The sequence below is a fragment of the Streptomyces sp. NPDC028298 genome (assembly GCF_055565895.1).
In genome coordinates, this window is sequence record NZ_JBVHTL010000002.1 from 313,785 (window position 1) to 370,596 (window position 56,812).

Genomic DNA, 56,812 nt, shown 5'->3' on the forward strand with positions numbered 1-56,812 from the left:
CCTCCTTCGTTTTCTTTGCGTTCTCCCTCCCCCCCCCCCCCCCCTCCCTCCCCCCCCCCCCCCCCCCCCCCCCCCCCCCCCCCCCCCCCCCCCCCGGACCGGGGTGACTCAGAGGCGTTCGATGATCGTCACGTTGGCCTGGCCGCCACCCTCGCACATCGTCTGGAGGCCATAGCGGCCGCCGGTGCGTTCCAGTTCGTGGAGCAGGGTGGTCATGAGCCGGACGCCCGTGGCGCCGAGCGGGTGGCCCAGGGCGATGGCGCCGCCGTTGACGTTGACCTTGCCGGGGTCGGCGCCGGTCTCCTTGAGCCAGGCGAGGACGACGGGGGCGAACGCCTCGTTGATCTCGACGAGGTCGATGTCGGCGAGGGACATGCCGGTCTTCTTCAGGGCGTGGGCGGTGGCCGGGATGGGGGCGGAGAGCATGCGGATGGGGTCCTCGCCGCGTACGGAGAGGTGGTGGACGCGGGCGCGGGGGGTCAGGCCGTGTTCGCGGACGGCCCGTTCGGAGGCGAGCAGCATGGCGGCGGCGCCGTCGGATACCTGGGAGGAGCAGGCGGCGGTGATGGTGCCGCCCTCGACGACCGGCTTGAGAGCGGCCATCTTCTCCAGGGTGGTGTCGCGCCGCGGGCCCTCGTCGGCGGTGACGTCGCCGAGGGCGACGGTCTCGCGGGCGAAGCGGCCCTCGTCGGCGGCGCGGATCGCCCGCTGGTGGGAGCGCAGGGCGAACTCCTCCTGGTCGCGGCGGCTGATGCCCCATTTGGCGGCGATGAGTTCGGCGCCGTGGAACTGGTTGACGGGCTGGTCGCCGTAGCGTGCGCGCCAGCCCTCGCTGCCGGCGAAGGGGCCTTCGGTGAGGCCGAGGGGTTCGGCGGCCTGGCGGGAGGCGAAGGCGATGGGTATCCGGCTCATGTTCTGGACGCCGCCGGCGACGACGAGGTCCTGGGTGCCGGACAGCACGCCCTGGGCGGCGAAGTGCACGGCCTGCTGGGAGGAGCCGCACTGGCGGTCGACGGTGACTCCGGGGACCTCTTCGGGCAGTCCGGCGGCCAGCCAGCTCGTGCGGGCGATGTCGCCGGCCTGCGGTCCGACGGTGTCCAGGCAGCCGAGGACGACGTCGTCGACGGCGGCCGGGTCCACGCCGGAGCGTTCGACGAGGGCCTTGAGCACGTGCGCGGCGAGGTCGGCGGGGTGGACCCCGGAGAGTCCTCCGCCGCGTCGCCCGACGGGGGTGCGGACCGCTTCGACGATGTAGGCCTCGGCCATGACGACTCCCTTGGGGGTGTGGGTGGTTCGCTTACGTCTCCTCGCGGACGGAGATGCCGTCGAGCACCATCGACAGGTACTGGCGGGCGATCTCCTCGGGGCTGTGCTGACCGCCGGGCCGGTACCAGGAGGCGGCGACCCACACGGTGTCGCGCACGAAGCGGTAGGTGAGGCGGATGTCGAGGTCGGCGCGGAAGACCTCGGCGCCGACGCCGCGTTCCAGGGTGCTCAGCCAGGCCTTCTCGAAGTTGCGCTGGGACTCGGCGAGGAAGGCGAAGCGTTCCTGGGCGGCGAGGTGGCGGGCTTCCTTCTGGTAGATCGCGACGGCCGCGCGGTGCCGGTCGATCTCGCGGAAGGATTCGGTGACCAGGGCTTCCAGGGTTTCGCGGGGGCCGAGTCCGGCGTCGAGGACGGTGTCGTAGCCGTCCCAGAGTTCGTCGAGGAAGGTCCGCAGGATCTCCTCCAGCATCGATTCCTTGGAGTCGAAGTGGTAGTAGAGGCTGCCGGCGAGCATCCCGGCCTCGTCCGCGATCTTGCGGACGGTGGTGGCGTTGTAGCCCTGTTCGGCGAACACCTCGGCGGCGGTGCCGAGCAGTTCGCGGCGTCGCTCGGGGGTGGCGGTCACCTGGGGCTTCTTCTTCGTAGGCACCGGGTCATTGTCGTCCTAGGCGTGCTGGCTGCTCACGGACACGACCTCGCCGGTGAGGTACGAGGAGTAGCCGGAGGCGAGGAACACGATCACGTTGGCCACCTCCCAGGGTTCGGCGTGGCGGCCGAATGCCTCGCGGGCGGTGAGTTCTTCGAGCAGTTCGGGGGTGGTGACCTTCACCAGGTGGGGGTGCAGGGCGAGGCTGGGCGAGACGGCGTTGACGCGGACGCCGTAGGCGGCGGCCTCGACGGCGGCGCAGCGGGTGAGGGCCATGACGCCGGCCTTCGCCGCGGCGTAGTGGGCCTGTCCGCTCTGGGCGCGCCAGCCGACGACGGAGGCGTTGTTGACGACGACTCCTCCGCCGCCGTGTTCCCTGAGCCGTACGAGGGCGGCCCGGGTGCAGCGGAAGGTGCCGTTCAAGGTGACGTCGAGGACCCTGGACCACTGTTCGTCGGTCATGTCGACGAGGGACGAGGTGCCGCCGAGGCCGGCGTTGTTGACGACGATGTCCAGTCGGCCGTGGAGGTTCTCGGCGGTGTCGAAGAGGGCCTGGACCTGGTCCTCGGCGGTGACGTCGCAGGGCAGTGCGGCGACCTGGCCGGGTCCGAACTCCGCGGCCAGGGTCTCGGCGGACTCCTTGAGCCGGCGGGTGTGGGCGTCGCTGATCAGGACGCGGGCGCCCTCCTCCAGGAACCGGCGCGCGGTGGCTCCGCCGATGCCCGCGCCCGCGGCGGCGGTGATGACGGCGGTGCGGCCCCTCAGCAGTCCGTGGCCGGGTACGTACGCCGGGCTCTCGACGTCGCTCATGACTCCAAGCTAACCTACCAAACACTTGTTAGGGAAGCTCCGCCGGAAGGTGCCCCCGATGGATCTCACCCGCTCCCCCGCCGACGAGGCGTTCCGCGCCGAGGCCCGCGCCTGGCTTGACGACCATGTCCCGGCGGTCCCGCTGCCCTCGCTGGAGACCGAGGAGGGCTTCGCGGCGCATCGCGTGTGGGAGGCCGAACTGGCCGCGGACCGCTGGTCGGTGGTGTCGTGGCCGGCCCGGTACGGCGGGCGGGACGCGGACCTCGTGCGCTGGCTGGCGTTCGAGGAGGAGTATCACGCGGCGGGCGCGCCGGGCCGGGTCGGGCAGAACGGCATCAGTCTGCTGGCGCCGACCCTGTTCGAGCACGGCACCGCCGAGCAGCGGGCGCGTGTGCTGCCGTCGATGGCCACGGGCGAGGTGGTCTGGGCCCAGGCCTGGTCCGAGCCCGAGGCGGGCTCCGACCTGGCCTCGCTGAGGTCGCGCGCGGTGCGCGTGGACGGCGGCTGGCTGCTGCGGGGGCACAAGACGTGGTCGTCGCGGGCCGCGTTCGCCGACCGGGCCTTCGGCCTGTTCCGCAGTGAGCCGGGCCTGGAGAAACGCCACCAGGGCCTGACGTATCTGATGTTCGACCTGCGCGCGCCGGGTGTGACGGTCCGCCCGATCGGGCGTCTGGACGGCCGGCCGGCCTTCGCGGAGCTGTTCCTGGACGACGTGTTCGTGCCCGACGCGGACGTGATCGGCGAACCGGGGCAGGGCTGGCGGGTGGCGATGTCGACGGCGGGCAACGAACGGGGTCTGACGCTGCGTTCGCCGGGCCGTTTCCTCGCGGCCGCGGACCGGCTGGCCGCGTTGTGGCACACGCACGGCGACCCGTCCGACTCGGCGCTGCGCGACCGGGTGGCCGACGCGGTGATCGGTGCGCGCGCCTACCAGCTCTTCACGTACGCCCACGCCTCCCGGCTGCTCGAAGGGGAGCACCTCGGGCCGGAGTCCAGCCTGAACAAGGTGTTCTGGTCGGAGCTCGACATCGCGCTGCACGAGACGGCGCTGGATCTGCTGGGCGCCGAGGGCGAGGCGGCGGACACCGAGTGGTGCGAGGGGTACGTCTTCGCGCTCGCGGGTCCGATCTACGCGGGCACGAACGAGATCCAGCGCGACATCATCGCCGAGCGGCTGCTCGGCCTTCCGAAGGGCCGCCGCTGATGCGTTTCCTCCTGGACGCCGAACAGCGCGCGTTCGCCGCCTCGCTGGACGCGATGCTGGCGGCGGCGGACACGCCGTCGGTGGTGCGCGCGTGGGCGGGCGGCGACCACGTGCCGGGGCGGGCCCTGTGGTCGCGGCTGGCCGAGGCGGGCGTGTTCGCGCTGGCGGTCCCGGAGGCGTACGACGGGGTGGGGCCGCTCCCGATGGAACTGGCGGTGGCTTTCGTCGAGTTGGGGCGGCACGCGGTGCCGGGTCCGGTGGTGGAGACGGTCGCCGCCGCCGTGCTGCTGGGGGAGCTGAGCGCGCTGGGCGAGCCGGGTCCGGCCGAGCGGCTGCTGCCGGGGCTCGCCTCGGGCAAGAGCCCGGCCACCCTGGTCCTGCCCGACAGCCCCGGGCCCGCGGCAGGCACCTCGCCAGCTTCCGCCGGGCCCACGCCCGACGCGAAGGCGACCCCGTCCGGCGGCCACGCGCCCGACCCCAACCCCGCGACTCCGTCCGGCGGCCACGCGCCCGACCCCAACCCGACCGCCCTGTCCGGCGGTTACGCGCTCGACGCGGACGCGGCGGTGTCGCTCGTGGTGGACCGTGACGGGCTGCGGCTCGTGTCCGGGCACGGGCCGGTGCGGGTGTCCGTGGACCGGGCGCGCCGGCTCGCCCGGCCGCAGGGCGGCGGCGAGCTCCTGGCCGCCGGACCGCAGGTCGCGCGCGCCGTGCCGCGGGCGCTGCTCTGGGCCCGGCTCGCCACGGCCGCGCAGGCCCTGGGGGTGGGACTCGCGCTCCTGGGCCGGACCGTCGAGTACGTGGGCCGGCGGACCCAGTTCGGGGTGCCCGTCGGTTCGTTCCAGGCGGTCAAGCACCGGCTCGCGGACGCGCTGATCGCCCTGGAGTTCGCCCGCCCGCTGCTGTTCGGGGCCGCGCTGTCGATGGCACCGGCGGAGGTCGCCGCCGCGAAGGTCAGTGCCTGCGAGGCGGCGTACTCGGCGGCGCGGGCCGCGCTGCAGTTGCACGGCGCGATCGGTTACACGGCCGAGTACGACCTGTCGCTGTGGTTCACCAAGGCCCGTGCCCTGCGGACGGCCTGGGGCACCCCGGCCGAGTGCAGGGCCGAGGCGCTGGCCGGACTCAGTGGTGGCCGTCCTCCCCGCTCGTGAGCTCCCGGTACTCCTCGGCCGTCGGCTTCGCGATCCTGGTGCCGGGCCCGTACAGGGCGCGGGCCAGCCGGGCGCGCAGCCGTGGGGCCGGGCCGACCCGGCGGGTCACGCCGTTGGCGTCGACGAGCGGGCCGATCTCGTAGGGCGGCGCCTGTTCGTGCTGGGTGAGGGTGAACCTCCGGGCCGGGGTGAGGGGTTCGTGGACCTCGATGTACTCGCCGTGCGGCAGCATCTTGATCGTGCCGGTCTCGCGTCCGTGCAGCACCTCGTCGCGGTCGGCGCGTTGCAGCCCCAGGCAGATCCGTTTCGTGACGACGTAGGCGAGCGCGGGCCCGGCGAAGACGGCGACGCGCACGAACCAGGTGATCGCGTTGATCGACAGGTGGAAGTGGGTGGCCCACAGGTCGTTGCCGCCGCCGACGAGCAGGACGGCGTACAGCGTCAGCCAGGCGACGCCGAGCGCGGTGCGGGTGGGCACGTTGCGCGGCCGGTCCAGGATGTGGTGCTCGCGCCGGTCGCCGGTGACCCAGGCCTCGATGAAGGGGTAGGCGGCGATGGCGGCCATGATGAGCGGGAACAGCGCGAAGGGGATGAAGACGCCGAGCTGGAGGGTGTGGCCGAAGGCGTTGATCTCCCATCCCGGCATCACGCGGATGAGTCCTTCGGAGAAGCCGAGGTACCAGTCGGGCTGGGCGCCGGTGGTCACCAGGTCGGGGCGGTAGGGCCCGAACGCCCACACGGGGTTGATGGTGGCGATCGCGCCCATCATCGCCAGGACGCCGAAGACCAGGAAGAAGAACCCGCCGGCCTTGGCCATGTAGACGGGCATGAAGGGCATGCCGACGACCGACTTCTGGTCCTTTCCGGGCCCCGGGTACTGCGTGTGCTTGTGGTAGAAGACCAGGATCAGGTGGGCGACGACCAGTCCCAGCATGATGCCCGGCAGCAGCAGGACGTGGATGGGGAAGAACCTCGGGATGATGTCGTGCCCGGGGAACTCCCCGCCGAAGAGGAAGAAGGAGAGGTACGTCCCGACGACGGGGATCGACAGGATGGCGCCGTCGGCGAAGCGGACGCCGGTGCCGGAGAGCAGGTCGTCGGGGAGCGAGTAGCCGGTCAGTCCGGTGATGAGGCCGAGCATCAGCAGGGTCCAGCCGAACAGCCAGTTGACCTCGCGCGGCTTGCGGAACGCTCCGGTGAAGAAGACCCGCATCATGTGCACGAGCATCCCGGCGAGGAAGACGAGCGCGGCCCAGTGGTGGATCTGGCGGATCAGCAGTCCGCCGCGCACGTCGAAGCTGATGTCGAGCGTGGACTCGTACGCCCGTGTCATGACGATGCCGTTCAGCGGCCCGTAGGAGCCGTGGTAAACAACCTCGACGCCGCTCGGTTCGAAGAACAGGGTGAGATAGACGCCGGTGAGGATCAGGACGAGGAAGCTGTAGAGGCAGACCTCGCCCAGCATGAACGACCAGTGGTCCGGGAAGACCTTGCGCATGTTGGCCTTGGCCAGGGAGTAGACGCCTAGGCGTCCGTCGGCCCAGTCGGCGAGCCGCTCCCCCTTGCCGGTCTGCGGCGCGCGCCGGGCCCGTACGGCCGTGTCGCCCGCGTCGGGCGGAGTGCCGCTCCCGGGTGCCGCGTTCGCCGACGTCCCCGCGGTCCGTCCGGAGTCGATCTCTCGTGCGCCCATTCGCCGCTCCCCTCGGCCCACCAGGGTGGCACGTCGGCCGTTCGAAGCCAACGGGGCGTCATGGGCGGGGTGTTGGGGCGGACCGGGCCGGGGCGGGCGGTGTCCGCACCCCGGCCGTGGTGGGCGGAAGGACGCGTCAGGCCAGGATTCCGCGGGCGCGTGCCGCCACCAGCCACCGCGGGAACTCCGCCACCAGCCGGTCGTACAGTTCCCCGTCGCTCACCCGGCTCGGATCCGAACCGGCGTGGAAGAAGCCCGCGTTGTCGACGGCCCGCTTGTGCGGCACGGCCAGTTCGTCGAGTCTGCGCAGGAAGTCGAACTGTCTGCTGCCCCGGTCGCCGAACCCGACGAACTGCCAGAACATCGGCAGCCTGGCGGCCTTGCACACATACCGTTCGGCGGCGAGCTTGTTGATCGGTCCCCCGTCGGTCTGGAAGACGACGAGGGCCGGGGCGTCCGCACCGCTGTCGAGATAGTGGTCGATGACGGCGTCCATGGCGAGGTGGTAGCTGGTCCGGCCCATGTGTCCGAGCCCGGCGACGATCCGTTCGATCCGCCCCCGGTGGTTGTCGAGCGCGATGTCGGTGACCGCGTCGACGTCCGTGGAGAAGAAGACGACCGGGACGGTGCCGTCGTCGTCGAGGTGGGCGGACAGGCCGAGCACCCGGTCGGCGAGTGCCTGCACACTGCCGTCGTCGTAGTACGGCTTCATCGACCCCGAATAGTCCACCACCAGGTACACCGCGGCCCGTTGGCCGCTCAGTCCGTGCTTGGTGAGACTGACTCCGGCGCTCTTGTAGGGACCCACCAGCGCCGGCGCGGTCTCCTCGATCTTGGTGAGGCTGATTCCGGCCATGCGGGCTCCCGTCGTACGAGGACTGCGGAACGCCGAGATTACGTGACCGTCCCGGCACCGTTGCGGCCGCTCCGGACCACGGGGACCTGGTCCCTCCGCGGCGGGTCCGGATCGTGGCCCTGCCGTTCCCCGCGGGCCGGGGGGTTGGATAGTTTGATCACCGCCGTCCCCACCGGCTCACCTTCCCCCCTGTACCCGCGCGTTCCAAGGAGCCGGCCGTGGAGTCCGAGTCCGCCGTCACCACCTGCTACCGCCACCCCAAGGTGGAGTCGCATGTGCGCTGCACCCGTTGCGACCGCTACATTTGTCCGAGCTGCATGCGTGAGGCGGCCGTCGGCCATCAGTGCGTGGAGTGCGTGAAGGAGGGCGCGAAGTCCGTCCGGCAGGCCCGCACCGCCTTCGGCGGCCGGATATCGACGGTGCCGGCGGTGACGTACGCCCTCATCGGTCTGAACGTGCTGGCCTACGTGGCCGAACTGCTGCGCTCCTCGGTCGTGGACCGGTTCGCGATGCTCGGCGCGGGGCTCGCGGACTCAGAGGGGGGCCACTACCTCTGGGTCTTCCCCCACCCCTCGTCCTTCCACGCGGAGGGCCTCGTCGACGGGGAGTGGTACCGGCTGCTGACCGGCGCGTTCCTGCATCTGCCGCCCACCGAGGGCACGTTCGGGATCGCCCACATCGTGATGAACATGTTCGCGCTGTGGAACATCGGCCGGATCGTCGAGGCCCAGCTCGGCCGGGTCCGCTACCTCGCGCTGTATCTGCTGTCGGCGCTCGGCGGCTCGGTCCTCGTACTGCTGATCGCTCCGCAGGAGCAGACGATCGGCGCGTCCGGCGCGATCTTCGGCATCGGTGCCGCCTACTACGTGATGGCCCGCCGCGTCGGCGCGGACATGAGCGGCGTCAACCGGTTCATGGCGGGCCTGCTGATCTGGCTCCTGATCTCGGCGGGGCTCACGTCCTGGCAGGGGCACCTGGGCGGGCTGCTGGCGGGCGGGCTCGTGACCGCGGCCTACGCGTACGCTCCCCGCGACCGCCGCCGGACCCTGGTCCAGGCGTCCGTCTGCGTGGGACTGCTCGCCGTGCTGGTGGTCCTGACGGTACTGAAGGTGTCGGCGCTGCGGACGGGAGCGGTGTGACGGGACCGGACACCGGGCCCGCCCACGGAGGCGGGCCCGCTCCGGACCCCGGCGGTGCACCGACACGGCCCCGCGCACCCAGGTCCGCGGGGCACACCGATGCGGCCTCACACGCCCCGGTCCCCGCGGCCACCAGGGCTTCGCCGGCACACCACGCCCCCTGCACACCGGCCCCCGTGACACACCGGCGCCACCCCGACACCCCGGTCCGCGGGGCACACCTGCGCGGTCCTCGTACGTCCGTCCGGTGGCACATCTGTGCATCGCCCGTGCGGCCGCCCGAACCCCCTCGGCCGCGCGGCCGCCCTGCGTAGCCTGTGCGGCATGAAACGAGCGGGTTGTCTGTTCTTCGTTCTGGCCGCCGTTCTGATCACGGCGCTCGTCCGTCTCGCCACGCCCGAGCACGCCACGGCCGACGCCAAGGGCGGCGCGTCACCCGCGGCGAGGTCCCGCGTGCAGGCCAAGCCGGAGCCGGCGGGCGGCGACAAGACCACCGCCGTGCCGGCGACAAGCCCCGCCACCCCGGCGCGGTCCACCGCCCCGGCACGCCCCGCCGCCCCGGCGAGGTCCGCCGGCCTGGCCGCCCCGGACAAGAAGGAACTCGCCCAGGAGATCGTGGCGAGTGCCGAGAACTCCACGCTGAAATGGCGGGAGGCGTACGGCTACATCGAGGACATCGGCGACGGCCAGGGCTACACGGCGGGCCTCATCGGCTTCTGCACCGGCACCCACGACCTGCTCACCCTCGTCGAGCGCTACACGAAGGCGCACCCGGACAACGGGCTCGCCCGGTATCTCCCGGCCCTGCGCGAGGTCGACGGCAGCGACTCCCACGAGGGCCTGGACCCGGGCTTCCCGGCGGCCTGGCGCCACGAGGCCGGCCTCACCGCGTTCCGCGAGGCCCAGGACTCCGAGCGCGACCGGATCTACTTCGACCCCGCGGTCCGGGCCGCCCGACGCGACGGTCTCGGCACGCTCGGCCAGTTCATCTACTACGACGCCATGGTGCTGCACGGTCCCGGCACGAGCGACCACGGCTTCTACGGGCTGCGCGAGCGGGCCCTGCGCGAGGCGGCTCCGCCGTCCCGGGGCGGCGACGAGAGGACGTACCTCGGCATCTTCCTGGACATCCGCCGCGCGGCCATGAAGTCCGAGAACCCCGACCGTGACACCACCCGCATCGACACGGCCCAGCGCCGGTTCCTCGACGAGGGGAACCTCGCCCTGCGCACACCGCTGGAGTGGAAGGTGTACGGCGAGACCTACCGCGTGCCGTAGCCGCGTCGCGGCGGGATCCACCCCGTGGCGCGGCCGCCCGGCGGGCGCGGACATGCGGCGGCGCCTGCCCGGTCGTCCGGTCGGGGACAGGGGGGCAGGCGCCGTCTCGTGTTCCGCACGCCTTTGTGCGGGACGTTCTCGAGTGACCGTGTCAGGTCACGCATCCATGGGTCAGACCGTCAGCGACCGGTCCGTCGGGCGGATCGGGGCAGGCAGGTCGCTCGCTCCGGTGAGGAAGCGGTCGACACCGCGGGCGGCCGAGCGGCCCTCCGCGATGGCCCAGACGATGAGGGACTGGCCGCGGCCCGCGTCACCGGCGACGAACACGCCCGGGACGTTGGTCGCGAAGTCGGCGTCGCGGGCGATGTTGCCGCGCTCGTCGAGCTCCAGGCCGAACTGGGAGACCACGCCGTTCTCGACGTCCGTGCCGGTGAACCCCATCGCCAGCGTCACGAGCTGGGCGGGGATCTTGCGCTCCGTGCCCGGCTTCTGGTTCAGCTTGCCGCCGGTGAACTCTACCTCGACCAGGTGGAGCCACTGGACGTTGCCGTCCTCGTCGCCCTCGAAGTGGGTGGTGGAGACCGCGTAGACGCGCTCGCCGCCCTCCTCGTGCGCGGAGGTGACCTTGTAGAGCATCGGGAACGTCGGCCAGGGCTGGCCCGGGTTCCGCTCCTCGCCCGGCCGCGGCATGATCTCGAGCTGCGTGACCGAGGCCGCGCCCTGACGGTGGGCGGTGCCCACGCAGTCCGCGCCCGTGTCGCCGCCGCCGATGACCACGACGTGCTTGCCCTCGGCGGTGATCGGGGGCGCCACGAAGTCGCCCTCCTGCACCTTGTTCGCCAGCGGCAGGTACTCCATGGCCTGGTGGATGCCGTTCAGCTCCCGCCCGGGGACGGGCAGGTCGCGGGCGGTCGTGGCGCCGGCGGCGATGACCACGGCGTCGTACCGCTTGCGCAGGTCCGTCGCCTTGAGGTCGCGGCCGATCTCGATGCCCGTACGGAAGCGGGTGCCCTCCGCGCGCATCTGCTCGATGCGGCGGTTGATGTGCCGCTTCTCCATCTTGAACTCGGGGATGCCGTAGCGGAGCAGACCGCCGACGCGGTCGGCGCGCTCGTACACCGCGACCGTGTGACCGGCCCGGGTGAGCTGCTGGGCGGCCGCGAGACCGGCGGGACCGGAACCGATGACCGCGACGGTCTTGCCCGACAGGCGCTCGGGGATCTGCGGGGCGACATCGCCCGTGTCCCACGCCTTGTCGATGATCGAGACCTCGACGTTCTTGATGGTCACGGCGGGCTGGTTGATGCCCAGCACACACGCGGACTCGCACGGCGCGGGGCACAGCCGGCCGGTGAACTCCGGGAAGTTGTTCGTGGCGTGCAGGCGCTCGGAGGCGGCCTGCCAGTCCTCGCGGTACGCGTAGTCGTTCCACTCGGGGATCAGGTTGCCCAGCGGACAGCCGTTGTGGCAGAACGGGATGCCGCAGTCCATGCAGCGCGAGGCCTGCTGGGAGATGATCGGCAGCAGCGAGCCCGGAACGTAGACCTCGTTCCAGTCCTTGAGACGCTCCTGCACCGGCCGGGACCTGGCGACCTCACGGCCGTGGTTCAGAAAGCCCTTGGGATCAGCCATTGGTCGCCGCCTCCATCATCTTCTCGGTGATCGCGGACTCGTCGAGTCCGGCTCGCTCGGCGGCGTCCTTGGCGGCGAGCACTGCCTTGTACGTGCTGGGAATGATCTTGCTGAAGCGCTCCACGGCGGCGGGCCACTCGGCGAGCAGCTTCTCGGCGACCGTGGAGGCGGTCTCCTCCGCGTGCCGGCGCACGACGTCGTGCAGCCACTGCTTGTCGGCGTCGTCGAGTTCCTCGACGGCGTCCACGCTGGCGACGTTCACGTTGTCGCGGTCCAGGTCGATCACGTAGGCGACGCCACCGGACATGCCGGCCGCGAAGTTGCGGCCCGTCTCGCCGAGGACGACCGCGTGACCGCCGGTCATGTACTCGCAGCCGTGGTCGCCCACGCCCTCGGAGACCACCAGCGCGCCGGAGTTGCGGACGCAGAAGCGCTCGCCGGTGCGGCCGCGCAGGAACAGCTCGCCGCCGGTCGCGCCGTAGGCGATGGTGTTGCCCGCGATCGTCGAGTACTCGGCGAGGTGGTCGGCGCCCCGGTCGGGGCGGACGACGACACGGCCGCCGGAGAGGCCCTTGCCGACGTAGTCGTTGGCGTCGCCCTCCAGGCGCAGCGTGACACCGCGCGGGAGGAAGGCGCCGAAGGACTGGCCGGCCGAGCCGGTGAAGGTGATGTCGATGGTGTCGTCGGGCAGGCCCGCGCCACCGAACTTCTTCGTCACCTCGTGGCCGAGCATGGTGCCGACCGTGCGGTTGATGTTGCGGATCGCGACCTGGGCCCGGACCGGCTGGGCGTCGGTGGCGGAGTCCGCGGCCAGCGCGTCGGCGGCGAGCTTGATGAGCTCGTTGTCGAGCGCCTTCTCCAGGCCGTGGTCCTGCTCGATGACCTGGTGCAGGGCCGCGCCCTCGGGCAGTTCGGGCACGTAGAAGAGCGGGGACAGGTCCAGGCCCTGCGCCTTCCAGTGGGTGACGGCGCGCTCCACGTCGAGGTTCTCGGCGTGGCCGACGGCCTCCTCGATGCTGCGGAAGCCGAGCTCGGCGAGGATCTCGCGGACCTCTTCGGCGATGAACTTGAAGAAGTTCACGATGTACTCGGCCTTGCCGGCGAACCGGTCGCGCAGCACCGGGTTCTGGGTGGCGATGCCGACCGGGCAGGTGTCCAGGTGGCAGACGCGCATCATGACGCAGCCGGAGACGACGAGCGGCGCGGTGGCGAAACCGAACTCCTCGGCGCCGAGGAGCGCGGCGATGACGACGTCGCGGCCGGTCTTGAGCTGGCCGTCGGTCTGCACGACGATGCGGTCGCGCAGGCCGTTGAGCAGGAGGGTCTGCTGGGTCTCGGCGAGGCCGAGCTCCCAGGGGCCGCCCGCGTGCTTGAGCGAGGTCAGCGGGGAGGCGCCCGTTCCGCCGTCGTGGCCGGAGATCAGGACGACGTCCGCGTGGGCCTTGGACACGCCCGCCGCGACCGTGCCGACGCCGACCTCGGAGACCAGCTTCACGTGGATGCGGGCCTTCGGGTTGGCGTTCTTGAGGTCGTGGATGAGCTGGGCGAGGTCCTCGATGGAGTAGATGTCGTGGTGCGGCGGCGGGGAGATCAGTCCGACACCCGGGGTCGAGTGACGGGTCTTGGCCACCCACGGGTAGACCTTGTGGCCGGGGAGCTGGCCGCCCTCGCCGGGCTTGGCGCCCTGGGCCATCTTGATCTGGATGTCGTCGGCGTTGACCAGGTACTCGGAGGTCACACCGAAGCGGCCGGAGGCGACCTGCTTGATGCTGGAGCGGCGCGCCGGGTCGTACAGGCGGTCCGGGTCCTCGCCGCCCTCACCGGTGTTCGACTTGCCGCCGAGCTGGTTCATGGCGATGGCGAGGGTTTCGTGCGCCTCCTTGGAGATGGAGCCGTACGACATGGCGCCGGTGGAGAAGCGCTTGACGATCTCGGAGACCGGCTCGACCTCGTCGAGGGAGATCGACGGGCGGTCCGAGGTGCCGTTCTTTTCTGTCTTCAGGGCGAACAGGCCGCGCAGCGTCATGAGGCGCTCGGACTGCTCGTTGACGCGGTCGGTGTACTTCTTGAAGATCTCGTAGCTGCCGGAGCGCGTCGAGTGCTGGAGGCGGAAGACCGTCTCCGGGTCGAACAGGTGCGGCTCGCCCTCGCGGCGCCACTGGTACTCGCCGCCGATGTCCAGGGCGCGGTGCGCCGGGGCGATGCCGGAGGCGGGGTAGGCCTTGGCGTGCCGGGCGGCGACCTCCTTGGCGACGACGTCGAGGCCGGCGCCGCCGATCTTGGAGGCCGTGCCGTTGAAGTACTTCTCGACGAAGGCCTGCTCCAGGCCGACGGCCTCGAAGACCTGGGCGCCGCGGTAGGAGGCGACGGTCGAGATGCCCATCTTGGACATGACCTTCAGGACGCCCTTGCCGAGGGCGTAGATCAGGTTGCGGATGGCCTGCTCGGGCTCGATGCCGGACAGGAAGGTGCCGGCGCGGACGAGGTCCTCGACGGACTCCATCGCGAGGTAGGGGTTGACGGCCGCGGCGCCGTAGCCGATGAGCAGGGCGACGTGGTGGACCTCGCGGACGTCTCCGGCCTCGACGAGCAGGCCCACGTGGGTGCGCTGCTTGGTGCGGATGAGGTGGTGGTGGACGGCCGCGGTGAGCAGCAGCGAGGGGATCGGCGCGTGCTCGGCGTCGGAGTGACGGTCCGACAGGACGATCAGGCGGGCGCCGTTCTCGATGGCGGCGTCGGCCTCGGCGCAGATCTCCTCGATGCGGGCGGCGAGGGAGTCGCCGCCACCGGAGACCCGGTACAGGCCGGACAGGGTCGCGGCCTTCATGCCGGGCATGTCGCCGTCGGCGTTGATGTGGATGAGCTTGGCCAGCTCGTCGTTGTCGATCACCGGGAAGGGCAGGGTGACGCTGCGACAGGAGGCGGCGTTCGGGTCCAGCAGGTTGCCCTGGGGGCCCAGCGAGGAGCGCAGGGAGGTGACCAGCTCTTCGCGGATCGCGTCCAGCGGCGGGTTGGTGACCTGGGCGAAGAGCTGGGTGAAGTAGTCGAAGAGCAGGCGCGGACGCTGCGAGAGCGCGGCGATCGGCGAGTCGGTGCCCATCGAGCCGATCGGCTCGGCGGCGGCCTTGGCCATCGGCGCGAGGATGATCCGCAGCTCCTCCTCGGTGTAGCCGAAGGTCTGCTGGCGGCGGGTGACCGAGGCGTGGGTGTGCACGATGTGCTCACGCTCGGGCAGGTCGGAGAGCTCGATCTCGCCGGCTTCCAGCCAGTCCGCGTAAGGCTTCTCGGCAGCGAGGCCGGCCTTGATCTCGTCGTCCTCGATGATGCGGTGCTCGGCGGTGTCGACGAGGAACATCTTGCCGGGCTGGAGGCGGCCCTTGCGGACGACCTTGGCGGGGTCGATGTCGAGGACGCCGACCTCGGAGCCGAGGACGACGAGGCCCTCGTCGGTGACCCAGTAGCGGCCGGGGCGCAGGCCGTTGCGGTCGAGGACCGCGCCGACCTGGGTGCCGTCGGTGAAGGTGACGCAGGCCGGGCCGTCCCAGGGCTCCATCATCGTGGAGTGGAACTGGTAGAAGGCGCGCCGGGCCGGGTCCATGGAGTCGTGGTTCTCCCACGCCTCCGGGATCATCATGAGCACGGAGTGGGGCAGCGAACGGCCGCCGAGGTGCAGGAGTTCGAGCACCTCGTCGAAGGAGGCCGAGTCGGAGGCGTCCGGGGTGCAGACGGGGAAGATCCGCTCCAGGCCCTTCTCGCCGAACAGCTCCGAGGCGAGCTGGGACTCGCGGGCGACCATCCAGTTGCGGTTGCCCTTGACCGTGTTGATCTCGCCGTTGTGCGCGACGAAGCGGTACGGGTGGGCGAGCGGCCAGCTCGGGAAGGTGTTGGTGGAGAACCGGGAGTGCACGAGCGCGATCGCGGAGGCGAAGCGGCGGTCGGACAGGTCCGGGAAGAAGGGTTCGAGCTGGCCGGTGGTCAGCATGCCCTTGTAGACGATGGTCCGCGCGGACAGCGACGGGAAGTAGACGCCGGCCTCGCGCTCGGCGCGCTTGCGCAGCACGAACGCGGTGCGGTCGAGGGCGATGCCCTCGCTGGCGCTGTCCGTGACGAAGATCTGGCGGAAGGCCGGCATCGTCGAGCGGGCGGTGGCGCCGAGGAGCTCGGGGGCGACCGGGACCTCGCGCCAGCCGAGGACGGTGAGGCCCTCTTCGGCGGCGATCGTCTCGATCTGCGAGACGGCGTCGGCCGTGCCGTCGTTCGGGAGGAAGGCGATGCCCACCGCGTACGAACCGGCTGCGGGAAGTTCGAATCCGGTCACTTCGCGGAGGAAGGCGTCCGGGACCTGGGACAGGATGCCGGCGCCGTCACCCGAGTCGGGCTCGGAGCCGGTGGCACCGCGGTGTTCCAGGTTGCGCAGAACGGTGAGCGCCTGCTCGACCAGCGCATGGCTCGCCTCGCCGGTGAGGGTGGCCACGAAGCCGACGCCACAGGCGTCGCGCTCGTTGCGGGGGTCGTACATACCCTGCGCAGCAGGGCGAGCATCCATGAAGGACCACTTCCGGTCGTTCGTGGAGTGCTGGGACGGCTGGCGCGGCGTACGCATCGGCTCTCCCGTCGTCGTCGGGGCGGGGGGTCTCCCAGGCTCTCGGGCGCTGGGGAGACAACTGCCGAGGGACGACTCTGGCCCTCTGCGGGGTGCAAAATTTCGTGCAGGTTACATGATGGAGTGGTTCTCGGGAACCGGATACTGCGTTCCAACATGCGGACACCACAGGGGTGTGGAGGGGGTATCCCGCCCAGCGGTGGAGAAGTATGGGACCTAAGCGGACAGATCGATGACCATCGGCCCGGTTCGCGGTGGAGGTCGTGATCCGCCGCGGGTGATGCGGCGCAGGCGTCATTGCCTGCGGCGCTTACGGCTCATTCCCAGCAGCCACGGAATCGAAACCGCCGGGTAACAACTACTTATGCGGTCCCTCGCATAAGTGATCGAGGCCTCATCCTACGGCCGCGCCGAACAAAGTGCCGAGGGCGTACGTCACACCTGCCGCCGCGCCACCGAGAGCGAGCTGCCGCAGACCGCTGAACCACCAGGACCGCGCGGTCACCTTGGCCACGACGGCACCGCAGGCGAAGAGTCCGATCATGGCGAGCAGCAGCGCGGGCCACAGCACGGTCGCACCCAGCAGATACGGCAGTACGGGCAGCAGCGCGCCGAGCGCGAACGAGCCGAAGCTGGACACGGCGGCGACGGCCGGGGAGGGAAGGTCGCCGGGGTCGATGCCGAGTTCCTCGCGGGCGTGGATCTCCAGGGCCTGCTCGGGATCGCGGGAGAGCTGCCGGGCGACCTCGCGGGCCAGGTCGGCCTCGACGCCGCGGGCCTCGTAGAGCGCGGCCAGCTCGCGCTCCTCGTCCTTGGGGTGCTTGCGCAGTTCGCGCCGCTCGACGTCGAGTTCGGCCTCGACGAGCTCGCGCTGCGAGGCGACGGAGGTGTACTCGCCGGCGGCCATGGAGAAGGCTCCGGCGGCCAGGCCCGCGAGCCCGGTGATGACGATCGTCTGCTGGGACACGGAGCCGCCGGCGACACCGGTCATCAGGGCGAGGTTGGAGACCAGGCCGTCCATGGCGCCGAACACCGCCGGGCGCAGCCATCCGCCGTTGACGTCGCGGTGGGTGTGGTTGTCGCGGTGCGCCACGTGCAGCGCGGCCTCGGTCTCGATGATCGCCATACCGGTCCCCCAGAGAGCTTTATTGGACTGCTTCCACTTTTCGACAACCCCAAAAGTACGCCGGGAAATTCCCGGCCGCCAGCAAGGAAAGGCTGGGCTAACCTGCGGTTTTACCCTTCGACGCTCATCCGTGGCATGTCATGCACATATGTCGACCGGGTGACAGTGGAGCCCGCGAGGCTCCTGTCAACCGCCAAGGTGGGACAGATCCGCAAAGGGTTCCGCGCGCCGCATTCCGCGCCGGCAGGGGCCCTGAGAGGAGAAGCACGTATGGCTTCCATCGCCTGCATTCCCTCGGCCCCGGCGGCCCGGAGCGCCGCCGCTCTCCGTGACCGGGCCCGCGGCGCACTGCTCGGACTCGCCGTCGGCGACGCGCTGGGCGCGCCCGCCGAGAACATGAAGCCGTCGCAGATCCGCGCCCGGTGGGGCCGCATCATCGGGTACGTGGCCGAGCATCCGGCCGGGACCGACGACACCGAGTACGCGATCTTCTCGGGGCTGCTGCTGGCCCGGCACGGCTCGGCGCTGACCGTGGCGCACGTGGAGTCGGCCTGGCACCAGTGGATCGCGGACCGTGACGAGGGGCCGTTCCGCGGCGCCGGGTTCAGCGAGCGCGGCACGCTGGAGAACCTGCGCCGGGGGCTCGCGGCGCCCATCTCCGCCCAGCACCGGCACGCCTGGAGCGACGGCCTGGCCATGCGCGCGGCGCCCTTCGGCGTCTTCGCCGCGGGACGGCCGGCCGAGGCGGCCCGGCTCGTGGCCATCGACGGCTCGGTGAGCCACGAGGGCGAGGGCATCTACGGCGGGCAGGCCGTCGCGGCCGGGGTCGCCGCCGCGATGGCCGGCGCCTCCACCGCCACGGTCGTCGCCTCCGCCCTGGCCGTCGTCCCGGACGACTCCTGGACGGCCCGCTCGCTGCGCCGGGCCGTCGCGGTGGCGCACCGCGGCGAACGCGCGGTGCGCTCCGCGGTCGTGATCGGCGGCTACCCGTGGACCGACCTGGCCCCCGAGGCCGTGGCCCTCGCCTTCGGCGCCTACGCGGCGGCGGACGGGGACTTCACCGAGTCGGTCCTGACCGCGGTGAACATGGGACGCGACGCCGACACGACGGCGGCGGTGGCCGGGGCGCTGGCTGGCGCGACGCGGGGGATGTCCTCGGTCCCCGCCGAGTGGGCGGCGGCCATCGGGCCGGCCCGCGGGAGCTGCCTGCCTTCCATGGAGGGTCACCACATCCTGGACGTGGCGGAACTGCTCACCCCGGAGCACGAGGAGAAGTGGGGCGCGGAAGGCCGCGTGCCGCCCACCCCGGAAACCGGGTACGCGGTCCGGCCGCCGGACGCGGCCGGACACACCCCCACCGGCCGCGAGGACGACGAGGCCCGGTCATGAGCCCCGGCCCGGCCGGGGACGAGTCCGCCGCGGCACCCGGCGAGGGCACCGCAGCGACGACACCCCCGCAGGACACCCCGCCCGCCGCGCGGGCGGAGACCGTGGTGCTCGCCGCCGGGGCGGAGGCGGCGGCCGTCGCCGGGGGTGTCCTCGCCGATGCCCTCCGGGCCGGGGCGCTGCTCGGAGGTGATCCGCACGACCGCAGGACCGCGGAGCCGGGCGGCTCCGTACCGGGCTCCTCCGCGTCGCGCGCCCCCGCCTCGGCCGATCCCACGTCGGCCGACCCCGCATCCGGCGCCTCCCCGCCGGGCACCCCCGCGTCGGGCGCCGCTGCCGCGGAGACCGGGGGCTCACCGGGTGAGGCGCCCGGGGAGCCGGGTGCGCGGCGGATCGAAGGGCTACTGCTCGGGCTGGCCGTCGGGGACGCCGCCGGGTGGCCCGCGGCGCGGCACCGGGCCGCGCGGATGCCCGAGTGGACCCGGCGGCTGACCCGCGAGCTGGACACCTTCGCGGAGCAGAACGCCACGACCACCCTGCCCGTGCCGATCGCGCTGAACCAGCCGCCCGAACCCCTGCGGCTCGGCCCCTCGGACGACGCCGAGTGGGCGGCGTTCGCGGCGGAGGCCGTCCTGCGGGCCGGGGAGACCGGCGCGCTCGGCGACCTGAGCCTCGGCCGCAGGATGCGCGCGTCCATCGACCTGTCCTGGAACGCCGTCGCCAGCGAGGTCGCCGCCGCCGCGGACCGGGCCCCCGAGGTCGAGTCCGCCCTGCTCCCGCTGCGCGCCCGGATCTCGGTGCGGGCCGGACTCGGCAACCTCGCCACCGGTCTGCGCCCGCCCGCCACCGGCCACGACAACCCCCACTACTTCGACGACGCGGCCTGCGTACGGGCCTGCGTACTCGCCGTGGCGCACCCGGGAGACCCCCGACTCGCCGCGGAACTCGCCGAGTTCGACGCCCGCTACACCCAGGACGGCGACGGGGTGCACGGCGCCCGCGCCATGGCCGCCGCCGTATCGCTCGCCCTGGCCGGCCACGACGTCGGCACCTGCGTGGAGGCGGCCCTCGCCGAACTGCCCGCCGCCACGGAGATCGGCCGCAACGCCCGCGACGCCCTCGCGCTGGCCCGGGACAGCGAGAGCACCTTCGCGCTGGTCCCGCTCCTGGAGCACCAGATCGTCGACCACGTCTACAGCTACGGGATCGCGGCCGCCGAGACCGTCCCCGTCGCCCTGGCCCTCGCGCTGGCCGCGCACGGCCGCGTCGCCGAGGCCGTACCGGCCGCCGCCTGCCTCTCCCGGGTCGCCGACTCGGCCCCCGCCCTGGCCGGAGCACTCACCGGGGCCCTGGGCGGCGCCGCCGCGATCCCCGCCTCCTGGCGCGACGCCTGCCGCACCCTCTCCGGCTGCGCGCTGCCCCGGCTGACCGGCACCGATCTGATCGGGCTCGCCGAACTCCTGGAGGCGACAGGACTCGCCGACCCGCTCGATTCCCCGGAACTGTCCGCCCCAGAGGGATGATTCGGGCATGACGCCCAAAGGAGAAGGAACGGGAACCCTCGACGAACGGATCACCGGAGCCCTCGTCGGAGCCGCCGTCGGCGACGCCCTCGGCGGACCCGTCGAGGGGTACTCCCCGGAGCAGATCACCGAGCGCCACGGCGGCCGTGTGCACGGCGTCGTCGGCCCCTGGAACGGCGACGCCTGGTCCACCGCCCGCCCCATCGCCCCGTACCACAAGGGCGACGGACACGTCACCGACGACACCCTCATGACCCACGCGCTGGTACGGGTGTACGCGGAGGTCCGCGACCACCTCGACGCCTACGCCGTCGCCGAGCACCTCGTCCCCGACCTGATGACGACCCCCCGCTGGATCCCGGAGCTGGAGGCCGAGGCCCTCCCCCTCCAACGGATCTTCCTCGCCGAGAAATGGCTGGTCGCCCGCCTCCACTACGGCCATGTCGACCCCCGCGAGGCCGGCACCGGCAACATCGTCAACTGCGGTGCCGCGATGTACATGGCCCCGGTCGGACTCGTCAACGCGGCGAACCCGGCGGGCGCGTACGCCGAGGCGCTCGACATCGCCGGCGCCCACCAGTCCTCGTACGGACGCGAGGCCGCAGGTGTCTTCGCGGCGGCCGTGGCCGCGGCCTGCACCCCCGGCGCCACCCCCGCCTCGGTCGTCGCCGCGTGCCTTGACCTGGCCAAGGACGGCACCCGCGCCGCCGTCGAGGCGGTCTGCGAAGTCGCCGCACGCCACACGGACTTCGAGTCGGCTCTCGGCCCGCTGCGCCGGGCGGTGGCCCCCTTCGACACCGTCGGCCCCGACTACCGCTCCCCCTCGCTCGGCGCCCGCCGCCCCTCGCGGCTCCACTCCATCGAGGAACTCCCCGTCGCGCTGGGCATGTTGCTGGTCTCCGGCGGCGACTTCCGGCACGCGGTCCTCGGTTCGGTCAACTACGGGCGCGACTGCGACTCCATCGCGACCATGGCGGGAGCCCTCGCGGGCGCGCTCGGCTCCGAGGTCCCGCACGACTGGGCCAAGACCGTGGCCGAGTCCAGCCGCCTCGACCTGGACGCCCCGGCGCGTACGCTCGCCGAGGTGACCCGGGAGATCTTCGACCGTGACCTCCACCGCCGCCGGGCCCACGAGGCGGCGTACAGCGCGCTGACGGGAACACCGTGCTCCGGCTGACCTGGGTCCAGCCCGAGGACCTCCTCGGGCACGAGCTCCACCAGGCCGCGCAGGACGGCCGGGACCCCGCGGCCGTCGCCGCCCGCTGGTACGCGGCGGGCGGCCGGCCCGCCCCGCTGCGCGCGGGCGCGTCGGCGGCCCCGGCCTCGCCGTCCCTGCGCCGCCTGGCGGCCCGGCTCCTCGACGAACTCGCCGCCCTGCCGGGCAGGCTGGCGGACGACGAACCCACGGATCTGGCCCTGATCAAGGCCCAGTGCCCCGACTGGCCGCCCCCGCGGTACGCGCCCCTGCCCGCTCCCGGCCCGGCCCGTCTGGAGGCGGCCTGGCTCGGCCGGGCCGTCGGCTGTCTGCTCGGCAAACCCGTGGAGAAGCTCCCCCTCATGGCGATCCGGGCCCTGGCCGGGGCGTCCGGCAACTGGCCCCTGCGCACCTGGTTCACCGCGCGGGGCGTCCCCCGGGACCTGCTGGACGCCCATCCCTGGAACCGGCGCTCCGCCACCACCTCCCTGGCCGAGAACATCGACGGCATGCCGGAGGACGACGACCTCAACTACCCTCTCCTGAACCTGCTGTTGCTCCAGCGGTACGGCCGGGACTTCACCACCGCGGACGTGGCCCGCCTCTGGCTCGACGAACTCCCCGCCGGCCGCACCTTCACCGCCGAGCGCGTCGCGTACCGCAACCTCCTCGGCGGGGTCGAGCCCCCGGACACCGCCCGCCACCACAATCCGTTCCGTGAGTGGATCGGCGCCCTGATCCGGGCGGACGTGCACGGCTGGACCAACCCGGGCGACCCTGCGGCCGCCGCCGAGCAGGCCCACCGCGACGCCGCCCTCACCCACACGGCCAACGGCGTCTACGCGGCGATGTTCACCGCCGCCGCCATCGCGGAGGCGGCCGGCGCCACCCGCGACGTCCACGCCTGTCTGCGCACCGGACTGCGCGTGGTCCCGCCCGGCTCCCGGCTCGCCCGCGCGGTCCGCCACGCCGTCCGGCTGGCCCGTACGACACCGGACTTCGACACCGTCGTGGACGAACTGCACGCCACCCACCGCGACTGCCACTGGGTCCACGCCGTCCCCAACACCGCGCTGATCGCCGCCGCCCTCACCCACGCGGACGGCGACTTCGGCGGCTCCGTCTGCCGGGCGGTGTCCGGCGGTCTGGACACCGACTCGAACGGGGCGACGGCCGGAAGCATCGCCGGCCTCCTCACGGGCGACCCCGCCGCCCTGCCCGACCACTTCACGGGCCCCCTCAAGAACCGGCTCGCCACCTCCGTCGCCGACTTCAACGGCATCGGCTTCGACGCCCTCGCCCACCTCACACAACGGGAGACCGTTCGCCCATGACCCACATCGCCGTGCTCGGCAGCACGAACATGGACCTCGTCGCGTATGTCGCCAAAGCCCCGCAGCGCGGAGAGACCGTGACGGGACGGGAGTTCCGCACGGTTCCCGGCGGCAAGGGCGCGAACCAGGCGGTGGCCGCCGCGCACGCGGGCGCCGACGTCTCCCTGATCGGCGCGGTGGGCGCCGACTCCTTCGGCAGCCAACTCCGCTCCACGCTGGAGCACTTCGGCGTGAACACCGACCATCTGCGCACCACCGAGGGCCCGTCGGGCACCGCCCACATCGTGGTGGACGACGAGGGCGGCAACGCGATCGTCGTCATCCCCGGCGCCAACGGGACCGTCACCTCCCTGGCCCCCGGCGACGAGGGCCTCATCGCCAGCGCCGACGCGCTGCTCCTCCAGCTCGAGATCCCGCTGGAGGCCGTGCTCTCCGGCGCGGAGGCCGCCCGCAGACACGGCGTCCGTACGATCCTGACCCCCGCCCCCGCCCAGTTCCTCTCACCCCAACTGCTGTCCGCCATCGACCTGTTGGTGCCCAACCAGCACGAGGCCGCCGCGCTCACCGGCTTCACCGACCCGCGCGGGGCCGCCGCCGCGCTGCTCGAACAGGTCCCGGAGGTCGTCGTCACCCTGGGCGCCGCGGGCAGCCTGTACGCGACCCGGGGCGCCGAACCCATCACGGTGCCCGCGCCCAAGGTGACCGCCGTCGACTCCACCGCGGCGGGCGACACGTTCGTCGGCACCCTGGCGGTGGCGCTCGCCGAGGGCCGGGAGATGTCGGAGGCCATGGTGTGGGCGTCGGCGGCCGCCTCCGTGTCGGTGCAGCGGCCCGGGGCGACCTCCTCCATGCCCTACCGCTCCGAGATCGACACCCAGGCCGGCGCATGACCGGGCCCAGCGAGGGCGGCTCCCTCGCCGGCCTGCGCGTCCTCGACCTCGCGACCCTGTTCGCCGGACCGCTCGCCGCCACCATGCTCGGCGACTTCGGCGCGGAGGTCGTCAAGGTCGAACACCCCGCCCAGCCGGACCCGTCCCGGGGGCACGGCCCCTCGAAGGACGGCGTCGGACTGTGGTGGAAGCTCCTCGGCCGCAACAAGCGCACGATCACGCTCGACCTGTCGAAGCGCGGCGGCCGCGCGACCCTGCTCCGGCTCGCCGCCGACGCCGACGTGATCATCGAGAACTTCCGTCCGGGCACCCTGGAGAAGTGGGACCTGGGCTGGGCGGAACTGTCGGCGGCCAACCCGCGGCTGATCCTCGCCCGGGTCACCGCCTTCGGCCAGTTCGGCCCGTACGCGCACCGGCCCGGCTTCGGCACGCTCGCGGAGGCCATGAGCGGCTTCGCCGCCGTCACCGGCGAACCCGACGCTCCGCCGACCCTCCCTCCGTTCGGCCTGGCCGACTCGATCGCCGGCCTCACGACCGCGTACGCCGTGCTCACCGCGCTGCGGGCGCGCGACCGCACCGGCGAGGGCCAGGTGATCGACATGGCGATCATCGAGCCGATCCTGACCGTCCTCGGCCCCCAGCCGATCTGGTACGACCAACTCGGCCATGTCCAGCCCCGCACCGGCAACCGCTCGGCGAACAACGCGCCCCGCAACACCTACCGCACGGCGGACGGCTCCTGGGTCGCGGTCTCGACCTCGGCGCAGTCGATCGCCGAGCGGGTGATGCGGCTGGTCGGCCGCCCCGACGTGATCGACGAGCCGTGGTTCGCGACCGGCGCGGACCGGGCCCGGCACGCCGACGTCCTGGACGGGGCGGTCGGCGGGTGGATCGCCGAGCGCAACCGGGACGAGGTCCTCGCCGCCTTCGAGAAGGCGGAGGCGGCGATCGCGCCGGTCCAGGACGTCCGGGACATCATGAGCGACCCCCAGTACCAGGCCCTGGACTCGGTCACCCGCGTCGACGACCCCGAACTGGGTCCGCTGCGCATGCAGAACGTCCTCTTCCGGCTCTCCGCCACACCCGGCGCGATCCACTGGGCGGGCCGCCCGCACGGCGCGGACACCGACGCCGTGCTCGGCGAACTCGGCCTGACGGCGGCCGAGATCGGGGCACTGCGGGCGGAGGGGGCGCTGTGACCGCCGACCTCCTGCCGCTGACCTGGCTGTACGTGCCGGGTGACCGTCCCGAGGTGGTGACCAAGGCGCTGGCCTCCGGCGCGGACGTCGTGCTCGTCGACCTGGAGGACGCGGTCGCGCCGCACCGCAAGGAGTACGCCCGCTCCGCCACCGCCGATCTGCTGACCGAGGCACCGCCCGTCCCGGTGCACGTGCGGATCAACGCCCTCGACGGTCCCTTCTGCGACGCCGATCTGAAGACGCTCTCGCCGCTGCGCGGCCTGTCCGGCCTGCGGCTGCCGAAGGTGACCTCCCGTTCCGACGTCGTACGGGTGGCGGAGAGCGCGACCCCCGCGGAGGGCGGCACGGTCCCGCTCTACGCCCTGCTGGAGACGGCTCTGGGCGTCGAGCGGGCCTACTCCATCGCCTCGGCCCATCGTGCGCTGCGCGGGGTCTCGCTCGGCGAGACCGATCTGCGGGCCGATCTCGGTGTCCGTGACGACACGGGCCTCGACTGGTCCCGGGCCCGCCTGGTGGTGGCCGCGCGGGCGGCGGGGCTGCCGCCGCCGGCCCAGTCGGTCTACCCCGACATCCGCGACGTCGAGGGCCTGGCCTCGTCCTGCGCACGGGGGCGCGCCCTCGGCTTCCTCGGACGCGCGGCGATCCACCCCCGCCAGCTCCCCATCATCGAGCGGGCCTACCTCCCCACTCCGGCGGAGGTCGACTCCGCCGAGGCCGTCATCCGGGCGGCGGCCGTGGATCCGGGCGCGCAGGCCCTGCCGGACGGCCGTTTCGTCGACGCGGCGGTGGTCACGGGCGCCCGCCGCATTCTCGCCCTCGCCCGGCGCCGCGCCTGACCCGAGACCACCGTCCGGGCACCGCGAGCCCGGGCGACACGAGCCCGGACGACACCGAGCCCGGACAACACGAAGGGGGCGCCGCGTCCCGGACGCGGCGCCCCCTTGGCGTGTACGGGGAGAAGTCAGCCCTACTTGGCCGACCCGGCCTCGTCCCGCGCCACGGACCCGGCGTCGGAGCCGTCCTCGGTGTCCTCCTCGGACTCCGGCGCGGCGGCGGAGCCGGCGGTCGTGGCGGAGTCGGCGGTCGCCGTGGACTCGCCCACGGTCTCCTTGCCGAGACCGACCGAGCCGTCGCCCGTCCCGTCCTCGCTCCTGCTCCCGGCCTTGCCGTCGGACGTGTTCTCGGCCTTGCCCTCGGTCTTGTCCTCGGTCTTGTCCTCGGCGGCGGTCCCGGTCCCGCCCTCGGCGTCGGAGGTGCCCTCGGCGGCAGCCGACTCGTCGCCCTCGGTCGGCGCGTCCTCCTCGGCGCGCGGCTCCACGATCTCCTCCCGGCCCGGACGCAGCCGGGACGAGATCACGATGTAGAGCACCGCGAGGAGGAAGACCACGAGCGCGGTCCAGTCGTTCAGACGCAGGCCCAGGATGTGGTGGGCGTCGTCGACCCGCATGTACTCGATCCAGCCGCGGCCGACGCAGTAGGCGGCGACGTACAGGGCGAAGGCGCGCCCGTGGCCGAGCTTGAAGCGGCGGTCGGCCCAGATGACCAGGAATCCGACGCCGACGCACCACAGCGACTCGTACAGGAAGGTCGGGTGGTAGTAGCCGGGGACGCGGCCGTCCGTGGAGGACGTGATGTGCAGCGCCCACGGGAGGTCCGTGGCCCTGCCGTACAGCTCCTGGTTGAACCAGTTGCCCCAGCGCCCGCATGCCTGGGCGAAGGCGATGCCGGGTGCCACGGCGTCGGCCCAGGCGGGCAGCGGGATGCCGCGGCGGCGGCAGCCGATCCAGGCGCCCAGCGCACCGAGGGCGATGGCACCCCAGATGCCGAGCCCGCCCTGCCAGATCTTGAAGGCGTCCACCCAGTCACGGCCCTCGCTGAAATACAGCTCGTAGTCCGTGATCACGTGGTAGAGCCGGCCGCCGACGAGGCCGAAGGGCACGGCCCAGACCGCGATGTCGGCCACCGTGCCGGCCCGCCCTCCCCGGGCGATCCAGCGTTTGTTGCCGAGCCAGACGGCCAGAAAGACGCCGATGATGATGCAGAACGCGTAGGCACGCAGCGGAACGGGGCCGAGGTGCAGCACACCGTGCGACGGGCTGGGAATGTAGGCAAGTTCCATGGCAAGGTCGACGCTACCGTGCCGGACGCCGCCCACGGCGGGCGGCCCCGCAACAGGTCCATAACGTGCGGTGCCCCCGGCCGGTGGTGGGCGGGGGCACCGGAGCCGCGGAGGCGGCTCAGCCCTTGTTGGCCTCTTCCACCATCTGCTTGAACTTGGCGGGGGTCATCGACTGGTCCGCGTAGATGTTCTTGCCGCCCAGGAGCACGGTCGGGGTGCCGGTGAAGCCGCCGGCCTGGAACGCCGCGTGCGACTTCTGGACCCAGGCGTCGTGCGTCCCGTCGTTCACACAGGCGCGGAAGGCCGGGGTGTCCAGGCCGTCGACCTTGCCGGCGAGCTCGATGAGCTTGGCGTTGTCGGCGAAGGCGTCGTCGGTCTCCTTGGGCTGGTTCTCGTACAGCACGTCGTGGTACGCGCGGAACTTCCCGGCGTCCTGGGCGCAGGCGGCGGCGTTGGCGGCCTTGCGGGAGCCACTGCCGCCCATGTTCCCGTCGATCAGGGTGACGAGGTGGTACTCGACGCGCAGCTTCCCGGCGTCGGTCAGTTCCTGGATCGTCGGGCGGTAGGCCGCCTCGAAGGCCTGGCAGGCCGGGCAGCGGAAGTCCTCCCACACCGTGAGGGTCGACTTGGCGCCGTCCTTGCCGACGGGGATCGCGAGACTGTCCTTGCCGGTGGCGCCCGAGGGCGACACGACCGGGCCCGACGTGTCGCTCTTCTTGTCCTTGCCCGAGTTGGCGGCCACCACGCCGATCACGGCGGCCAGGCCGAGGACGCAGATCACCGACGCCCCCACGATCAGCGCGCGGCGGCGCTTGTCCGCGGCCTTCTGCTTCTCTCGCTCGACCGCCAGCCGCTCGCGGGCGTTGCGCTTTCCGTCACGGTTCTTCTCGCTCACATCCGGCAGAACGAACCGGGGAGGCGCAGCGCGCCTCCCCGGTCCAAGGTCCACTCGTTCGAGTGAGCGGATTGTCCGTTACGCACGGAATGACCTGACCGTTCACCCGCGGATCCGGGCTGGTCGGGTCTGCGCGGATCCGCCCGGTCGTGTCCGGGCGGCCCGCTCCGTGGCGTCAGGCCGTCTTACGCACGCCCTTCGCGAGGTCGGCCGCGAGCTCCCGGACGGCTTCGAGGCCGGCCGCGTCGTCCGGCGCGTCCAGCATCCGCTTGACGAACGCCGAGCCGACGATCACGCCGTCGGCGAAGCCGGCCACCTCGGCGGCCTGCTCGGCGTTGGAGACGCCGAGGCCGACGCAGACGGGCAGCCCGGTGGTGGCCTTGGTGCGGGCCACCAGGTCCTGGGCCTGGTTCCCGACCGACTCCCGGGTTCCGGTGACCCCCATCAGCGAGGCCGCGTACACGAAGCCGCTGCCGGCCGCGGTGATCTCGGCGAGGCGGGCGTCCTTGCTGCTGGGCGCGACGACGAAGACGGTCGCGAGACCGTGCTTCTCGGCGTGCTCCCGCCACAGGGCCGACTCCTGGACGGGCAGGTCGGGCAGGATGCAGCCCGCGCCGCCCGCCTCGGCGAGTTCGGCCGTGAAGCGCTCGACGCCGTAGCGGTCGATCGGGTTCCAGTACGTCATCACGAGGACGGGCTTGCCGGTGGCCTCGAAGGCCTCCCGGACGGTCCGCATGACGTCCGCGATCCTGACGCCGCCGCGCAGGGCGATGTCGTCGGCGGTCTGGATGACGGGGCCGTCCAGGACGGGGTCGCTGTGCGGCAGTCCGACCTCGACGACGTCGGCGCCGCCGTCGAAGACGGCCTTGATCGCCGCGATGCCGCCGTCGACGGTCGGGAAGCCGGCGGGCAGGTACGCGATGAGCGCGGACCGCCCCTCCGCCTTCGCGCCGGCGAGGGTCTCGCTCAACAGCCCGATGTTGCCGCTCACTTGGCGTCCCCCTCGATCTCGGCGTTCTCGCTGTCGGCGTCCGCGGCGACGACCGCGTCGACGCCGTTGTCGTAGAGGCCGAAGTAGCGCGCGGCCGTGTCCATGTCCTTGTCGCCGCGTCCGGACAGGTTGACGACGATCAGCCCGTCCTCGCCCAGCTCCCTGCCGACCTCCAGGGCTCCGGCGAGCGCGTGGGCGCTCTCGATGGCGGGGATGATGCCCTCGGTGCGGGAGAGCAGCCGCAGGGCCTGCATCGCCGCGTCGTCGGTGACCGCGCGGTACTCGCCGCGGCCGCTGTCCTTGAGGTAGGAGTGCTCGGGGCCGATGCCGGGGTAGTCGAGGCCGGCCGAGATCGAGTAGGGCTCGGTGATCTGGCCCTCGTCGTCCTGGAGGACGTACGACCGTGATCCGTGCAGGATGCCGGGCTCGCCCGCGGTCAGGGTGGCCGCGTGCTCGCCGGTCTCCACGCCGTGCCCGGCGGGCTCGCAGCCGATCAGGCGGACGCCGGCGTCGGGGATGAAGGCGTGGAAGAGGCCGATGGCGTTGGAGCCGCCGCCGACGCAGGCGATGGCGGCGTCGGGCAGCCGTCCGGCCCGCTCCAGGATCTGCCGGCGGGCCTCGACGCCGATGACACGGTGGAAGTCACGGACCATGGCGGGGAAGGGGTGCGGTCCCGCGACGGTTCCGAAGAGGTAGTGCGTGTGGTCGACGTTGGCGACCCAGTCGCGGAACGCCTCGTTGATGGCGTCCTTGAGGGTGCGCGAGCCGGACTTCACGGCGATGACCTCGGCGCCGAGCATGCGCATCCGGGCCACGTTCAGCGCCTGGCGCTGGGTGTCGATCTCGCCCATGTAGATGGTGCATTCGAGGCCGAAGAGCGCGCAGGCGGTGGCCGTGGCGACGCCGTGCTGGCCGGCGCCGGTCTCCGCGATCACCCGGGTCTTGCCCATCCGCTTCGTGAGCAGGGCCTGGCCGAGCACGTTGTTGATCTTGTGCGAGCCGGTGTGGTTCAGGTCCTCGCGCTTGAGGAAGATCCGCGCGCCGCCGGCGTGTTCGGCGAAGCGCGGCACCTCGGTGAGGGAGCTGGGGCGTCCGGTGTAGTGGACGAGCAGGTCGTCGAGCTCGCGGGCGAACTCGGGGTCGGCCTTCGCCTTGTCGTACTCGACGGCGACCTCGTCCACGGCGGCGACCAGCGCCTCGGGGATGAACTTGCCGCCGAACGCGCCGAAGTAGCCCTCGGCGCTGGGGACTTGACCGTCGGGGTCGGGAATGAAGAACTCGCTGGGCATACGGATACCTCGCAGGGGCGACAGCCCCGGTCACGGGATCGGGCAGGGGTCAGGGAAGCCGGACGCACCCGCGCTCCACCGCCACCGGCGCGTCGGCCGGTGGCACCGCCCGTCCCGCCGCGGCCCGCCGCGCACCGACGGACGTGCCGTCGCGGGACCGGTTGGGCCGGATTCCGGCTCGGTCCCCGTGCGGGGTGGCTGCGGCCCGGTCCACCTCCGCCTCGGACCCGGCCCGGCCCGGCCCACGTGTGCCGTGGAGGGGGCCCTGTCCGCGGGTGCGGTGGACCCGGCCCGATTCCCCCGGAAGGGGGATCAGGCCGGAAAGGGCGTGAGCGCGCGTACGCGCTCGGGCCATCGCATGCCGTTGACCTGACCCGGCTCGTCGCCGATGACGTAACGGACCCGGCGCCCGTGCACCCGGCGTGCGGGGGCCCGGCAGCCGCGCGGACGGCAGCCGCGGGCGAGACGGGCGTAGGGGTCACGGGCCGCCGACGGCACCGGGAGCACGGCGGCCGAGGGCACGCCGAGGTACCCGCCGTACGGGGCCCCGGGGAGCGGGAGGTCTGCGAGGGGCTGCGGGCCCTCGTCGTGCGCCGCGGGCCCGGGCGATGCGGCCCTCGCCCGCGGGAGCGCGCCGGCACGAGCCGGAGCGGCCGGCCCCGCGCACGCCTCTGCCCCGTCGGGGCGGGAGCCCGGACGGGGTACGGCGGGGGCGAGGGCCGGGGCGGACACCTGCGGGTCAGTCCCGTCCGTGCCGCAGGGCCGGGTGGGCGCCCGCCGCCACGAGGTCGGAGACGGCGGTCTTCGGGTCGCGGCCGGTGACGAGGGACTCGCCGACCAGGACCGCGTCGGCGCCCGCGTTGGCGTACGCGATGAGGTCGTGGGGGCCGCGGACACCGGACTCGGCGATCTTGACGAGGCCGTCGGGGATCTCGGGGGCGACCCGCTCGAAGGTCGAACGGTCGACCTTCAGCGTCTTCAGGTTGCGCGCGTTGACACCGATGATCTTCGCGCCGGCGTCCACCGCGCGCTCGACCTCGTCCTCGTCGTGCACCTCGACCAGCGGCGTGAGCCCGATGGACTCGGCGCGCTCGATGAGGGACTCGAGGGCGGGCTGTTCGAGGGCCGCGACGATGAGCAGCGCCAGGTCGGCGCCGTACGCACGGGCCTCCCAGAGCTGGTACGAGGTGACGATGAAGTCCTTGCGCAGCACCGGGATGTCCACCCGGGCGCGGACGGCCTCCAGGTCGGCGAGCGAGCCGCCGAACCGGCGCTGCTCGGTGAGTACGGAGATGACGGCCGCGCCGCCCGCCTCGTAGTCGGCGGCGAGGGCGGCCGGGTCGGCGATCGCGGCGAGCGCGCCCTTGGAGGGGCTGGACCGCTTGACCTCGCAGATGACCTTGACGCCGTCGCCGCGCAGGGCGGCCACACCGTCCTTGGCAGCCGGAGCCTTCGCCGCGCGCTCCTTGAGCTCGTCGAGGCTGACGCGCGCCTGCCGCTCCGCGAGGTCGGCACGGACTCCGTCGATGATCTCGTCGAGCACACTCACGCGAGCGGCCCCCTTCCCTGCGGTGGACGGTTGAAGCGGTCGATCGGTGACCCGGGTTCACCGTCCCTGACGGAAAAGTCGGGTCACTGCGATGGTATCCGGAGGATGGCGTAGCCCTCGCATCCGGTTGACGCCGGTCCCACTACCTGGACATTTGTCATTTGATCAAGGGTGCAGCCAGCCACCGGAGGGAAGATTCCGGACAACGGTGAAGACCAGCGCCAACGCGCCCAGGCTCCACAGGTGGACGGGTCCGAGGTCGAGCCGGGTGGGCCGTCCGCGCACGACGCGGATCACCCAGACGGACCACAGCACCGCGAAGGCCAGGTACCCGCCGACGGCGAGCGCGTTGTCCGTGAGCGCCGCGGCGAGGTCCCCGTGCGCGAAGGCGTGCGCGCTGCGCAGTCCGCCGCAGCCGGGGCAGTACAGGCCCGTGAGGCGCTGGAGCGGGCAGACGGGGTAGTGGCCGGGCTCGTTGGGGTCGACGGCCCCGACGTAGGCGAAGGCCCCCGCGACGGCCGCGAGCAGCCCGCCGGGAACGGCCAGCCGTCGCAGCACACCCGCGTCCGGCCCGGTCCGCGTCACCCTCTGAGTCTCGGCGTTCACGCGACGCATTCTGCCCCTCGCGGAGGCCGGGCGCCCACCCGGGTACGCGGAAGGCGGCCCCGGCGCATGGCCGGGACCGCCTTCCGTTCAGCCTCAGTGGGTCAGGCGTCGGCGCCGACGGTCGAGCGCGCCGTGTTCGCGGGGTGCGCGGCGGCCTTCGGCTGGCCGAGGCCCATGCTCCGCATGACCATGCCGACGACACCGCCGAGGGCGACGACGACCATGCCGGCCCAGAAGCCCAGCGGTTCGGCCTTCACCATGAAGGCGCCCGCGACGCAGAAACCGATGAAGGCGATGATGACACCGGTCCAGGCGGCCGGGGTGTGACCGTGGCTGCTGCCCGCCATGACTTGCTCCTCGTTGCTGAATGCGTGTGTGAGTCGGACGCTCACCGCCCATTGTCCCGTACGCACGGGTCCGCCGTGAGCGGGGGGTCACCCCGCGCGTGCCGGTCCGCGCCGTTCACGGCGGAGGACCCGGGCGGGAGGACCTCCGCGGACGCGCCCTAGGTCCCGGCCGGGTCGGGGCCGGTGGGGTCCTCGCCGCGGTCGAGGGCCTTCCAGAGGTCCTCGGGGCGGTCCGGGTCGACCGGCTTGGCCTTGCGGGGCCGGGGTCTGCCGTCCCGCTCGTAGCGGCCGGACATGGCGGGCCAGGAGCGGCCGTGGCGCAGCGCGAGCAGCCCGGCCAGCAGGATGAGCGCGCCGGCCGCCGCGGCCACGTACGGCCAGACGGTGTGGCCGATCCCGGCCGCGGTGGCCGCGGTGTTGCCGGAGACGGAGGCGGCCCGCTCGTCGAGGGCGGAGCTGTCGCTCGCGCCGAGGACGGAGGCGACGGCGATGCCCGCGCCGGAGAGCGCGAGGAGCGCGGAGACCAGGAGGCGGCCGGAGCGGCGGACGGCGAAGACGGCGACGAGCGCGGCGAGGCCGACTATCGCGAGCGCCGCGGGCACACCCGTGACGTCGCTGCCCTTGACGGTCAGCGGAAAGTCGCCGCCGGCCACGGTCGCGGTCCCCCGCGCCCAGCTCTGCCGGCTGGCGAGCAGGGCCACGGCCGCGCCGAGCGCGCCGCTCAGCAGGGTCACGGCAAGGCTGCGGCGGCCGGACCGGGCGGGTCCCGCGGCTTCGGTTCGGGGGTGAGGTACAGCAGTCACAGACCCCACTATCGCCTGAACCCCGGGTGATGCGTCAGTCGGGGTTACGTGAGCCTCGTCCTATTCGGGCTGATCGGGCGCGGTTCGGGCGCGGTTCGCACGGGTCGTACGGCCCCGAGGGACGGCTTGGGCCGTACGACCGGGCGTGGGGCCGACCGGGTCCGGCCTTCCGTCTCCCGGCGTCGCGAGCCGGTCCACCGTGCCGGACGGCCGTGTCGGCTGGGGCCGTCCGGCACGGCGGTGAGGCCTAGCCGCCGAGGCGGTTCGCGGTGTGGACCGCTCGCAGCACCGCCGCCGCCTTGTTGCGGCATTCGTCGTCCTCCGCCTGGGGGACCGAGTCGGCGACGATGCCGGCACCGGCCTGGACGTAGGCGGTGCCGTCGCGCAGCAGGGCCGTACGGATGGCGATGGCGGTGTCGGAGTCGCCCGCGAAGTCGAGGTAGCCGACGCAGCCGCCGTACAACCCGCGCCGGGACGGTTCCAGTTCGTCGATGATCTGCATCGCGCGCGGCTTGGGCGCCCCGGAGAGCGTTCCGGCGGGGAAGCAGGCGGTGAGCACGTCGAAGGCCGTACGGCCCGCGGCGACCCGGCCGGTCACCGTGGAGACGATGTGCATCACGTGCGAGTACCGCTCGATGGACATGAAGTCGACGACCTCGACGGAACCGGGCTCGCAGACCCGTCCGAGGTCGTTGCGCCCGAGGTCGACGAGCATGAGGTGCTCGGCGCGTTCCTTGGGGTCGGCGAGCAGTTCGTCGGCGAGGGCCTGGTCGTCCTGGACGGTCGCGCCGCGCGGCCGGGTGCCGGCGATGGGATGCACCATGGCCTGTCCGTCCTCGACCTTGACCAGGGCCTCCGGGGAGGAGCCGACGACGTCGAAGCCGTCGAAGCGGAACAGGTACATGTACGGCGACGGGTTGGTCGCCCGCAGGACGCGGTAGACGTCCAACGCACTGGCCGTGCACGGGGTTTCGAAGCGCTGGGAGGGGACGACCTGGAAGGCCTCGCCGGCCCGGATGCGCTCCTTGATGTCCTCGACGGCGTCCTGGAAGTCGGGGCCGCCCCAGAGCGCGGTGTACTCGGGGAGTTCGGAGGGCGGGAGCGCGGCGGGCGGCTGGGACACCGGCCGGGAGAGGTCGGCCTCCATGGCGTCCAGCCGGGCGACGGCGTCCGCGTACGCCTCGTCGACGCCGGTGTCCAGGTCGTTGTGGTTGATCGCGTTGGCGATGAGCTGGACCGAGCCGTCCCAGTGGTCCAGGACGGCGAGGTCGCTGGTGAGCAGCATGGTCAGCTCGGGCAGGTTCAGGTCGTCCCGCTCGCCGGGGCCGATCTTCTCCAGGCGGCGCACGATGTCGTAGCCCAGATAGCCGACCATGCCGCCGGTGAACGGGGGCAGTCCCTCGGTCCCCGGGGTGTGCAGCGCCTCGATGGTGGCGCGCAGGGCCGCGAGGGGATCGCCGTCCACGGGGACGCCGACGGGCGGGGTGCCGAGCCAGTGCGCCTGTCCGTCCCGCTCGGTGAGGGTCGCGGCGGAGCGGACGCCGACGAAGGAGTAGCGGGACCAGGACAGGGAGGTGCGGCCGTTCTCAGCGGATTCGAGCAGGAACGTGCCGGGGCGCTCGGCGGCCAGCTTGCGGTAGAGCGCGACCGGCGTGTCGCCGTCCGCGAGCAGTTTGCGGCTGACGGGGATGACACGGCGGTCGGTGGCCAGCTTGCGGAACGTCTCGAGGTCCATGGCGGCTGACCTTACTGATTCCGGGCCGGTGCGCCGGAATCGGCGGCCTCGGTGCCGTCGCCGGTGTCCTTGAGCAGCACGTCCGCGTCGAAGCAGGTGCGGGCGCCGGTGTGGCAGGCGGCGCCCACCTGGTCGACGCGCACCAGCAGGGTGTCCGCGTCGCAGTCCAGGGCCACGGATCTGACGTGCTGGAAGTGGCCGGAGGTGTCGCCCTTGACCCAGTACTCCTGGCGGCTGCGCGACCAGTAGGTGCAGCGGCCGGTGGTGAGGGTGCGGTGCAGCGCCTCGTCGTCCATCCAGCCGAGCATCAGCACCTCACCGGTGTCGTACTGCTGGGCGATGGCGGGGACGAGTCCGTCGGCGCTGCGCTTGAGGCGGGCGGCGATCTCGGGGTCCAGGCTGCTGGCGGGAGGCGTGCTGGTCATGGATGCCATTGTGCCGCGCCGGGCCGGCCCGCCCGGCCGTTGTCCACAGGCCGGACCTCGCGTTCGTCCACAGGTGGGACCCGGCCGGTCGTGCCGCGCTCTCCACTGGGCGGGGCGGCCGCCCGGTCGTAGGCTGGCTGGCATGTCGACCCATGCGAAGCGCGAACGGCTCCTCCTGGCCGATCTGTTGGAAGCCGTGGGACCGGACGCCCCCACTCTGTGCGAGGGCTGGAACGCCCGGGATCTCGCCGCACACGTGGTGGTGCGCGAGCGCCGCCCCGACGCCGCGGGCGGTCTCGTCGTCAAACAGCTCGCGCCCCGGCTGGAGCGGGTGATGACGGAGTTCGCCGACAAGCCGTACGAGGAGCTGATCCGGCTCATCCGTACGGGGCCGCCGCGGTTCTCGCCGTTCACGCTGAAGCAGTTGGACGAGGCGTCGAACGTGGTGGAGTTCTACGTCCACACCGAGGACGTGCGGCGGGCGCAGCCGGGCTGGACGCCGCGCGAGCTGGACGGGGTGTTCCAGGACGCCCTGTGGTCGCGCCTGGACCGCACGGCCCGGCTGATGGGCCGCGGCGTTCCCACCGGTGTGGTGCTGCGCCGCCCGAACGGCCAGACGACGGTGCTGAACAAGGCGACGCCGGTGGTGACGGTGACGGGCGAGCCCTCGGAGCTGCTGCTGTTCGCGTTCGGCCGGCAGGCTGTGGCGGACGTCGAGCTGGACGGCGACAAGGACGCGATCACCAAGCTCCACGAGGCGAAGCAGCTCGGGATCTGAGGGAGCCGGGAGCCGGGGACCCGGAGCCCGCCCGGCAGGGGCGAACGCCGCCCACGAGGGGGCGGCCGGTCCCGGCCCGGCGGGGTGGGTGTCGGCGGTCCGCCGGGCGGGCCGGGCCGTCGGGACGGCGGCGCCGGTCGGTGGGGCGGGGGACGGCGGCGTCGGTCAGTGGGGCAGTTCGGCGCGGCGCAGGTCGCGTACGCACAGGGTGAGGACCCCGCCGAGGCCGCACACGGCGGCGCTGGTGACGAAGACCGGGCCGGTGCCCCACCAGCCGATCGCGGCGGCCGTCACCGGCATGCTGAGCGGCGCGAGGCCGAGGCTGACGATGCCGGCGACGGCACTGACCCGGCCCAGGTAGGCGGGGTCGGACCAGGTCTGGATCAGCGCTCCGCACAGGGCGCCGCTGAGCCCGGCGAGCAGTCCGACGAGCAGGGCCACACCGACGGCCCCGGCGACGCCCGGCACGAAGGCGAGGGCGCCGATCGCCACGGAACCGACGAGGATGGCCACGCCGGCGACGGTGCCCGCGCGCGGGAGCCGTCCGCGCAGGGTCAGCAGCAGGGCCGCGGCTCCGGCGCCGGTCCCGAACGCGGCGATCACCCAGCCCATCCCGGAGGCGCCCCAGCCGCGCCGGTCGGCGAGCAGGGTCAGTCCGACGTTGAGCGGTCCCACGAAGCCGAGGTCTCCGAGGGCGATGACCGCGATGAGCGGGGCGAGGACGCGGTGGCCGCGGATGTAGCGCAGACCGTCGCGGAGGTCGTTCCAGGCCGTGCGGCCGGCCTTGTCCGTCTCGTCGTACGGGGCGAGTTCCCGCATGCGTACGGAGATCAGCAGCGGCAGCGACACGGCGATGAGCAGGCCGGCCAGCGCGAACGCCGCGGCCGCGCCGCCGAGGGCGACGGCGAGCCCGCCGAGCGGGGCGCCGAGCACGTTGGCGGAGCGGACGGCGAGCCCCCGCATGCCCTGCACCCGGGCGAGCTGGTCACGGCCGGTGACACGGGCGGGCAGGGCGCCGACGGCGGGCATGAACACGGCGTCGACGACGCCGAAGACGACGGCGACCAGGCCCAGCAGCCACAGTCCCGGGCTGGTCGCGAAGAGCAGCGCGGCGACCGCCAGCACGGTCGCGCAGCGTACCGCGTCGCTGCCGATGACGACCTTCCGCGGCCCGAAGCGGTCGGCGACCACTCCCCCGCCCAGCATCAGCAGGGCCCTCGGGACGGCGCTGACGGACATCACGAGCCCGGCCTGGGAGGGGCTTCCCGCCTGGACGGCGGCCCAGGACAGGGCGATGTAGTAGACGTTGTCGCCGATCATCGACGAGGTGTAGGCACCGAGCCAGCGCAGGACGTTGCCGTCGCGGTGGGCGGGCCTGGCGGGGGCCTGGGCGTCGTCCTGGGCAGGGCTCGGTATGACGGTCGCGGTCACGGGGCCGGGTCCTTTCGGCGCGGTCACGGAGTCCGGTCCTTTCGTCGCGGTCACGGGGCCGGGCCCCTTCGCGGCGGACGTGCTCTCGGGGTCAGACACGGAACGGGAATCCGTACATGTGCAGCGCGACGTTCTCGCGTCCCTCGGTGTCACCGGCCGCCTCGTTCGCGCGGCCCGCCTCGTCGTACTTCCGCACAACGGCGAGCAACTCCTGGTTGAGCTCGGCCAGTTCGGCCGGCGTCAGTCGCAGGGTGGACTCGGTGTCGGAGGACGCGCCGCCCCACTCGGGGCCCCAGGCGTGCCGTTCGTCCAGATAGCGCCGGTAGAGGTCGGCGCGCTGGTCGACGAGGAGCCGCGCGAACGCGGTGTGGGCGGCGGCCGTCTCCGGCGCGCTCCGGAAGTCCTCGTCGTGGACGCTCAGCCCTTCCGACGCGGGCTGCCACCAGCGCTCGCGCCCGTCCCCGCTGCGCGGCTCCGCCTCCTCGATCAGCCCGTGCTCGGCGAGCTTGCGCAGGTGGTAGCTGACCAGCGAGGGCGCCTCGTCGACCTGCTCCCCCAGTTGGGAGGCGGTGGCGGCGCCCGCGATGTGCAAGGCGCGGTAGAGCTGCATGCGCAGCGGATGGGCGATCGCCTTGAGCGTGCCCATGTCCGTGATCCGGCGGTCTTCCTTGCGTGTCATGCCTTCACGGTAGATACGAAGGAAAAGTTGCGCAACCAATATTGCGCAACTTTCCTTTCGCATCTCGCCTCCGGGAGGGGAGCCCTCACGGATCGAGCAGGGAATGCGCCGCCAGGGCCAGCGACAGTTCGACCACGTCCGCCGGCCGGGTCAGCGAGCGGCCGGTGAGCTGTTCGCAGCGGCGCAGCCGGTTCAGGACCGTGTTGCGGTGGCAGTAGAGGCGGCCCGCGGCCCGCTGGGCGGAACCGTCGCAGGCGAGCCAGACGGTCAGCGTGTCCAGCATGATGTCCCGGTCGGACAGGTCCAGGCGCAGCAGCGGCCCGAGGACCCGCTCGGAGAGCGCCGCGCCGAGGACCGGCGCGGAGACGACGAGCGCGGCGGGCAGGTGCTCCTCCAGGACGATGGTTCCGCCGGAGCGCGGACAGGCACGCAGCGCGGTGTCGGCGAGGCGGCGGGCGTCGCCGATCGCCGCGAGCCCCTCCACGACCGGGCTCACTCCGACCCGGGCCGGCGGCGGGGCGGACAGCCGGCGGGCGATCTCCCCCGCGTCCAGGCCGGGCCCGTGCGTCCCGGGGCACTCACCGCCCCGGCCGTCCGCGCGCTCGCCACGGCCCGCACGCTCCGCACCGTCCGTCCGGCCCGCACCCTCCCCCCTGCCCGCACGGTCCACACCGCCCGCACGGTCCGCGCCACCCGTTCGATCCGCGCCGCCCGGCCCCGCTCCGTCCTCCGGGGTGGACGCCGGGGTCTGCGCCGGAGCGGACGCCGGTCCGGGACCCGCGTCGAGGAGACCTCCGTCGTGCCCGCGGCCGGACCAGCCCCCGTCGTCGCCCTCGTCGCGGCCCTCGTCGTGGGGACGGTCGCCGAGGAAGACGATGCCGTAGTTGCCCTCGGCGTCGCGGTCCCGGTCGCGGTACCAGAGGACCCGCAGGCCGGAGAGGCCCACCTGGCCGCGTACGTCCGCGAACGCCCGGCCGGCCGGCAGCCGGACCAGCACCACCGCGTACCGGCCCTGTTCGGGGAGCCCCAGGGCGGCGGCGGTGGCCGGCAGATCGGCGATCCTGGCGGTGCCGTCGAGGAGCGCGGCCGTCATCAGCCGCAGCCGGTTCTCCCTGCGCCACATCAGCTCGCGCTCGGTCTGCCGGTAGGCGTCGGCGACCACGGCGCAGTGGTCGTCGACGAAGTTCCAGACGTCGGCGGCGACATGCACGAGCAGACGCGCGTCAGAGGGATGCCGACGGGTCGTCTCGTCGACGAGTTCCTGCCAGATCATGCCGCCGCCCAGCCGGAAGGCGCGCAGCAACGCGTCCAGCGGAAGGCCGCGTTCGGCGCGGGTCCTGCCGATGGCCCAGGAGCAGCGGCGGGCGGCCTCGCGCAGTTCACCGGGCTGGATCAGGGAACCGACGTTGAGCCGCAGCGAGCGCCGCACCTCGTCGCGCACGCTCTCCGCGTCCGTCTCCATGGCCGCGCGGTACGCGGGTTCACGCGCCACCAGGAGGTCCACCAGGCGTTCGGAGAGTTCGGGCAGCCCCGCGATCAGCGCACGGGCGGCGCGGTGCAGCACCGAGAGCGCCTCGGCGTCGACGGCCGGGCGAGTGGCCCCGGCCGGGGGCCGGGGCCCGGGCTGGGACCGGACGTGGGCGGGTACGAGGTGCTGCATCGCTGTCCTCCACCGGGGTCGGCTCGGCCGGGCCGCCCGTTCGGCCGACGCGCGGCACACGGGTGGCCCGGACCTCCTGATCCCGCAGGATGACATACCGCCCGGTCGGTACCTAGGGGTCTGCGGTGGTCTTCTCGGCCCGGTCCACCAGACGGGACAGCTCGACGCGGGAGCGGACCCCCAGGGCGGCGAAGACATTGCGCAGGTGGTGGTCCACGGTGCGGGGGCTCACGGACAGGCGCAGCGCCACTTCGCGATTGGTGGCTCCCTCGGCCACGCAGCGGGCGATCCGGAGCTGCTGGGGCGTCAGGAGCGTGAGCTGACCGGCGGGTTCACCCGGTCCTGCGTCCCCGGTGGCCCGCAGTTCCGCCCGCGCCTGAGCGGCCCAGCCGAGGGCCCCGCCGCGCTCGAAGGACACCAGCGCGTCCCGCAGCCGGCCGCGCGCCTCGCCGGGCCTGCGCCGCCGTCGCAGCCAGGACCCGTAGAGGAGTTGGGTGCGGCCGCGCTCGAAGTCCCCGGCCACGGCTTCGTGCCGGGCCAGCGCGGCGGCGAACAGCGCCTCGCAGTCCTCGGGTCCGCTCAGCAACGCCCGGCAGCGTGCCAGTTGGGCCGGGGCCTGAGGATCCGCGCTCTGCTCGGCCCAGCGGGCGAACGCGGCGACCGCCGCACGGGCGGCCTCCGTCTGTCCGGTACGGGCCGCGGCTTCCACGAAGCAGGGGACGGCGAGCATCCGTACCGCGAAGTGACCGCGACGCGGGCCCGCGCCGACCAGGGGGCCGAGCCGCGCCGCGGCCTCGGGAAGCCGGCCGCGGGCCAGGTCGGCGCGGGCCCGGGCCCACTGGGACAGCGTGGCCGCCTGGGCCAGACCGTGGGCCGCGGCGACGTGTTCGGCGGCCGCGGCGTGCTCGGCGACGGCCTCCGGGGAGCCCTCCACGGACGCCACCAGGGCGAGGATCGCGTGGTGGTGCGCCGCGAGGTTGTCCTGGCCGGCGCCGAGCGCCGTGCGCAGGCCGTCCTCGGCGTGGGCGCGGGCACGGGCGTGACGGCCGGCCCGCAGCTCCCCGTAGGCCAGCCGTTCCAGCGCCTGGGCGACCAGGATGTACGGGCCCCGGTCCCTGGCGACGGCGAGGGCACGGGAGTTGGCGCGGGCGGCGGCGGCGAGGTCCCCGACGACGAGGGCGGCGCTCCCGGCCCGCAGCAGGGCCTCGGGGGCGTCGTGGACCCCGGCCGCGACCCCGGCCACCACCTCGCGCAAGGGCAGCCGGCCGGCGTCCGGGCGGCCGTGCACGACCGCGGACATCCCCGCCCGGTACGCCGCGAGCAGCGGGTCGGATCCCGGCTGCGCCGGACCCTGGTCCAGGGCTTCCACGCAGGCCGCCGCGTCTCCCGTCACCCAGGACGCCTCGACGGCGGCGAGCCGGGCGGCCAGGGCGCGGGGCGGGTCGGCCGGGTCCAGCGACGCGGCGGCCAGCAGCAGCACTTCGCGCGCGTCGGCGACCGGGCCGTCCTGGAGCGCGAGCAGCCCGCTCACCAGTCGGGCCGCGCCGCGCACCGCGCCGGCCGGACGCTCGCCGTCGGCCCGGGCGAGCAACTCCCGCGCGCGATGCGGCAGTCCGGCCAGCCGCGCCTGGTCGGCCGCCTCGACCAGGCGGACGGCGCGCAGTTCCTGGTCGACGGCGAGTTCGGCCGCCCTCGCCCACGCCGCCGCGCGCTCCGCGTGCGTCGGCCGTCCGTCCCGCGACCGTGCCGCCACGGCGAGCGCGTCACCGAACCCCGGGGCGGGAGCGACGGCCGCCGACGCCCGGTGGAAGAGGACGGGCAGGGTGCCCGGGCCCCCGGTGTGGGCGTCGGCCAGCAGTCGGTGCGCCGCACGCCGGCGGGCGGGCGGGACGGAGGCCCGTACGGTACGGGCCAGGCGCGGATCGGGGAATCGGATACGACCTCCGTCGAGCCGGAGGTGCCCCGCGGCCTCGGCGGCATCGAGGACACCCGCCCCGAGGCCCCAGGCCTCGGCCGCCCGGAGAACCACCGCGGCCTCCACCCCGCCGGCTCTCGCGTCCCGCTCCGACTCGGCCACCACCAGGGCCAGAAGCACCGCCTCGGCCGGACCGGCCCCCTCGACGTCGACGGGTCCGACCGGGCTCACGGGCGTCTCGACGGGGCCGGGCGACCCGGGCCCGGCAGGCGCGGAACGTGCCCGGGGCGGGCGGGACATCCCGGGCGGCGGTAACGGGGGCCGGGCCGGCGCCCCGAGGGGAATGCGCGCAGTCACGTTTCCGGTCACGCCGTCACGTTACTTCTGCGTAAACAACGGCGGAAGCCCCGCGTTCGCTTGCCCGGGCGGCTACTGAACCCCCGCTGACCTGCACGGACACGGCCATCACTGGGCAGGGTCCCACGCCCGGTAGGGAAGGCTTGTGCGCCCGCACAAGGACCCGGCATGGCCCCGGCAAGGCCCCGGCGATGCCCCCGCACGGAGCGCGGGCCGAGGTCCCATGACGCGCACGCGGGTGACGGCCACCGGGTTCGGCGGCCGCCACCCCCGCACGGACGGACCGTGCGGAACGGACTGTGCGGTGCGGATCGTGCGGTGCGGGTCAGGAGGTGTGCGGGCAGTTGCCCCGGTACTCGGCGATCGTCAGCGAGGCCTGGGGCAGCGGGCAGAGGAACTGCTCGTAGCGGGTGTCATTGTCGATGAATCGCTTGAGCCACGAGATGCTGTACTTCGCGATCGTCGTGTTCGAGCTGTTGGGCGTGAAGTGCGTGGCACCCCTGAGCTCCAGGTACGCCTTGTCGAGCGTGCTGGGCAGGCTCGCGTAGAAGGGCTCGGAGTGCGTGGCGACCGGTGCGATCGTGTCGCCGTCCGCGCCCACGATCAGTGTCGGCGTCTTGATCTCCGGCCAGGTGGTGTCCAGGTTCCAGCCGGTGAGCGGGATCGCCGCCTGGAGCGAGGGACGGCTCTTCGCGGCCTCCAGCGTGCCGCCGCCGCCCATGGAGTGGCCCATGACGCCGAGCCTGCTGCTGTCGATCCTGGTCCGCACGGAACTGCTCTGCGTCAGGTAGTCGAGCGCGGCCAGCAGTTGCCTGCCACGGCTGTCGGGCTGGTCGAGCGTGGTGAGGGTGTCGATGGTGAACACGACGAAGCCCTGTGACGCGAGCCGGGGCCCGAGCCAGGAGATGGAGGACTGGTAGGCGGTGTACCCGGGCGAGATGGCGACCGCGCCGAAGGTTCCGTCGGCGGTCGAGGTCGGGTAGTAGATCGTGCCGCCGCCGAAGCCGCTCACGGACAGGGAGGAGACGGTGGTGGTGGACACGGCGTAGGAACCACGGGAGGCCTCGATGCTGGCGACCGTGGGGGCGGGGCCGCGCTCGTACGGGTTCGCGGCGGCCTGCGCCGAGACGGCCTGTGCTCCGACGACGGCCTGCGCTCCGGTGGCCTGCGCGGCGACGAGGCCGCCCGCGGCCAGGAGCACCGCGAGTCCGGCCCGCACCAGACGGCTGGTCAGCCGGTGCGGTCGGCGGGGCGACGGTTCGGTTCCGACGGGTGCGACGGGGAGTGCGCGGTTCGGCTGCTGCACGGTGGGTGCGTCCTCTCGGTGGGCGGGGTGAGGGAGGAGAGACCCCCCGCCGCGGTCCGGGCGCCGCCCCGGCACGGGGTACCGGTGGGCGCTCGTCACGTCACGGCGGGGGGTCGTCTCCGTGGGTGCGCTGGCCACTGTCCGCCCCCGCGCCCACCCCGCACATCGGCAGAATCACCGGCCACCCGCCCGGCTCCGCTCCCGGCCTCCCAAGAAGTCCCCGCCGCCCGCCGCCGAACGCCCCCGCCCCGAGAACACACCTCCCCGGAAAGGGACTTCGCCGCCCACGACGAGCACCCCGTTCCGCGAACGCGCCTCCCGGGAACACGAGGGCGCCCGCCCCGCGGCACGACCGCGCCGGCCCACGGACACGACCCCACCGGTCCTACCGGCCCCGGAAAACGGCCACGGCCCGCACCCGGTGGCGAAGGCCGCCCGGGTGCGGGCCGTGGCATGGCATGACGTGACGTGAGCCGTACCCGCCGGTGGCCGCCACCGGCGGGAGGTCGGCCGCCGGAAGACCTGGTGAAGGCCCCCGGCCGGAACCGTCAGCGGACGGGATGCCCCGCCTCGCGCAGGGTCTCCTTGACCTCGCCGATCCGCAGGTCGCCGAAGTGGAAGACGGACGCGGCCAGCACCGCGTCGGCGCCCGCCCCGACGGCCGGCGGGAAGTGGTCGAGCCGGCCCGCGCCGCCGCTGGCGATCAGCGGAACCGTGACGTGCTTGCGTACGGCCTCGATCATCTCGATGTCGTAGCCGTCCTTCGTGCCGTCGGCGTCCATCGAGTTGAGCAGGATCTCGCCCGCGCCCAGCTCGGCGGCCCGGTGCGCCCACTCGACGGCGTCGATGCCGGTGCCCTGACGGCCGCCGTGGGTGGTCACCTCGAAGGAACCGTCCTCGGTCCTGCGCGCGTCCACCGACAGCACGAGCACCTGCCGCCCGAACCGCTCCGCGATCTCGCGGATGAGGTCGGGGCGGGCGATGGCGGCCGTGTTGACGCCGACCTTGTCGGCGCCGGCCCGCAGCAGCTTGTCGACGTCCTCGGCGGTGCGGACACCGCCGCCGACCGTCAGCGGGATGAAGACCTGCTCGGCCGTGCGGCGCACCACGTCGTACGTGGTCTCACGGTTGCCCGAGGACGCGGTGATGTCCAGGAAGGTGAGCTCGTCGGCGCCCTCGGCGTCGTACACCTTGGCCATCTCGACGGGATCGCCCGCGTCCCGCAGGTTCTGGAAGTTGACGCCCTTGACGACCCGGCCGTTGTCCACGTCCAGGCAGGGAATCACTCGGACCGCCAGGGTCATGACTGGGTTTCTCCCCGCTCCGTGTGGTCTGCGCGGAACGCCTCCACCTCGACCTCGACCACCAGCCGGGGGTCCACCAGACCCTCGACGATGATCATGGAGGCGGCGGGGCGGATGCCGTCGAACAGCGCCTTGTGGGCGCGGCCGACCTCCTCGACGTCCCGGGCATGGGTGATGTGCATGTGGGTGCGGACGACGTCCTCGCGTCCCAGGCCGATCCGCTCCAGGGCCGCGAACGCGACGCCGAAGGCGTTGACCGTCTGCTCGTAGGGGTCGTCCTCGACGACGTCGCCGTCGATGATCGAGCTGCAGCCGGACACCAGCACCAGGCCGTTCGGCAGCTCCACCGCGCGGGAGTACCCGAAGGCCTCCTCCGCCGGAGAGCCGGTCGAAAGGCGGCGTACGGCGCTCACCGGGCTACCGCCGCCAGGGCCTCTTCGAGGGTGAACGCCTTGGCGTACAGGGCCTTCCCGACGATGGAGCCCTCGACACCGAGCGGCACGAGCTCGGCGATGGCCCGCAGGTCGTCCAGCGAGGACACCCCGCCGGAGGCGACCACCGGACGGTCGGTCGCCGCGCACACGTTGCGCAGGAGCTCCAGGTTCGGGCCCTGGAGCGTGCCGTCCTTGGCGATGTCCGTGACCACGTAGCGGGCGCAGCCCTCGGAGTCGAGGCGGGCCAGCGTCTCGTAGAGGTCGCCGCCGTCGCGGGTCCAGCCGCGGCCGCGCAGGGTCGTGCCGCGGACGTCGAGGCCGACGGCGATCTTGTCGCCGTGCTCGGCGATGACCTTGGCGACCCAGTCGGGGGTCTCCAGCGCGGCGGTGCCCAGGTTGACACGGGTGCAGCCGGTGGCGAGCGCGGCGGCGAGGGTGTCGTCGTCGCGGATGCCGCCGGACAGCTCGACCTTGATGTCCATCGCCTTGGTGACCTCGGCGATCAGCGCGCGGTTGTCGCCGGTGCCGAACGCGGCGTCCAGGTCGACGAGGTGGAGCCACTCGGCGCCGGAGCTCTGCCAGGCCAGGGCGGCCTCCAGCGGGGAGCCGTAGGAGGTCTCGGTCCCGGACTCGCCGTGCACGAGGCGGACGGCCTGGGCGTCGCGGACGTCGACGGCGGGGAGGAGTTCGAGCTTGCTCACAGTGTTCCGATCCAGTTGGAGAGGAGCTGGGCGCCGGCGTCGCCGGACTTCTCGGGGTGGAACTGGGTGGCCCACAGGGCGCCGTTCTCGACGGCCGCCACGAAGGGCTTGCCGTGCGTGGACCAGGTGACCAGGGGGGCGCGCAGCAGCGGGTTGCCGACTTCGAGCGACCAGTCGTGGACGGCGTAGGAGTGGACGAAGTAGAACCGCGCGTCGGCGTCGAGGCCGGCGAAGGCCTCCGAGCCCTCCGGGGCGTCGACGGTGTTCCAGCCCATGTGGGGCACGACGTCGGCCTCCAGGGGTCCGACCGTGCCCGGCCACTCGTCCAGGCCCTCGGTCTCCACGCCGTGCTCGATGCCGCGGGTGAAGAGGATCTGCATGCCGACGCAGATGCCCATGACGGGGCGTCCGCCGGACAGCCGGCGGCCGATGATCCAGTCGCCCCGCGCCTCCTTGAGGCCCTGCATGCAGGCGGCGAAGGCGCCGACGCCCGGTACGAGCAGTCCGTCCGCGTTCATCGCGGTGTCGAAGTCACGGGTGATCTCGACCTCGGCGCCCGCGCGGGCGAGGGCGCGCTCGGCGGAACGCACGTTCCCGAAGCCGTAGTCGAAGACGACGACCTTCTTCGACTCGCTCAACTCCACACCTCCAGCCGCATGACGCCCGCGACGAGGCACATCGCGGCACCGATGGAGAGCAGCACGACGAGGCTCTTCGGCATGTCCTGCTTGACGAAGGAGTAGATCCCTCCGGCGAGGAAGAGACCGACGACGATGAGAATGCTGGAAAGGCCTGTCACAGTGCGCCCTTAGTGGAGGGGAGGATGCCGGCTGCGCGCGGGTCGCGCTCGGAGGCGTAACGCAGGGCCCGGGCCAGCGCCTTGAACTGGCACTCCACGATGTGGTGCGCGTTGCGTCCGTAGGGGACGTGCACGTGCAGGGCGATCTGGGCCTGGGCGACGAAGGACTCCAGGATGTGCCGGGTCATCGTCGTGTCGTACTCGCCGATCATCGGCGCCATGTTCTCGGGCTCGGTGTGCACGAGGTACGGGCGGCCGGACAGGTCGACGGTCACCTGGGCGAGCGACTCGTCCAGCGGGACGGTGCAGTTGCCGAAGCGGTAGATGCCGACCTTGTCGCCGAGGGCCTGCTTGAAGGCGGCGCCCAGGGCGAGGGCGGTGTCCTCGATGGTGTGGTGCGAGTCGATGTGCAGGTCGCCCTCGGTCTTCACGGTGAGGTCGAACAGACCGTGCCGGCCGAGCTGGTCGAGCATGTGGTCGTAGAAGCCGACGCCGGTGGCCACGTCGACCTTGCCGGAGCCGTCGAGATCGATCTCGACGAGGACCGACGTCTCCTTCGTCACCCGCTCCACGCGTCCTACGCGGTTCATGCGCTCTGCTCCTTCGGGGATGCGGGGTTCTCCCCCGTGGATCCCAGTAGTTCACGTACCGCGTCGAGGAACGCGTCGTTTTCCTTCGGGGTTCCGGCGGAGACCCGCAGCCACCCCGGTACCCCGTTGTCCCGGACCAGGACGCCCTGGTCGAGGATCCTCCGCCAGGCCGCGTGGGTGTCGGCGAACCGTCCGAACTGCACGAAGTTCGCGTCCGACTCGGTCACCTCGCAGCCCATCGCGCGCAGTTCGGTGACCAGCCGGTCCCGTTCGGACTTGAGCTGCTCCACGTACCCGAGGAGGGTGTCGGTGTGCTCCAGGGCCGCCAGCGCGGTCGCCTGGGTGACGGCCGAGAGGTGGTACGGCAGCCGCACGAGCTGGACGGCGTCCACGACCGCCGGGTGGGCGGCGAGGTAGCCGAGGCGCAGTCCGGCCGCGCCGAAGGCCTTCGACATCGTCCGGGAGACGACGAGATTCGGCCGTCCTTCGAGCAGCGGCAGCAGCGAGTCGCCGTGGCTGAACTCGATGTAGGCCTCGTCGACCACGACCATGGACGGCTTCGCCGCCTGCGCGGCCTCGTACAGCGCGAGGACCGTCTCGGGCGGGACCGCGTTGCCGGTGGGGTTGTTGGGGGTGGTGACGAAGACGACGTCGGGCCGGTTCTCGGCGATGGCCCGCTCGGCGGCGGCGAGGTCGATGGTGAAGTCCTCGCCCCGCGGGCCGGAGATCCAGGCCGTGCCCGTGCCGCGCGCGATGAGCGCGTGCATCGAGTACGACGGTTCGAAGCCGATCGCGCTGCGGCCGGGGCCGCCGAAGGTCTGGAGCAGTTGCTGGATGACCTCGTTGGAGCCGTTGGCGGCCCAGACGTTCTCGACGCCGACGGGGTGCTTGCCGGTCTTCGTCAGATAGGCGGCCAGCCCGGTGCGCAGCTCCACCGCGTCCCGGTCGGGGTAGCGGTTGAGTCCGCGGGCGGCCTCACGGACCCGCTCGGCGATCCGCTCGACGAGCGCCTCGGGCAGCGGGTACGGGTTCTCGTTGGTGTTCAGGCGTACGGGGACGTCGAGCTGCGGTGCGCCGTAGGGGGTCTTGCCACGCAGTTCGTCCCGTACGGGGAGATCGTCGATGCCGGTCACTTGCCCTCGGGTACCTTCCAGCCGCGCGACACTTGTTCGTCTCCGACAAACCTTGCCTTCACTGCCGCGCCGTGCGCGGGCAGGTCCTCCGCCTCCGCCAGCGTCACCACGTGATGGGCGACGTCGGCGAGCGCGTCCTTCGTGTAGTCGACGATGTGGATGCCGCGCAGGAAGGACTGGACGGACAGGCCCGAGGAGTGGCAGGCGCAGCCGCCGGTGGGCAGGACGTGGTTGGAGCCCGCCGCGTAGTCGCCGAGCGAGACCGGGGCCCAGGGGCCGACGAAGATCGCTCCGGCGTTCCTGACCCGGTCGGCGACGGCGGCCGCGTCGGCGGTCTGGATCTCCAGGTGCTCGGCGCCGTACGCGTCGACGACCCTGAGGCCCTCGTCGATGCCGTCGACGAGGACGATCGCGGACTGCCTGCCGCTGAGAGCCGGGACGATCCGGTCGTCGATGTGCTTGGTGGCCGCGATCTGCGGCTCCAGCTCCTTCTCGACCGCGTCCGCGAGGGCCGGCGAGTCGGTGACGAGGACGGCGGCGGCGAGCGGGTCGTGCTCGGCCTGGCTGATCAGGTCGGCGGCGACGTGCGCCGGGTCGGCGGTGTCGTCGGCGAGGACCGCGATCTCGGTCGGGCCGGCCTCGGCGTCGATGCCGATCCTGCCGGTGAAGTAGCGCTTGGCCGCGGCGACCCAGATGTTGCCGGGGCCGGTGACCATGTCGGCCGAGGGGCAGGACTCGGTGCCGTACGCGAACATCGCGACGGCCGTGGCACCGCCGGCCGCGTACACCTCGTCGACGCCGAGCAGCGCGCAGGCGGCCAGGATCGTCGGGTGCGGCAGGCCGCCGAACGCGGACTGGGCCGGGGAGGCGAGCGCGATCGAGCCGACCCCGGCCTCCTGGGCCGGGACCACGTTCATGATCACGGACGACGGGTACACCGAGCGGCCGCCGGGCGCGTACAGCCCGACCCGGTCGACCGGCACCCACTTCTCGGTGACCGAGCCGCCGGGCACGACCTGGGTGGTGTGCGTCGTACGGCGCTGCTCGCGGTGGACGAGACGGGTGCGGCGGATGGACTCCTCCAGGGCCGCGCGCACGTCCGGGTCGAGCTGTTCCAGGGCGTCGGCGAGGGCCTGGGCCGGAACACGTACGGACTCCAGCCGTACTCCGTCGAACTTCTCCGCGTAGTCGATCAGCGCCGCGTCGCCCCGATGATGCACGGCCTCGCAGATCGGCCGCACCTTCTCCAGGGCGGCCGAGACGTCGAAGTCGGCTCGGGGCAGCAGGTCGCGCAGGGCGGGGCCCTCGGGGAGGGCGTCGCCGCGCAGATCGATTCGGGAGATCACGGACTCAATTCTCTCAGACCGCGGGAGGGCGCCGGACGCCTGTATCAGTGGCTGATACAAGCCGGCTTCCCCTTCCGCGGAAGATCCCCTTCACCAGGAGCGTTCGCGCGGTCACTGAGCGGGCATTGCAGGACCGTACGAACCCGCGAGTAGCAGGGGAGGAAGTGACATGCCGTGACCGAGGGTGCCGATCTGCGCGCCGGTGACCTGCCGGACGAGCTGACCGCCGCCGAGGCGGGGATGTGGCAGGCCTTCCGCAACGGCAGCGTGTACGACCTGCGCAGCGGGGACAGGGCCGTCGACGATCCGCACGGCGGCCATCCCTGGGGTCCCGAGCGCAGCGTCCGGGCCCGGATAGTGGCCTGGCTGCTGCTGGACGGGCCGCCCGCCCTCCAGGGCCGGGTCGCCTCCCTGAAGCTGACGGGCGTCCGGATCACCGGCGTGCTCGACCTCGCGGGCGGCACGGTGGTGCCGTACGTGGAGCTGAAGGGGTGCCGGTTCGAGAAGGAGGTGCTGCTGCCGGAGTCCCGCTTCACGACGCTGCGGCTGGTGGACTGCGCGGTGCCCCGGCTGGAGGCGGCCCGGCTGCACACCGAGGGCGACCTGCATCTGCCGCGCTGCCACTTCCACAACGGGGTACGGCTGACCGACGCGCACATCGGCACGGATCTGCTGCTCAACCAGGCGGTCGTCTACCGGGACCGGCGCGGGCAGTCGATCACCGGCGACGGCATGACCGTCGGACAGGACCTCCAGGCCGAGATGCTGGAGTCGCACGGTGAGCTCAGTCTGCGCGGCGCGACCGTCGGCGTGTCGCTGAGCCTGCGCGGCAGCAGGCTCCGCAACCCGTACACCCGGCTCGCCCTCAACGCCCCCCAGCTCACCGTCAACCGCACGCTCTACATGACTCCCGCCGGCCTCGGCAATCCGCTGGTGACCAGCGGCACCACCCCGGCGCGCGGCACCCTGGTGCAGCGGTTCGAGTGCCAGGGCGGGATCCGTCTGGACGACGGGCGCTTCGGTGACGCGGTCGACCTCGACCGGGCCCGCTTCGCCTTCGACGACGACCAGGGGCTGTCGCTGCTGCGGGTCCAGACGCCCGAGCTGCGCTTCCTCGGCGAGCGGCCCGAACGCGGCAAGGTCGTGCTGTCCGGCGCGCGGATCGTCAACCTGGTCGACCGGGCGTCGAGCTGGCCGGGCCCCGGCAGCCTGCACATGGGCGGTTTCACGTACGAGAACCTGGTCCCGCAGGGCGCCTTCCCGCTGACCCGGCGTCTGGAGTGGGTGGCGGCGGCCACCGCCGAGTACGCCCCGGAGCCGTACGAGCGCCTCGCCGCCGTGCTGCGCGACTCCGGTGAGGACGAGGACGCCCGCGAGGTGCTGCTGGCCAAGCAGCGCCGCCGCCGCGAGACCCTGCCGCCGGCCGCCAAGCTCTGGGGCTACGCCCAGGACTGGACGGTCGCCTACGGATACCGGCCGGGCCGGGCCGCCCTGTGGATGGCGGTGCTGTGGGCGGCGACGTCGATCGCCTTCGCGCACGCCGACCGGCGGCCGGTCAACACCGACGGGCACCCCGCCTGGAACGCCTCGCTGTACGCGCTGGACCTGCTGCTGCCGGTCATCGACCTGGGCCAGGCCGGGTTCTGGCAACTGCGCGGCGGCTGGCAGTGGCTGGCCGCGGTGGTGGTCCTCCTCGGCTGGATCCTGGCCACGACGGTGGCCGCCGGCGCCACCCGGCTGCTGCGCCGCGGCTGACGCCGTCCCGGGACACGGCCGGGGCCGAACCGCCGCTCAGGGGTCGCGAGGACAGCGTGGGCTTCCGCACATCCGACGGGGTCCCGCAGTCCGACAAGGCGCCTTCCCGCCCATCCGGCGGGGTGACTTCCCGCACATCTGATGGGCCGACATGCTTTTACCGGTCCTTGACCCCGGCGCGCACAACCAATCGGCTTTACGAAAGCGTCACCGATCGCCTCTGGCCCTGCTCCGACCTGCGGTTTTCAATGGTCGACACCATGGCACTGCTGAGCGCGCTCCTCCGTACCGCCCGGATGGCACGGCACACCTCACGCCTCGCCGCCGGAATGCCGGCCGACGAGGAGGTGATGCTCGACGCCCCCGACCACCGCCTCGGCCCCGCGCTGGTCGCCGCGGCCCAGGGCGACTACGCCCCCGCGGCGGCACTGCTGGCCGCGACCCGCGAGTCCGCCGAGTGGGAGAACCGCGACCGGTACGCCGTACGCCTGGCCGCCTTCGCCCGCTCCCGCGACGAATGGCTCCGGCAGTGGCAGGCCGACGACCCGCACGACCCGGACGTCCTCCTCGTCAGGGCCGAACTGGCCGTCCGCCGCGGCTGGGAGTCCCCCGCCCGGGTGGAACTGCTGCGCGAGGTCGGCCCGCTGATCACGTCCGCCGCCGAGGGCGCCCCGCGCGACCCGGTGCCGTGGCGGATCGCCCTCGACCACGCCCGCGGCACCAACGTCCGGCACACCGAGTTCGAGCAGCTCTGGGCCGAGGCCGTCCGGCGCTCCCCGCACCACTACGGCTGCCACGTGGCCGCGCTCCAGTACCTCTCCGCCGCCTGGTATGGCTCGCACAGCGAGTGCTTCGACTTCGCCGAGCCCGCCGCGCAGGACGCCCTGCCGGGCTCCCTGGTCCAGGCGCTGCCGGTGCGCGCGGCCTTCGCCTATCTGACCGAGGGCGGCGGTCCCGAGGTGCCGCGCGAGCGCCTGGACGCCGCGGCCGACCTCGCGATCTCGGTGTCGGCCTGCTACGCCGCCGCCGACCCGTGGCCCGCCGAGGTGCGCAATCTGCTGACGTACGTCCTGGTCCGGCTGGAACGCTGGCAGGACGCCCTGGAGCAGCTCCGCCTCATCGGCCCGTACGTGACCTCGTTCCCCTGGGCCAAGGTCTCCGACGACCCGCTCGGCCAGTATCTGGAGCTGCGCGACGGGGTCCGTCTGGAGGTCGCCTCGGGCCTTCCGCTGCGCGACGGCGCCCCCGGCCGGCTCCCGCGGATCGGGTACGGCGGACTCCTCCGCTCCGTCGACCATTAGGCTTTCCCGTCGTGACCACCGTCCGGCTCCCGCTCTTCCCCCTGAACTCGGTGCTTTTCCCCGGGCTCGTGCTTCCTCTGAACGTGTTCGAGGAGCGCTATCGCGCCATGATGCGCGAGCTGCTCAAGACGCCCGAGGACGAATCCCGCCGATTCGCCGTCGTCGCCATCCGCGACGGCCATGAGGTCTCGCCCAGTGCGCCCGGCATGCCCGACGGGAGCGCCGTGCCCGACCGCGGGCCCGCCGCCGGCTTCGGGGACGATCCGCTCGCGGCCTTCCACGAGGTGGGCTGCGTCGCGGACGCGGCCACCATCCGGGAGCGCGCCGACGGCAGCTTCGAGGTGCTGGCGACCGGCACGACACGGGTCCGGCTGCTGTCGGTGGACGCCTCCGGGGCGTTCCTGACGGCCGAGCTCGAGGAACTGCCCGAGGACCCGGGCGACGAGGCGGGCGCGCTCGCCGAGGGTGTCCTGCGGGCCTTCCGGCAGTACCAGAAGCGGCTGGCCGGGGCGCGTGAGCGTTCGCTGTCGACCGGCGCGGACCTGCCGGACGAACCGGCTGTCGTCTCCTATCTCGTCGCCGCCGCCGTGATGCTGGACGTGCCGGCCCGGCAGCGGCTGCTCCAGGCCCCCGACACGGCCTCCCGGCTGCGCGAGGAGCTGCGGGTGCTGCGCGCGGAGACGGCGATCATCCGTAATCTGCCGTCGTTGCCCGCGTCGGACCTGACGCGCGGCCCGACGAGCCTGAACTGACGCTTGCGAGAAGGTCGATGGCCAAGAAGGCGAAGAAGCAGTCCGGGGGCACCCCCGCCACGGTGGCGCTGACGGAGGCGGGCGTCCCGTTCACCGTCCACGCCTACGAGCACGATCCCTCCCACCCGTCCTACGGCGAGGAGGCGGCCGAGGCGATGGGCGTGTCGCCTGAGCGGGTCTTCAAGACCCTGGTGGCGGACGTGGACGGCGCGCTCGTGGTCGCGGTCGTCCCGGTGGCCGGCTCGCTCGACCTCAAGGCCCTCGCCACGGCCGTGGGCGGCAAGCGGGCGGCGATGGCCGACCCCGCTGCGGCCGAGCGCACGACGGGGTACGTGCGCGGCGGCATCTCGCCCCTCGGCCAGCGCAAGAGGCTCCGTACCGTCCTGGACTCCTCGGCCTCCGGGCACGCCACGATCTGCGTCTCGGCGGGCCGCCGCGGCCTGGAGGTCGAGCTCTCCCCCGGTGACCTCGCGAAACTCACGGAGGCGGTGTCCGCACCCGTCGGACGGACGTGACCGGCCCGCGGCGCCCGGGGGCGGCACCGCCCGCGCGGCCCCTCGACGGATGCCCCTTCCTCGGTTAAGCACGAGGGGCATGTCGAAGAGAACCCGCAAACGCAAGTGGCGCATCAAGAAGGGCCGTTCCAACCACGGCCGCCGTCCCGCCTGACCCCCGCCGTACGCGGGAAGGCCGGCCCGGCAGCCGTTCCCACGGCGTCCGGACCGGCCCTGACTCCCCGAGGCTCTGCGACAGGCTCTGGGGCCTGAAGTCCTTTCGGCGGCCCCTAGGCGGCCGGAGGCCCCTTCGGCGGCGTGGCGGCCGGGTAGGGCTGCTGCTGGTACGGGTCGGGGTCGCGGGGGCCGAACAGGGCCATGAGGCCGAGGTGGACCACCAGCGCGCTCAGCGACCACGCCAGCAGCGCGCCCTTGGCGCCGAGCTTCAGCGGCGCGGAGAACGTGACGCCCTTGCCCACGGCCTTGGCGTGCGCGACCACGTTCTGCGTGGGGCCGAGCCAGATCCCGACCCGCCAGGCGAGCAGCGAGCCGAGCAGTCCGCCGAGGGCGAGCGCGATCACCAGCGGCACACCGCCGCGCCGCCGCACGAGGAACACGACCAGCGCGCTCAGCGCTCCGAAGCCGAGCGCGAGCAGGGTGAAGGTTCCGTCGACCCCGATCGCCTGCTCCCCCTCGGTGTCCTTGAGATACACCGCGGTGGCGTCCGCGACCAGCGGCACATGGGGGGTCAGCCACGCCCAGAGCACCCCGAGCAGAGCCCCCGCGAGGGCGACCACGACCGTGATCACGGCGGCCTCCCGCACTTCGGTCTTCATGCCGGGTCCGTCCTGTCCGTAGGAGACCTCGTACGCGCCCGGGTACACGGGGTGACCCGCGGGGCCGGGAGCGGGCTGAGTCTGCCAGGCAGGGTGCGGTGGCCGCCGATCCTCGGGGGACTGTTCGTGCGGCGGGGGAGGTGGAGTCAGCGGAGCGGTCACCCTGCCATCGTGCCAGGCCCCGCTGTGGGCCGCGTCACCGGAGCCGCGTCACCGCACGGCGGCCCGGCGGTAGGCCCAGGCCGCGAGGGCCAGCGAGACCACCCCGACCCCGCCGCAGACGGCGAGATCGCCGACGACGGCGGCCCAGTCCGGACTCGGGCCGAAGGTGCGGGCGAAGGCCTCGACCCCGTAGGTCGAGGGCAGCAGGTCCCGGAGGTACTGCACCGGGGCCGGCATCCGGTCCGCCGGGAGGACGCCCAGCAGCAGGGCCGCGGACATGCCCATCTGGCCGAGCAGCGTGGCCAGCTCGGGCCGCGGCGCGAGCAGCCCGAACGCGGCCCCGAGCCCGGCGAGCGCGGCGCCCGACAGGGGGACGACCGCGGCCAGCACCCACAGATGGGCGAGCGGCAGCCCGAAGAGCAGGCAGCCGAAGACGGCCGTGACGAGGGTGCCGGGCACGGTGAAGGAGGCGTACGCGGCCGCGGCCCCGAGCACCACGGCCGCGGGCGGCACCGGCAGCGTCGCGTAGTGGTCGAGCCCGCCGCTCGCCCGCAGTTGCCCGAAGTACTGGGCGAGCAGGTTGAGCGCGACGAAGGCGACGACCAGGACGGTGGAGCCGGCGACCACGGCCCGCGCCTCGGCGCCTCCGTCCACCACCCCCCGCATCATGATCATGATGCCGAGGGACTGGAAGGTGGCCACGAACAGCAGCGGGATCCGGGCGACACGGGCGCGGGAGAGCTGCGCCCGGTACACGGCGGCCAGCGAGGGCCACAGCCGCGCCCGCGGCCCCAGCTCCGCGGCCGTGCCGGCGTACTCGGCCAGGGGCAGCGCGCTGCCCGGCAGAACTCCAGCGGGTACGGCACTCACGTCGAACTGCTCCCCTTCGTCGGCAGCCGTCCTGTTCCGCTCACGTACGACGCCCCTCTCCCGTACGGATTCCACGCCCTGGACACTCACGCCTTCACCAGTCCCTGCGTCGCGTGGCCGCCGAGTGCCAGGTACACGTCCTCCAGGCTCGGCGTGGCCAGGGTGAAGTCGTCGAGTGCGGCGAAGGCGGCGCCGCCGGTGACCGTGGCCACGGCCGCGCGGGCCTCCTCGGGCGCGAGCCGCAGCGTCCAGCGGCGGCCCGACTCGACGGCGCGGTCCCGCAGCGCGGCGACCTCGGGGACGTGCAGCGGGGCGTTCTCGCGCCAGACGAGCTCGACCCGCACCTCGCCCGCGACCTGTTCCTTGAGCCCGGCCGGGGTGTCGCAGGCGATGACCCGTCCCTCGTCGAGGACGGCGACCCGGTCGAGGACCGTCTCGGCCTCGATGACGTTGTGGGTGACGAGCAGGACCGTGGCGCCGTGTTCCGCGCGTCGCCGGTCGACGGCGGCCCACACGGCGCGC

Annotated in this window: 51 protein-coding genes (1 of these 51 running past the window's edge); 16 read left to right on the forward strand and 35 right to left on the reverse strand. The window is 73.2% G+C overall.

Translation table 11 applies throughout. The features are described 5' to 3' along the window. Positions 1-108 precede the first annotated feature (108 nt). The 3 genes from ACZ4TO_RS09965 to ACZ4TO_RS09975 are packed head-to-tail and all read right to left on the reverse strand — an operon-like array spanning position 109 to position 2,722. The gene (locus tag ACZ4TO_RS09965) at positions 109-1,266 is read right to left on the reverse strand and encodes an acetyl-CoA C-acetyltransferase (RefSeq protein WP_468023929.1); all 1,158 of its coding nucleotides are present in this window, start codon (positions 1,264-1,266) and stop codon (positions 109-111) included. Between the two features lie 31 nt (positions 1,267-1,297). Then, positions 1,298-1,915, reverse strand: coding sequence for a TetR/AcrR family transcriptional regulator (locus ACZ4TO_RS09970; RefSeq protein ID WP_355759943.1), 618 nt, complete (start codon positions 1,913-1,915; stop codon positions 1,298-1,300). A 15-nt stretch (positions 1,916-1,930) separates the two neighbouring features. After that, positions 1,931-2,722 (reverse strand): SDR family oxidoreductase, encoded by a 792-nt coding sequence (locus tag ACZ4TO_RS09975; RefSeq protein WP_468023930.1) that lies wholly within the window; start codon positions 2,720-2,722, stop codon positions 1,931-1,933. Between the two features lie 58 nt (positions 2,723-2,780). Between ACZ4TO_RS09975 and ACZ4TO_RS09980 the strand changes: the two genes are divergently transcribed. Together ACZ4TO_RS09980 and ACZ4TO_RS09985 are read left to right on the forward strand one after the other, a co-directional pair. Beyond that, on the forward strand, positions 2,781-3,926 hold the full coding sequence (locus ACZ4TO_RS09980) for an acyl-CoA dehydrogenase family protein (protein ID WP_468023931.1): 1,146 nt from the start codon (positions 2,781-2,783) through the stop codon (positions 3,924-3,926). Further along, positions 3,926-5,077 carry an acyl-CoA dehydrogenase family protein gene (locus ACZ4TO_RS09985; protein ID WP_468023932.1) on the forward strand — a complete coding sequence of 384 codons (1,152 nt, stop codon included), beginning with the start codon at positions 3,926-3,928 and terminating at the stop codon, positions 5,075-5,077. Before ACZ4TO_RS09980 ends, ACZ4TO_RS09985 begins: the two co-directional genes overlap by 1 nt. Here the strand turns inward: ACZ4TO_RS09985 and qcrB are convergent. Next, positions 5,049-6,767 carry a cytochrome bc1 complex cytochrome b subunit gene (qcrB, locus tag ACZ4TO_RS09990; RefSeq protein WP_468023933.1) on the reverse strand — a complete coding sequence of 573 codons (1,719 nt, stop codon included), beginning with the start codon at positions 6,765-6,767 and terminating at the stop codon, positions 5,049-5,051. The two genes, ACZ4TO_RS09985 and qcrB, sit on opposite strands and share 29 nt — an antisense overlap. A gap of 136 nt (positions 6,768-6,903) precedes the next feature. After that, entirely contained in the window at positions 6,904-7,623 is a 720-nt protein-coding gene (locus ACZ4TO_RS09995) for a vWA domain-containing protein (protein WP_468023934.1), read from the reverse strand. A gap of 218 nt (positions 7,624-7,841) precedes the next feature. Between ACZ4TO_RS09995 and ACZ4TO_RS10000 the strand changes: the two genes are divergently transcribed. Next, positions 7,842-8,762 carry a rhomboid family intramembrane serine protease gene (locus ACZ4TO_RS10000; protein ID WP_382796247.1) on the forward strand — a complete coding sequence of 307 codons (921 nt, stop codon included), beginning with the start codon at positions 7,842-7,844 and terminating at the stop codon, positions 8,760-8,762. A 324-nt stretch (positions 8,763-9,086) separates the two neighbouring features. Next, positions 9,087-10,040 (forward strand): chitosanase, encoded by a 954-nt coding sequence (locus tag ACZ4TO_RS10005; RefSeq protein ID WP_468023935.1) that lies wholly within the window; start codon positions 9,087-9,089, stop codon positions 10,038-10,040. A 171-nt stretch (positions 10,041-10,211) separates the two neighbouring features. Here ACZ4TO_RS10005 and ACZ4TO_RS10010 read toward each other — a convergent pair whose 3' ends face one another. The 3 genes from ACZ4TO_RS10010 to ACZ4TO_RS10020 all read right to left on the reverse strand — a co-directional run bounded on the left by ACZ4TO_RS10010 (position 10,212) and on the right by ACZ4TO_RS10020 (position 17,401). Then, complete coding sequence (locus ACZ4TO_RS10010; RefSeq protein ID WP_382796250.1) at positions 10,212-11,672, reverse strand: glutamate synthase subunit beta; 1,461 nt, start codon at positions 11,670-11,672, stop codon at positions 10,212-10,214. Then, positions 11,665-16,275, reverse strand: a complete 4,611-nt coding sequence (gene gltB / locus ACZ4TO_RS10015; RefSeq protein ID WP_468023936.1) for a glutamate synthase large subunit — start codon at positions 16,273-16,275, stop codon at positions 11,665-11,667. Before gltB ends, ACZ4TO_RS10010 begins: the two co-directional genes overlap by 8 nt. Positions 16,276-16,669: 394 nt before the next feature. Further along, on the reverse strand, positions 16,670-17,401 hold the full coding sequence (locus tag ACZ4TO_RS10020) for a VIT1/CCC1 transporter family protein (protein WP_382796254.1): 732 nt from the start codon (positions 17,399-17,401) through the stop codon (positions 16,670-16,672). A 270-nt stretch (positions 17,402-17,671) separates the two neighbouring features. Between ACZ4TO_RS10020 and ACZ4TO_RS10025 the strand changes: the two genes are divergently transcribed. The 7 genes from ACZ4TO_RS10025 to ACZ4TO_RS10055 are packed head-to-tail and all read left to right on the forward strand — an operon-like array spanning position 17,672 to position 25,764. Then, positions 17,672-18,790, forward strand: a complete 1,119-nt coding sequence (locus tag ACZ4TO_RS10025; RefSeq protein ID WP_468023937.1) for an ADP-ribosylglycohydrolase family protein — start codon at positions 17,672-17,674, stop codon at positions 18,788-18,790. Continuing rightward, on the forward strand, positions 18,787-20,310 hold the full coding sequence (locus tag ACZ4TO_RS10030) for an ADP-ribosylglycohydrolase family protein (RefSeq protein ID WP_468023938.1): 1,524 nt from the start codon (positions 18,787-18,789) through the stop codon (positions 20,308-20,310). Before ACZ4TO_RS10025 ends, ACZ4TO_RS10030 begins: the two co-directional genes overlap by 4 nt. A gap of 7 nt (positions 20,311-20,317) precedes the next feature. After that, entirely contained in the window at positions 20,318-21,487 is a 1,170-nt protein-coding gene (locus tag ACZ4TO_RS10035) for an ADP-ribosylglycohydrolase family protein (RefSeq protein WP_468023939.1), read from the forward strand. Further along, on the forward strand, positions 21,475-22,839 hold the full coding sequence (locus ACZ4TO_RS10040; RefSeq protein WP_385044169.1) for an ADP-ribosylglycohydrolase family protein: 1,365 nt from the start codon (positions 21,475-21,477) through the stop codon (positions 22,837-22,839). The genes ACZ4TO_RS10035 and ACZ4TO_RS10040 overlap by 13 nt, the downstream gene beginning before the upstream one ends. Then, complete coding sequence (rbsK, locus tag ACZ4TO_RS10045) at positions 22,836-23,729, forward strand: ribokinase (protein WP_382796264.1); 894 nt, start codon at positions 22,836-22,838, stop codon at positions 23,727-23,729. Before ACZ4TO_RS10040 ends, rbsK begins: the two co-directional genes overlap by 4 nt. Beyond that, entirely contained in the window at positions 23,726-24,928 is a 1,203-nt protein-coding gene (locus ACZ4TO_RS10050) for a CaiB/BaiF CoA transferase family protein (protein WP_468023940.1), read from the forward strand. Before rbsK ends, ACZ4TO_RS10050 begins: the two co-directional genes overlap by 4 nt. Then, the gene (locus tag ACZ4TO_RS10055; RefSeq protein WP_382796267.1) at positions 24,925-25,764 is read left to right on the forward strand and encodes an HpcH/HpaI aldolase/citrate lyase family protein; all 840 of its coding nucleotides are present in this window, start codon (positions 24,925-24,927) and stop codon (positions 25,762-25,764) included. The genes ACZ4TO_RS10050 and ACZ4TO_RS10055 overlap by 4 nt, the downstream gene beginning before the upstream one ends. A 131-nt stretch (positions 25,765-25,895) precedes the next feature. Here the strand turns inward: ACZ4TO_RS10055 and lgt are convergent, their stop codons facing one another. The 11 genes from lgt to hisI form a co-directional block, all read right to left on the reverse strand. Continuing rightward, entirely contained in the window at positions 25,896-27,047 is a 1,152-nt protein-coding gene (lgt, locus tag ACZ4TO_RS10060) for a prolipoprotein diacylglyceryl transferase (protein WP_468023941.1), read from the reverse strand. Between the two features lie 118 nt (positions 27,048-27,165). Beyond that, positions 27,166-27,942 (reverse strand): DsbA family protein, encoded by a 777-nt coding sequence (locus tag ACZ4TO_RS10065; RefSeq protein ID WP_382796270.1) that lies wholly within the window; start codon positions 27,940-27,942, stop codon positions 27,166-27,168. Positions 27,943-28,117: 175 nt separating this feature from the next. Next, on the reverse strand, positions 28,118-28,933 hold the full coding sequence (gene trpA, locus ACZ4TO_RS10070; RefSeq protein ID WP_468023942.1) for a tryptophan synthase subunit alpha: 816 nt from the start codon (positions 28,931-28,933) through the stop codon (positions 28,118-28,120). Beyond that, positions 28,930-30,222, reverse strand: coding sequence for a tryptophan synthase subunit beta (gene trpB, locus ACZ4TO_RS10075; RefSeq protein ID WP_382796274.1), 1,293 nt, complete (start codon positions 30,220-30,222; stop codon positions 28,930-28,932). Before trpB ends, trpA begins: the two co-directional genes overlap by 4 nt. Positions 30,223-30,534: 312 nt before the next feature. Then, positions 30,535-30,744 carry a tryptophan biosynthesis modulator TrpM gene (gene trpM / locus ACZ4TO_RS10080; RefSeq protein WP_467839364.1) on the reverse strand — a complete coding sequence of 70 codons (210 nt, stop codon included), beginning with the start codon at positions 30,742-30,744 and terminating at the stop codon, positions 30,535-30,537. A 217-nt stretch (positions 30,745-30,961) separates the two neighbouring features. Then, positions 30,962-31,771 (reverse strand): indole-3-glycerol phosphate synthase TrpC, encoded by an 810-nt coding sequence (gene trpC / locus ACZ4TO_RS10085; protein ID WP_382796276.1) that lies wholly within the window; start codon positions 31,769-31,771, stop codon positions 30,962-30,964. Positions 31,772-31,936: 165 nt separating this feature from the next. Continuing rightward, complete coding sequence (locus tag ACZ4TO_RS10090) at positions 31,937-32,386, reverse strand: DUF2752 domain-containing protein (protein ID WP_468023943.1); 450 nt, start codon at positions 32,384-32,386, stop codon at positions 31,937-31,939. 92 nt (positions 32,387-32,478) lie between these two features. Continuing rightward, positions 32,479-32,724: an HGxxPAAW family protein gene (locus ACZ4TO_RS10095; protein ID WP_382796280.1), complete on the reverse strand. Its 246-nt coding sequence runs from the start codon at positions 32,722-32,724 to the stop codon at positions 32,479-32,481. Positions 32,725-32,882: 158 nt separating this feature from the next. Continuing rightward, a complete protein-coding gene (locus tag ACZ4TO_RS10100; protein ID WP_382796282.1) occupies positions 32,883-33,536 on the reverse strand; it encodes a TIGR02234 family membrane protein in 654 nt (217 codons plus the stop codon). A gap of 238 nt (positions 33,537-33,774) precedes the next feature. Further along, complete coding sequence (locus ACZ4TO_RS10105; protein WP_382796284.1) at positions 33,775-35,262, reverse strand: anthranilate synthase component I; 1,488 nt, start codon at positions 35,260-35,262, stop codon at positions 33,775-33,777. 11 nt (positions 35,263-35,273) lie between these two features. Then, entirely contained in the window at positions 35,274-35,687 is a 414-nt protein-coding gene (gene hisI / locus ACZ4TO_RS10110; RefSeq protein WP_382796285.1) for a phosphoribosyl-AMP cyclohydrolase, read from the reverse strand. A 142-nt stretch (positions 35,688-35,829) separates the two neighbouring features. Here hisI and ACZ4TO_RS10115 point away from each other — a divergent pair, with 142 nt between their 5' ends. After that, positions 35,830-36,465: a TIGR03085 family metal-binding protein gene (locus tag ACZ4TO_RS10115; RefSeq protein WP_385047601.1), complete on the forward strand. Its 636-nt coding sequence runs from the start codon at positions 35,830-35,832 to the stop codon at positions 36,463-36,465. A gap of 165 nt (positions 36,466-36,630) precedes the next feature. Here ACZ4TO_RS10115 and ACZ4TO_RS10120 read toward each other — a convergent pair whose 3' ends face one another. The 13 genes from ACZ4TO_RS10120 to hisD all read right to left on the reverse strand — a co-directional run bounded on the left by ACZ4TO_RS10120 (position 36,631) and on the right by hisD (position 50,120). Then, positions 36,631-37,896, reverse strand: coding sequence for an MFS transporter (locus tag ACZ4TO_RS10120; RefSeq protein WP_468023944.1), 1,266 nt, complete (start codon positions 37,894-37,896; stop codon positions 36,631-36,633). Between the two features lie 91 nt (positions 37,897-37,987). Next, complete coding sequence (locus ACZ4TO_RS10125) at positions 37,988-38,575, reverse strand: ArsR/SmtB family transcription factor (RefSeq protein WP_382796290.1); 588 nt, start codon at positions 38,573-38,575, stop codon at positions 37,988-37,990. Positions 38,576-38,660: 85 nt separating this feature from the next. Then, positions 38,661-40,235 carry a PucR family transcriptional regulator gene (locus ACZ4TO_RS10130; protein ID WP_468023945.1) on the reverse strand — a complete coding sequence of 525 codons (1,575 nt, stop codon included), beginning with the start codon at positions 40,233-40,235 and terminating at the stop codon, positions 38,661-38,663. 112 nt (positions 40,236-40,347) lie between these two features. Beyond that, positions 40,348-42,381 carry a helix-turn-helix transcriptional regulator gene (locus ACZ4TO_RS10135; protein WP_468023946.1) on the reverse strand — a complete coding sequence of 678 codons (2,034 nt, stop codon included), beginning with the start codon at positions 42,379-42,381 and terminating at the stop codon, positions 40,348-40,350. A gap of 451 nt (positions 42,382-42,832) precedes the next feature. Then, positions 42,833-43,813, reverse strand: coding sequence for a bis(hydroxyethyl) terephthalate hydrolase (gene bdeA, locus ACZ4TO_RS10140; RefSeq protein ID WP_468023947.1), 981 nt, complete (start codon positions 43,811-43,813; stop codon positions 42,833-42,835). A 548-nt stretch (positions 43,814-44,361) separates the two neighbouring features. Then, positions 44,362-45,117, reverse strand: a complete 756-nt coding sequence (hisF, locus tag ACZ4TO_RS10145) for an imidazole glycerol phosphate synthase subunit HisF (protein ID WP_382796297.1) — start codon at positions 45,115-45,117, stop codon at positions 44,362-44,364. Beyond that, positions 45,114-45,530: a RidA family protein gene (locus ACZ4TO_RS10150; protein ID WP_382796299.1), complete on the reverse strand. Its 417-nt coding sequence runs from the start codon at positions 45,528-45,530 to the stop codon at positions 45,114-45,116. Before ACZ4TO_RS10150 ends, hisF begins: the two co-directional genes overlap by 4 nt. Then, positions 45,527-46,252, reverse strand: coding sequence for a bifunctional 1-(5-phosphoribosyl)-5-((5-phosphoribosylamino)methylideneamino)imidazole-4-carboxamide isomerase/phosphoribosylanthranilate isomerase PriA (gene priA / locus ACZ4TO_RS10155; protein WP_037623342.1), 726 nt, complete (start codon positions 46,250-46,252; stop codon positions 45,527-45,529). Before priA ends, ACZ4TO_RS10150 begins: the two co-directional genes overlap by 4 nt. Beyond that, positions 46,249-46,896 (reverse strand): imidazole glycerol phosphate synthase subunit HisH, encoded by a 648-nt coding sequence (gene hisH / locus ACZ4TO_RS10160; protein ID WP_382796301.1) that lies wholly within the window; start codon positions 46,894-46,896, stop codon positions 46,249-46,251. Before hisH ends, priA begins: the two co-directional genes overlap by 4 nt. Next, positions 46,887-47,051: a hypothetical protein gene (locus ACZ4TO_RS10165; RefSeq protein WP_037623340.1), complete on the reverse strand. Its 165-nt coding sequence runs from the start codon at positions 47,049-47,051 to the stop codon at positions 46,887-46,889. The genes hisH and ACZ4TO_RS10165 overlap by 10 nt, the downstream gene beginning before the upstream one ends. Continuing rightward, positions 47,048-47,641: an imidazoleglycerol-phosphate dehydratase HisB gene (hisB, locus tag ACZ4TO_RS10170; protein WP_037623339.1), complete on the reverse strand. Its 594-nt coding sequence runs from the start codon at positions 47,639-47,641 to the stop codon at positions 47,048-47,050. Before hisB ends, ACZ4TO_RS10165 begins: the two co-directional genes overlap by 4 nt. After that, the gene (locus ACZ4TO_RS10175; RefSeq protein WP_468023948.1) at positions 47,638-48,774 is read right to left on the reverse strand and encodes a histidinol-phosphate transaminase; all 1,137 of its coding nucleotides are present in this window, start codon (positions 48,772-48,774) and stop codon (positions 47,638-47,640) included. Before ACZ4TO_RS10175 ends, hisB begins: the two co-directional genes overlap by 4 nt. Next, complete coding sequence (hisD, locus tag ACZ4TO_RS10180) at positions 48,771-50,120, reverse strand: histidinol dehydrogenase (protein ID WP_382796305.1); 1,350 nt, start codon at positions 50,118-50,120, stop codon at positions 48,771-48,773. Before hisD ends, ACZ4TO_RS10175 begins: the two co-directional genes overlap by 4 nt. Before the next feature lie 174 nt (positions 50,121-50,294). On the opposite strand from hisD, the gene ACZ4TO_RS10185 reads away from it, so the two are divergent. The 4 genes from ACZ4TO_RS10185 (at position 50,295) to ybaK (ending at position 54,443) form a co-directional block, all read left to right on the forward strand. After that, positions 50,295-51,875: an oxidoreductase gene (locus ACZ4TO_RS10185; RefSeq protein ID WP_382796307.1), complete on the forward strand. Its 1,581-nt coding sequence runs from the start codon at positions 50,295-50,297 to the stop codon at positions 51,873-51,875. 260 nt (positions 51,876-52,135) lie between these two features. Beyond that, positions 52,136-53,176: a hypothetical protein gene (locus ACZ4TO_RS10190; RefSeq protein WP_382796309.1), complete on the forward strand. Its 1,041-nt coding sequence runs from the start codon at positions 52,136-52,138 to the stop codon at positions 53,174-53,176. An 11-nt stretch (positions 53,177-53,187) separates the two neighbouring features. After that, the gene (locus ACZ4TO_RS10195) at positions 53,188-53,928 is read left to right on the forward strand and encodes an LON peptidase substrate-binding domain-containing protein (RefSeq protein WP_382796311.1); all 741 of its coding nucleotides are present in this window, start codon (positions 53,188-53,190) and stop codon (positions 53,926-53,928) included. Between the two features lie 17 nt (positions 53,929-53,945). After that, the gene (gene ybaK / locus ACZ4TO_RS10200) at positions 53,946-54,443 is read left to right on the forward strand and encodes a Cys-tRNA(Pro) deacylase (RefSeq protein ID WP_382796312.1); all 498 of its coding nucleotides are present in this window, start codon (positions 53,946-53,948) and stop codon (positions 54,441-54,443) included. Positions 54,444-54,712: 269 nt separating this feature from the next. On the opposite strand, the gene ACZ4TO_RS10205 is transcribed toward ybaK, so the two are convergent. From ACZ4TO_RS10205 to ACZ4TO_RS10215, 3 genes are all read right to left on the reverse strand, one after another. Beyond that, positions 54,713-55,420: an AAA family ATPase gene (locus tag ACZ4TO_RS10205; RefSeq protein WP_385047627.1), complete on the reverse strand. Its 708-nt coding sequence runs from the start codon at positions 55,418-55,420 to the stop codon at positions 54,713-54,715. Between the two features lie 48 nt (positions 55,421-55,468). Continuing rightward, positions 55,469-56,290 carry an ABC transporter permease gene (locus ACZ4TO_RS10210; protein WP_468024359.1) on the reverse strand — a complete coding sequence of 274 codons (822 nt, stop codon included), beginning with the start codon at positions 56,288-56,290 and terminating at the stop codon, positions 55,469-55,471. A gap of 86 nt (positions 56,291-56,376) precedes the next feature. Continuing rightward, positions 56,377-56,812 carry the 3' end of an ABC transporter ATP-binding protein gene (locus tag ACZ4TO_RS10215; protein WP_382796316.1) on the reverse strand. Its footprint extends 539 nt past the window's final position, so 436 of the gene's 975 nt are visible here — the last part of the coding sequence; the start codon falls outside the window, past its right edge — the gene reads right to left on this strand; it ends in the stop codon at positions 56,377-56,379.

Bases quoted from the DNA above. Each gene is read 5' to 3' on its own strand.
- ACZ4TO_RS09965 (WP_468023929.1), bottom strand. From the start codon at position 1,266: ATGGCCGAGGCCTACATCGTCGAAGCGGTCCGCACCCCCGTCGGGCGA.
- ACZ4TO_RS09975 (WP_468023930.1), bottom strand. From the start codon at position 2,722: ATGAGCGACGTCGAGAGCCCGGCGTACGTACCCGGCCACGGACTGCTG.
- ACZ4TO_RS09980 (WP_468023931.1), top strand. From the start codon at position 2,781: ATGGATCTCACCCGCTCCCCCGCCGACGAGGCGTTCCGCGCCGAGGCC.
- ACZ4TO_RS09985 (WP_468023932.1), top strand. From the start codon at position 3,926: ATGCGTTTCCTCCTGGACGCCGAACAGCGCGCGTTCGCCGCCTCGCTG.
- qcrB (WP_468023933.1), bottom strand. From the start codon at position 6,767: ATGGGCGCACGAGAGATCGACTCCGGACGGACCGCGGGGACGTCGGCG.
- ACZ4TO_RS09995 (WP_468023934.1), bottom strand. From the start codon at position 7,623: ATGGCCGGAATCAGCCTCACCAAGATCGAGGAGACCGCGCCGGCGCTG.
- ACZ4TO_RS10005 (WP_468023935.1), top strand. From the start codon at position 9,087: ATGAAACGAGCGGGTTGTCTGTTCTTCGTTCTGGCCGCCGTTCTGATC.
- ACZ4TO_RS10010 (WP_382796250.1), bottom strand. From the start codon at position 11,672: ATGGCTGATCCCAAGGGCTTTCTGAACCACGGCCGTGAGGTCGCCAGG.
- gltB (WP_468023936.1), bottom strand. From the start codon at position 16,275: ATGCGTACGCCGCGCCAGCCGTCCCAGCACTCCACGAACGACCGGAAG.
- ACZ4TO_RS10020 (WP_382796254.1), bottom strand. From the start codon at position 17,401: ATGGCGATCATCGAGACCGAGGCCGCGCTGCACGTGGCGCACCGCGAC.
- ACZ4TO_RS10025 (WP_468023937.1), top strand. From the start codon at position 17,672: ATGGCTTCCATCGCCTGCATTCCCTCGGCCCCGGCGGCCCGGAGCGCC.
- ACZ4TO_RS10030 (WP_468023938.1), top strand. From the start codon at position 18,787: ATGAGCCCCGGCCCGGCCGGGGACGAGTCCGCCGCGGCACCCGGCGAG.
- ACZ4TO_RS10035 (WP_468023939.1), top strand. From the start codon at position 20,318: ATGACGCCCAAAGGAGAAGGAACGGGAACCCTCGACGAACGGATCACC.
- rbsK (WP_382796264.1), top strand. From the start codon at position 22,836: ATGACCCACATCGCCGTGCTCGGCAGCACGAACATGGACCTCGTCGCG.
- ACZ4TO_RS10050 (WP_468023940.1), top strand. From the start codon at position 23,726: ATGACCGGGCCCAGCGAGGGCGGCTCCCTCGCCGGCCTGCGCGTCCTC.
- lgt (WP_468023941.1), bottom strand. From the start codon at position 27,047: ATGGAACTTGCCTACATTCCCAGCCCGTCGCACGGTGTGCTGCACCTC.
- trpB (WP_382796274.1), bottom strand. From the start codon at position 30,222: ATGCCCAGCGAGTTCTTCATTCCCGACCCCGACGGTCAAGTCCCCAGC.
- ACZ4TO_RS10090 (WP_468023943.1), bottom strand. From the start codon at position 32,386: ATGCGTCGCGTGAACGCCGAGACTCAGAGGGTGACGCGGACCGGGCCG.
- ACZ4TO_RS10095 (WP_382796280.1), bottom strand. From the start codon at position 32,724: ATGGCGGGCAGCAGCCACGGTCACACCCCGGCCGCCTGGACCGGTGTC.
- ACZ4TO_RS10105 (WP_382796284.1), bottom strand. From the start codon at position 35,262: ATGGACCTCGAGACGTTCCGCAAGCTGGCCACCGACCGCCGTGTCATC.
- hisI (WP_382796285.1), bottom strand. From the start codon at position 35,687: ATGACCAGCACGCCTCCCGCCAGCAGCCTGGACCCCGAGATCGCCGCC.
- ACZ4TO_RS10115 (WP_385047601.1), top strand. From the start codon at position 35,830: ATGTCGACCCATGCGAAGCGCGAACGGCTCCTCCTGGCCGATCTGTTG.
- ACZ4TO_RS10125 (WP_382796290.1), bottom strand. From the start codon at position 38,575: ATGACACGCAAGGAAGACCGCCGGATCACGGACATGGGCACGCTCAAG.
- ACZ4TO_RS10130 (WP_468023945.1), bottom strand. From the start codon at position 40,235: ATGCAGCACCTCGTACCCGCCCACGTCCGGTCCCAGCCCGGGCCCCGG.
- hisF (WP_382796297.1), bottom strand. From the start codon at position 45,117: ATGACCCTGGCGGTCCGAGTGATTCCCTGCCTGGACGTGGACAACGGC.
- hisB (WP_037623339.1), bottom strand. From the start codon at position 47,641: ATGAACCGCGTAGGACGCGTGGAGCGGGTGACGAAGGAGACGTCGGTC.
- ACZ4TO_RS10190 (WP_382796309.1), top strand. From the start codon at position 52,136: ATGGCACTGCTGAGCGCGCTCCTCCGTACCGCCCGGATGGCACGGCAC.
- ybaK (WP_382796312.1), top strand. From the start codon at position 53,946: ATGGCCAAGAAGGCGAAGAAGCAGTCCGGGGGCACCCCCGCCACGGTG.